This is a genomic window from Paraburkholderia sp. JPY465 (assembly GCF_050436725.1).
Classification (GTDB): domain Bacteria; phylum Pseudomonadota; class Gammaproteobacteria; order Burkholderiales; family Burkholderiaceae; genus Paraburkholderia; species Paraburkholderia youngii.
Genome location: NZ_JBNDMT010000006.1, coordinates 287,938 through 345,608 on the forward strand (window position 1 = coordinate 287,938; position 57,671 = coordinate 345,608).

Annotated in this window: 48 protein-coding genes and 2 pseudogenes (2 of these 50 only partly in view); 30 read left to right on the forward strand and 20 right to left on the reverse strand. The window is 63.6% G+C overall.

Annotated elements, in window-relative coordinates:
• Positions 1 to 2,111, forward strand: a pseudogene (locus QFZ94_RS34570) (mechanosensitive ion channel family protein); it begins 288 nt to the left of the window's first position.
• Positions 2,112 to 2,461: 350 nt separating this feature from the next.
• Here the strand turns inward: QFZ94_RS34570 and QFZ94_RS34575 are convergent.
• Positions 2,462 to 2,860, reverse strand: a complete 399-nt coding sequence (locus tag QFZ94_RS34575) for a DUF1330 domain-containing protein (protein ID WP_429462549.1) — start codon at positions 2,858 to 2,860, stop codon at positions 2,462 to 2,464.
• A 129-nt stretch (positions 2,861 to 2,989) separates the two neighbouring features.
• Here QFZ94_RS34575 and QFZ94_RS34580 point away from each other — a divergent pair, with 129 nt between their 5' ends.
• The 6 genes from QFZ94_RS34580 (at position 2,990) to QFZ94_RS34605 (ending at position 9,412) form a co-directional block, all read left to right on the forward strand.
• The gene (locus QFZ94_RS34580) at positions 2,990 to 3,592 is read left to right on the forward strand and encodes an amino acid synthesis family protein (protein ID WP_176125497.1); all 603 of its coding nucleotides are present in this window, start codon (positions 2,990 to 2,992) and stop codon (positions 3,590 to 3,592) included.
• Positions 3,561 to 4,379 (forward strand): alpha/beta fold hydrolase, encoded by an 819-nt coding sequence (locus tag QFZ94_RS34585; RefSeq protein ID WP_368583872.1) that lies wholly within the window; start codon positions 3,561 to 3,563, stop codon positions 4,377 to 4,379. Before QFZ94_RS34580 ends, QFZ94_RS34585 begins: the two co-directional genes overlap by 32 nt.
• Position 4,380: 1 nt before the next feature.
• Positions 4,381 to 5,352: a flavin reductase gene (locus QFZ94_RS34590; protein WP_429462551.1), complete on the forward strand. Its 972-nt coding sequence runs from the start codon at positions 4,381 to 4,383 to the stop codon at positions 5,350 to 5,352.
• Between the two features lie 11 nt (positions 5,353 to 5,363).
• On the forward strand, positions 5,364 to 6,401 hold the full coding sequence (locus tag QFZ94_RS34595; RefSeq protein ID WP_429462553.1) for an LLM class flavin-dependent oxidoreductase: 1,038 nt from the start codon (positions 5,364 to 5,366) through the stop codon (positions 6,399 to 6,401).
• Between the two features lie 12 nt (positions 6,402 to 6,413).
• The gene (locus QFZ94_RS34600) at positions 6,414 to 7,883 is read left to right on the forward strand and encodes an aldehyde dehydrogenase (protein WP_429462555.1); all 1,470 of its coding nucleotides are present in this window, start codon (positions 6,414 to 6,416) and stop codon (positions 7,881 to 7,883) included.
• A gap of 116 nt (positions 7,884 to 7,999) precedes the next feature.
• Positions 8,000 to 9,412 carry a purine-cytosine permease family protein gene (locus tag QFZ94_RS34605; protein WP_429462557.1) on the forward strand — a complete coding sequence of 471 codons (1,413 nt, stop codon included), beginning with the start codon at positions 8,000 to 8,002 and terminating at the stop codon, positions 9,410 to 9,412.
• A gap of 90 nt (positions 9,413 to 9,502) precedes the next feature.
• On the opposite strand, the gene QFZ94_RS34610 is transcribed toward QFZ94_RS34605, so the two are convergent.
• The 6 genes from QFZ94_RS34610 to QFZ94_RS34635 form a co-directional block, all read right to left on the reverse strand.
• Complete coding sequence (locus tag QFZ94_RS34610) at positions 9,503 to 10,906, reverse strand: DNA-binding protein (RefSeq protein ID WP_429462559.1); 1,404 nt, start codon at positions 10,904 to 10,906, stop codon at positions 9,503 to 9,505.
• A gap of 149 nt (positions 10,907 to 11,055) precedes the next feature.
• Positions 11,056 to 12,036 carry a lipoyl synthase gene (gene lipA, locus QFZ94_RS34615; RefSeq protein WP_429462561.1) on the reverse strand — a complete coding sequence of 327 codons (981 nt, stop codon included), beginning with the start codon at positions 12,034 to 12,036 and terminating at the stop codon, positions 11,056 to 11,058.
• Between the two features lie 5 nt (positions 12,037 to 12,041).
• Positions 12,042 to 13,151 (reverse strand): acetoin dehydrogenase dihydrolipoyllysine-residue acetyltransferase subunit, encoded by a 1,110-nt coding sequence (locus tag QFZ94_RS34620; RefSeq protein ID WP_429462563.1) that lies wholly within the window; start codon positions 13,149 to 13,151, stop codon positions 12,042 to 12,044.
• Between the two features lie 3 nt (positions 13,152 to 13,154).
• Entirely contained in the window at positions 13,155 to 14,159 is a 1,005-nt protein-coding gene (locus tag QFZ94_RS34625; protein ID WP_429462565.1) for an alpha-ketoacid dehydrogenase subunit beta, read from the reverse strand.
• Between the two features lie 34 nt (positions 14,160 to 14,193).
• Complete coding sequence (locus QFZ94_RS34630) at positions 14,194 to 15,177, reverse strand: thiamine pyrophosphate-dependent dehydrogenase E1 component subunit alpha (protein ID WP_013094295.1); 984 nt, start codon at positions 15,175 to 15,177, stop codon at positions 14,194 to 14,196.
• Positions 15,178 to 15,256: 79 nt separating this feature from the next.
• Complete coding sequence (locus QFZ94_RS34635) at positions 15,257 to 16,312, reverse strand: ATP-NAD kinase family protein (protein WP_429462567.1); 1,056 nt, start codon at positions 16,310 to 16,312, stop codon at positions 15,257 to 15,259.
• 452 nt (positions 16,313 to 16,764) lie between these two features.
• Here QFZ94_RS34635 and QFZ94_RS34640 point away from each other — a divergent pair, with 452 nt between their 5' ends.
• The gene (locus QFZ94_RS34640; protein WP_429462569.1) at positions 16,765 to 18,705 is read left to right on the forward strand and encodes a sigma-54-dependent Fis family transcriptional regulator; all 1,941 of its coding nucleotides are present in this window, start codon (positions 16,765 to 16,767) and stop codon (positions 18,703 to 18,705) included.
• A gap of 459 nt (positions 18,706 to 19,164) precedes the next feature.
• Positions 19,165 to 20,961, forward strand: coding sequence for a hypothetical protein (locus QFZ94_RS34645; protein WP_429462571.1), 1,797 nt, complete (start codon positions 19,165 to 19,167; stop codon positions 20,959 to 20,961).
• 32 nt (positions 20,962 to 20,993) lie between these two features.
• On the opposite strand, the gene QFZ94_RS34650 is transcribed toward QFZ94_RS34645, so the two are convergent.
• The 3 genes from QFZ94_RS34650 to QFZ94_RS34660 form a co-directional block, all read right to left on the reverse strand.
• Complete coding sequence (locus QFZ94_RS34650; RefSeq protein WP_429462573.1) at positions 20,994 to 21,284, reverse strand: hypothetical protein; 291 nt, start codon at positions 21,282 to 21,284, stop codon at positions 20,994 to 20,996.
• A gap of 205 nt (positions 21,285 to 21,489) precedes the next feature.
• Positions 21,490 to 22,902, reverse strand: coding sequence for an ammonium transporter (locus tag QFZ94_RS34655; protein WP_429462575.1), 1,413 nt, complete (start codon positions 22,900 to 22,902; stop codon positions 21,490 to 21,492).
• 26 nt (positions 22,903 to 22,928) lie between these two features.
• Positions 22,929 to 23,267, reverse strand: a complete 339-nt coding sequence (locus QFZ94_RS34660; RefSeq protein ID WP_368583888.1) for a P-II family nitrogen regulator — start codon at positions 23,265 to 23,267, stop codon at positions 22,929 to 22,931.
• A gap of 392 nt (positions 23,268 to 23,659) precedes the next feature.
• Between QFZ94_RS34660 and QFZ94_RS34665 the strand changes: the two are divergent.
• A pseudogene (locus QFZ94_RS34665) lies at positions 23,660 to 23,923 on the forward strand (VOC family protein); the annotation flags it as partial.
• Positions 23,924 to 24,069: 146 nt separating this feature from the next.
• Here QFZ94_RS34665 and QFZ94_RS34670 read toward each other — a convergent pair.
• Both QFZ94_RS34670 and QFZ94_RS34675 read right to left on the reverse strand, forming a co-directional pair.
• Entirely contained in the window at positions 24,070 to 25,197 is a 1,128-nt protein-coding gene (locus tag QFZ94_RS34670) for an aminotransferase class V-fold PLP-dependent enzyme (RefSeq protein WP_429462577.1), read from the reverse strand.
• Between the two features lie 130 nt (positions 25,198 to 25,327).
• Positions 25,328 to 25,837 carry a DUF1269 domain-containing protein gene (locus tag QFZ94_RS34675; protein ID WP_429462579.1) on the reverse strand — a complete coding sequence of 170 codons (510 nt, stop codon included), beginning with the start codon at positions 25,835 to 25,837 and terminating at the stop codon, positions 25,328 to 25,330.
• A 244-nt stretch (positions 25,838 to 26,081) separates the two neighbouring features.
• On the opposite strand from QFZ94_RS34675, the gene QFZ94_RS34680 reads away from it, so the two are divergent.
• From QFZ94_RS34680 to QFZ94_RS34695, 4 genes are all read left to right on the forward strand, one after another.
• Positions 26,082 to 26,744, forward strand: coding sequence for a dihydrofolate reductase family protein (locus QFZ94_RS34680; RefSeq protein WP_429462581.1), 663 nt, complete (start codon positions 26,082 to 26,084; stop codon positions 26,742 to 26,744).
• 49 nt (positions 26,745 to 26,793) lie between these two features.
• Positions 26,794 to 27,741 (forward strand): pseudouridine-5'-phosphate glycosidase, encoded by a 948-nt coding sequence (locus QFZ94_RS34685; protein WP_429462583.1) that lies wholly within the window; start codon positions 26,794 to 26,796, stop codon positions 27,739 to 27,741.
• 50 nt (positions 27,742 to 27,791) lie between these two features.
• Entirely contained in the window at positions 27,792 to 31,097 is a 3,306-nt protein-coding gene (locus QFZ94_RS34690; RefSeq protein WP_429462585.1) for an adenylate/guanylate cyclase domain-containing protein, read from the forward strand.
• 95 nt (positions 31,098 to 31,192) lie between these two features.
• Entirely contained in the window at positions 31,193 to 32,701 is a 1,509-nt protein-coding gene (locus QFZ94_RS34695) for a pyridoxal phosphate-dependent decarboxylase family protein (RefSeq protein ID WP_429462587.1), read from the forward strand.
• A 52-nt stretch (positions 32,702 to 32,753) separates the two neighbouring features.
• On the opposite strand, the gene QFZ94_RS34700 is transcribed toward QFZ94_RS34695, so the two are convergent.
• Positions 32,754 to 33,902: a helix-turn-helix transcriptional regulator gene (locus QFZ94_RS34700; protein WP_429462589.1), complete on the reverse strand. Its 1,149-nt coding sequence runs from the start codon at positions 33,900 to 33,902 to the stop codon at positions 32,754 to 32,756.
• 511 nt (positions 33,903 to 34,413) lie between these two features.
• Here QFZ94_RS34700 and QFZ94_RS34705 point away from each other — a divergent pair.
• Together QFZ94_RS34705 and QFZ94_RS34710 are read left to right on the forward strand one after the other, a co-directional pair.
• Positions 34,414 to 34,674 carry a hypothetical protein gene (locus tag QFZ94_RS34705; protein ID WP_410850052.1) on the forward strand — a complete coding sequence of 87 codons (261 nt, stop codon included), beginning with the start codon at positions 34,414 to 34,416 and terminating at the stop codon, positions 34,672 to 34,674.
• 542 nt (positions 34,675 to 35,216) lie between these two features.
• Positions 35,217 to 35,627 carry a BON domain-containing protein gene (locus QFZ94_RS34710; RefSeq protein WP_429462593.1) on the forward strand — a complete coding sequence of 137 codons (411 nt, stop codon included), beginning with the start codon at positions 35,217 to 35,219 and terminating at the stop codon, positions 35,625 to 35,627.
• 74 nt (positions 35,628 to 35,701) lie between these two features.
• Here QFZ94_RS34710 and QFZ94_RS34715 read toward each other — a convergent pair whose 3' ends face one another.
• Positions 35,702 to 36,139 (reverse strand): nucleotide triphosphate diphosphatase NUDT15, encoded by a 438-nt coding sequence (locus QFZ94_RS34715; RefSeq protein ID WP_368583898.1) that lies wholly within the window; start codon positions 36,137 to 36,139, stop codon positions 35,702 to 35,704.
• Between the two features lie 140 nt (positions 36,140 to 36,279).
• Complete coding sequence (locus QFZ94_RS34720) at positions 36,280 to 38,760, reverse strand: GcvT family protein (RefSeq protein WP_429462595.1); 2,481 nt, start codon at positions 38,758 to 38,760, stop codon at positions 36,280 to 36,282.
• A gap of 356 nt (positions 38,761 to 39,116) precedes the next feature.
• Between QFZ94_RS34720 and QFZ94_RS34725 the strand changes: the two genes are divergently transcribed.
• The 11 genes from QFZ94_RS34725 (at position 39,117) to QFZ94_RS34775 (ending at position 51,658) form a co-directional block, all read left to right on the forward strand.
• Complete coding sequence (locus QFZ94_RS34725; RefSeq protein WP_429462597.1) at positions 39,117 to 40,037, forward strand: DeoR/GlpR family DNA-binding transcription regulator; 921 nt, start codon at positions 39,117 to 39,119, stop codon at positions 40,035 to 40,037.
• Positions 40,027 to 40,848, forward strand: a complete 822-nt coding sequence (locus QFZ94_RS34730; protein WP_410850057.1) for a DeoR/GlpR family DNA-binding transcription regulator — start codon at positions 40,027 to 40,029, stop codon at positions 40,846 to 40,848. The genes QFZ94_RS34725 and QFZ94_RS34730 overlap by 11 nt, the downstream gene beginning before the upstream one ends.
• Before the next feature lies 1 nt (position 40,849).
• The gene (locus QFZ94_RS34735; RefSeq protein WP_429462599.1) at positions 40,850 to 41,701 is read left to right on the forward strand and encodes an EamA family transporter; all 852 of its coding nucleotides are present in this window, start codon (positions 40,850 to 40,852) and stop codon (positions 41,699 to 41,701) included.
• A gap of 298 nt (positions 41,702 to 41,999) precedes the next feature.
• Positions 42,000 to 43,157 carry a 2-aminoethylphosphonate--pyruvate transaminase gene (locus tag QFZ94_RS34740; protein ID WP_410850058.1) on the forward strand — a complete coding sequence of 386 codons (1,158 nt, stop codon included), beginning with the start codon at positions 42,000 to 42,002 and terminating at the stop codon, positions 43,155 to 43,157.
• An 11-nt stretch (positions 43,158 to 43,168) separates the two neighbouring features.
• Positions 43,169 to 44,440, forward strand: coding sequence for a phosphonoacetate hydrolase (gene phnA / locus QFZ94_RS34745; protein WP_429462601.1), 1,272 nt, complete (start codon positions 43,169 to 43,171; stop codon positions 44,438 to 44,440).
• 80 nt (positions 44,441 to 44,520) lie between these two features.
• Positions 44,521 to 45,969: a phosphonoacetaldehyde dehydrogenase gene (gene phnY, locus QFZ94_RS34750; protein WP_429462603.1), complete on the forward strand. Its 1,449-nt coding sequence runs from the start codon at positions 44,521 to 44,523 to the stop codon at positions 45,967 to 45,969.
• A 61-nt stretch (positions 45,970 to 46,030) separates the two neighbouring features.
• Positions 46,031 to 47,062, forward strand: a complete 1,032-nt coding sequence (locus QFZ94_RS34755) for a 2-aminoethylphosphonate ABC transporter substrate-binding protein (RefSeq protein WP_429462605.1) — start codon at positions 46,031 to 46,033, stop codon at positions 47,060 to 47,062.
• 22 nt (positions 47,063 to 47,084) lie between these two features.
• The gene (locus tag QFZ94_RS34760; RefSeq protein ID WP_429462607.1) at positions 47,085 to 48,260 is read left to right on the forward strand and encodes an ABC transporter ATP-binding protein; all 1,176 of its coding nucleotides are present in this window, start codon (positions 47,085 to 47,087) and stop codon (positions 48,258 to 48,260) included.
• Positions 48,253 to 49,137 carry a 2-aminoethylphosphonate ABC transporter permease subunit gene (locus QFZ94_RS34765; RefSeq protein WP_429462609.1) on the forward strand — a complete coding sequence of 295 codons (885 nt, stop codon included), beginning with the start codon at positions 48,253 to 48,255 and terminating at the stop codon, positions 49,135 to 49,137. The genes QFZ94_RS34760 and QFZ94_RS34765 overlap by 8 nt, the downstream gene beginning before the upstream one ends.
• Positions 49,121 to 49,921 (forward strand): ABC transporter permease subunit, encoded by an 801-nt coding sequence (locus tag QFZ94_RS34770; protein WP_176123549.1) that lies wholly within the window; start codon positions 49,121 to 49,123, stop codon positions 49,919 to 49,921. The genes QFZ94_RS34765 and QFZ94_RS34770 overlap by 17 nt, the downstream gene beginning before the upstream one ends.
• A 93-nt stretch (positions 49,922 to 50,014) precedes the next feature.
• A complete protein-coding gene (locus tag QFZ94_RS34775; protein WP_429462611.1) occupies positions 50,015 to 51,658 on the forward strand; it encodes a Na/Pi cotransporter family protein in 1,644 nt (547 codons plus the stop codon).
• Between the two features lie 30 nt (positions 51,659 to 51,688).
• Here the strand turns inward: QFZ94_RS34775 and QFZ94_RS34780 are convergent, their stop codons facing one another.
• Positions 51,689 to 52,606, reverse strand: coding sequence for a cupin domain-containing protein (locus QFZ94_RS34780; RefSeq protein ID WP_429462613.1), 918 nt, complete (start codon positions 52,604 to 52,606; stop codon positions 51,689 to 51,691).
• Positions 52,607 to 52,705: 99 nt separating this feature from the next.
• Here QFZ94_RS34780 and QFZ94_RS34785 point away from each other — a divergent pair, with 99 nt between their 5' ends.
• Complete coding sequence (locus tag QFZ94_RS34785; protein WP_429462615.1) at positions 52,706 to 53,455, forward strand: SDR family oxidoreductase; 750 nt, start codon at positions 52,706 to 52,708, stop codon at positions 53,453 to 53,455.
• A gap of 26 nt (positions 53,456 to 53,481) precedes the next feature.
• Here QFZ94_RS34785 and QFZ94_RS34790 read toward each other — a convergent pair whose 3' ends face one another.
• Together QFZ94_RS34790 and QFZ94_RS34795 are read right to left on the reverse strand one after the other, a co-directional pair.
• A complete protein-coding gene (locus QFZ94_RS34790; protein WP_429462617.1) occupies positions 53,482 to 53,805 on the reverse strand; it encodes an NAD(P)-binding domain-containing protein in 324 nt (107 codons plus the stop codon).
• A gap of 43 nt (positions 53,806 to 53,848) precedes the next feature.
• Positions 53,849 to 54,589, reverse strand: a complete 741-nt coding sequence (locus QFZ94_RS34795) for an SDR family NAD(P)-dependent oxidoreductase (RefSeq protein WP_429463624.1) — start codon at positions 54,587 to 54,589, stop codon at positions 53,849 to 53,851.
• A gap of 119 nt (positions 54,590 to 54,708) precedes the next feature.
• Here QFZ94_RS34795 and QFZ94_RS34800 point away from each other — a divergent pair, with 119 nt between their 5' ends.
• Positions 54,709 to 55,599 (forward strand): LysR family transcriptional regulator, encoded by an 891-nt coding sequence (locus tag QFZ94_RS34800; protein ID WP_368583914.1) that lies wholly within the window; start codon positions 54,709 to 54,711, stop codon positions 55,597 to 55,599.
• 33 nt (positions 55,600 to 55,632) lie between these two features.
• Here QFZ94_RS34800 and QFZ94_RS34805 read toward each other — a convergent pair whose 3' ends face one another.
• Complete coding sequence (locus tag QFZ94_RS34805) at positions 55,633 to 56,523, reverse strand: LysR substrate-binding domain-containing protein (protein ID WP_429462620.1); 891 nt, start codon at positions 56,521 to 56,523, stop codon at positions 55,633 to 55,635.
• A gap of 101 nt (positions 56,524 to 56,624) precedes the next feature.
• On the opposite strand from QFZ94_RS34805, the gene QFZ94_RS34810 reads away from it, so the two are divergent.
• The gene (locus QFZ94_RS34810) at positions 56,625 to 57,215 is read left to right on the forward strand and encodes a LysE family translocator (protein ID WP_429462622.1); all 591 of its coding nucleotides are present in this window, start codon (positions 56,625 to 56,627) and stop codon (positions 57,213 to 57,215) included.
• 65 nt (positions 57,216 to 57,280) lie between these two features.
• Here the strand turns inward: QFZ94_RS34810 and QFZ94_RS34815 are convergent, their stop codons facing one another.
• Positions 57,281 to 57,671, reverse strand: the 3' end of a protein-coding gene (locus QFZ94_RS34815) for an NADH:flavin oxidoreductase/NADH oxidase (protein ID WP_429462624.1). Its footprint extends 710 nt past the window's final position; only the last 391 of its 1,101 coding nucleotides appear in the window; its start codon lies beyond the right edge, outside the window; its stop codon occupies positions 57,281 to 57,283.

The window sequence follows — 57,671 nt, forward strand, 5'->3', positions numbered from 1 at the left end:
GCGTCGGCGCAGACTAATGGCGCTCTTCTCGGCGTGATCGCATCGGGCATTGCGTCGGTCGAAACGAATCTGAACGAAGGCCGGACACCGCTGCACTTCTGGGCGGCACGTTTTGCTTCGGCCGCTAGCGAACTGCGAGCCCTGGTCATGGGCGGGAGGGGCGAGACACTCGGCCAGGCTTTGCTCGGCATCGCCGCGACGCTTGCGGGGTGGGGCGCGTATGCCGCGCTGCTAGTCCACTTGCAGCGGCGCGTCCTTGCGCACTATGGCCGGGACGTCACACTAGCTGCGGATCCGAGTTTCGTGGACCTGTTGAGCTTCACGCTGCGCAAGACAGGGCCATGGATCATCGCGTTCGTAGCGGTACTGCTATTTGGGCAGAGCATGCCCGAAGCCATTGGCCGTACGCTCGGACTCGTGATCGCCTACGCGATCGTCGTGGGTATAACCTTCCGGGTGCTCTGCGTGGTCGTGATTTCGGCGTTTAGCACGGCACACCGGCGTGTCGCAGTGCGGCAGTTGTTGGCGGGCGGCCTCTTGCCGATCTTCGCGATAGGGGCATTCGGCGCGCTCGGCGACGCAATGGCCGACCCTGACGTGACGCGCATTGTCGGCCCGAATGTTGCCGGCATCGTGTCGAGCTTCGCAAACATGGCGGCGGCCGTTTTGAGCGGTTACTTCGCGCTTGCATACCGCCGCCCCGTCACGCATCTGATTCGCAATCGACCTTATTCGCGAAGACGCGACCACAAACTTGCCACCGAAGCGCTCGATATCCTCGCCTCGCTGTGGCACATCCCGATACTGCTGATTGCAGTCGCTTCGGTCGTCGCCACCATTGCTGGACGCAGCGACGAGGGCAACGTATGGCAGCCGTCGCTGCTCAGCGCGCTGTTGCTCGTGCTCACGCTGTTTGCGTCGGTGCTGCTGCCGCACCTGACGCGTCGAATGGACAGCCGCGCCGAGCGCCGCGCGCCACACCTGATGCGGCTCCTGCGCTTTGCCAGTTCGCTGCTCGTTCTCGTGATGTGGCTCGCGTACATTCGATTCGAACTGGTTCTGTGGAGTGGCCCGATTGCAAGGCTGGTCAAACGAAGTGCGATGACACCCGGTTTCAGACATGCGCTTTTTACAGTCATCGCGACCGTTTTCGGCGCATGGTTCGTCTGGATTCTCGTCGACACGGTCATTCTCGAGGTTCTAGGCCCGAGCAGTTCACGCAACAAGGCACTGGAGCCCGGCGTTCGTGCGCGTACGATGTTGCCGCTGGTGCGCAATGCAACCCTTGCGACGGTGGCAACCCTGGCCGCCATCATCGGCGCGGCCAGCCTGGGCATCAATCTGACGCCCCTGCTCGCGGGCGCAGGCGTAATCGGTCTTGCATTCGGCTTCGGGGCGAAATCGCTCGTCACTGACCTGATCACGGGACTCTTCATCATCGTCGAGGAGACCATCTCCGTCGGCGACTGGATCGACGTCGATGGCGGCCATGCGGGCATCGTCATGGATCTGACGATCCGCACGGTCCGGTTACGCGACGGGCAGGGCGCGGTACACACGATTCCGTTTTCGCAGATCAAAATCGTGAAGAACCTGTCGCGCGACTTCGCAGAGTGCCGTTCTCTGCTGACATTGATCAAGTCACGCGCATCATCGCGGAAGTGGGCACGGATTTGATCAAAGACTATCGCTTCCGCGACGAGATACTCGCGCCGATCGAGGTGTGGGGGCTCGAGCGCTTCGACACCAACTGGCTAGTGGTGAAAGGGCAGATCAAGACTCGACCGCTGCAGCAGTGGAGCATCTCCCGCGCGTTCAACGCAAGGCTCAAGCTTAAGATGAATGCGGCCGGCATCGAGATCCCATTGCCGCAAATGCAGCTTCATACGTCGTCGGAAGAGACCAACCTGTCGCTGCAAACCGACGATCTCCCCTACGGAGAGGGTCCGCAAGCGGCAAGCGCAGGCAGTGCGGCCCCGCCCCGGCCGGATAGCGCTGCCCTACCGGAACTCCACGTACTGCGGCAGCCGCCCCCTCCCGGGAAACCTGGCGGCCAGGCTGTTTCTGCATCGTCAACCGCTCCCCGTCGCGAGGGTGAGATCCGTAATTGAGGCGAGCCTGGCGGTGAAGATTTCCTGCCCGACGTGACGGTGGTGAAGGGCTGGCCACCCTCCCCGCCTTGACAGTACAGTCAGCACGTACATCGATATCCGAACTGATGCCGGCAGGCGAGGAGGTCATCGCAAAGCGAACCCTGGCAGCTTTCCCCGATAAGAACTTGCTGCGTGCCTGGCTGCGCGGCACGCCCCAAGGACGTCAGTACAGATTTTCATTTGCAAATCCGTTTTTGCAGCGCGCCGCGCGCCTAGACCATATTTGTTTGCAACGAGGGAATTGCGAGGAAGAACGAATATTCATACAAACAGTGACTTAGCCATTTTCGTCAGGACACGTTTTGTTTTCAAACATCCACCAAGCCCTCCACGATCGTGATCTGCGCCCGGCAATGTCCATCGCGCTTCTGTTTGGCGGCCTGATACTCCGGCGAGTGATAGCAGTCGAGCGCCGTTTGCATGTCCCTGAAGCGAATCACGACGTGCCGCTCGAACGACTCGCCTTCCAGCACCTCCGACGCGCCGCCGCGCGCGAGAAACACCGCGCCGTACTTGTTGAACGCCTGCGGTGCGATGTCCGTGTAGCCCTTGTATTTCGCCGCGTCGAGCACGGTTACGTGGGCGATCCAATATGCAGCCATATCTCCTCCTTCTAAATCCGGAATGGTTTGCGCAATGCCTGCCGCTTCCTTGATGGTCTGACAAACCGCGCGCTGCGTGTTTTTGGCGTCGCTGCTCGCCGTCAAATCCCTCGCAAAAACGCCCTTCTCCCCGCCCGACGCGGCTTCCGCCGACGCCGCGGGTTAACACTCATGGCATGCCGTAACATGGTATACCACAATGCCTCACACATCCAACCCACGCAGGAAGCTGCCATGAGCCTGATTCGCAAATCCATCCTCCATGTCGAGACCGTCTTCGTCGACGGCGACAAGGTCGCCGCGAAGCCGCTGAAAATGATCGGCGCGGCCGCCGTGATCAAGAACCCGTGGGCGGGCCGCGGTTATGTGGAAGACCTGTCGCCGGAGATTCGCGCGCTCGCGCCGCAACTGAGCGAGCACCTGACCAGGCTGATCATCGACGAAGCCGGTTCCGGCGAAGCGGTCGAAGCGTTCGGCAAGAGCGCGATCGTCGGCCTTGCGGGCGAGATCGAGCACGCGTCCGCGCTGATCCACACACTGCACTTCGGCAACACGTATCGCTCGGCCGTCGGTGCGAAGTCGTATCTGGCGTTCAACAACACGCGCGGCCCCGCCAATGCGCCGCTGCTGATCCCGATGATGGACAAGAACGACGAAGGCCGCCGTTCGCACTATCTGACGCTGCAGTTTGCGATTGCGGACGCGCCGGCCGCAGACGAACTCGTGATCGCGATTGGCGCTGCTACTGGCGGCCGTCCGCATCACCGCATTGGCGATCGCTACAAAGACCTCGCAGAGCTCGGAAATGACGTCAAGAACCCTGCAGCTGTCAAATAAGCGCGTCGCGCACTATCTGGAACAGGGCAGCGGCGAACCGCTGGTGCTGATCCACGGCGTGGGCATGCAGGCGCACGCGTGGTATCCGCAGATCGAAGCGCTGTCGCCCGAGTTCCGGGTGATCTCGGTCGATATGCCCGGCCACGGTCGAAGCGATCCGCTCGAACCGGGCGCCGGCTTGCAACAGTTCGTCGAGTGGGCAGCGAGTTTCATCGAGGCGCTGGATATGGGCCCCGTCAATCTGGCCGGTCACTCGATGGGTTCGTTGATCGCGGCGGGCGTCGCGGTCACGCGGCCCGATCTGGTCAAGCGCGTCGCCGTGTTGAACGGTGTGTATCGGCGCACCGCGCAAGCGCGCGATGCCGTGCTGCGTCGCGCGGCCGAACTGCGCTCGGGCGCCGTCGATGTGGCAACACCGTTGCAGCGCTGGTTCACGGCCGAGGAATCGCAACGGGTTGCCGCGCAACGGGTCGAGTCGTGGCTGAAGTCGGCGGACCTGTGTGGCTACGCGACCGCCTATACGGCCTTCGCGAACGGCGACGACGTATATGCCGACGGCTGGAACACAATCGCCCGCCCTGCTCTCGTGCTCACCGGTTCCGACGATCCGAACTCGACCCCGGCGATGGCCAGACAGATGGCGCAAGCCGCCCGTCACGGCCACGCGGTCGTGATCGACAACGAGCGACACATGGTGAATCTGACCGCGCCTCGCGAAGTCAATCGCGCCCTGCGTGCCTGGTTGCAGACGACGCCGCAGACGCAAGACCACGAATTGGAAGTGTGAAATGAGCCAACAGACGAGCCAGCATGTTAGTCAGGTAGCTAGCCAGGAAGCGCCGAAACTCAACACGCGCGAGCTGCGCGACGCGTTCGGCGCGTTCATGACCGGCGTGACGATCGTGACCACCGCGAGTGACGACGGCAAGCCGCTCGGCTTCACCGCCAATTCGTTTTCGTCCGTTTCGCTCGACCCCGCATTGCTGCTGGTGAGCATCGCGAAGACGTCGAGCAACTTTCAGACGTTTTCCACCAGCGGGCACTTCGCGATCAACATCCTCGCGGAAGGGCAAAAAGATCTGTCCAACATTTTCGCGCGACCGAGCGACGATCGCTTCGCCAACGTGGCCTGGCATCTGAGCCAAAACCGCAACCCGCTGATCGACGACGTCAGCGCGTGGTTCGACTGCACGACGCACGCGGTGATCGACGCGGGCGACCATGCGCTGATCGTCGGCAAGGTCGAGGCGTTCCATTCGGCCGGGTGCGCGGGTCTCGGCTACTACCGCGGCGGCTATTTCACGCCGGCCAGAGTGTCGGCCGAAGTCATCGCGGGCCCGAAGGTGATCGTCAGCGCGATCATCGCGCGCGACGACAAAGTGCTGCTCGTCAAAACAGCAGACGACAAATGGGGACTTCCATCGAAACAGATCGGCAACGAAGGCGCCGACAAGGCACTCGCCGAGATCTTCGAGAAGTACCAGCCCGACGCATCGGCAAGCTTCATCTATTCGGCCTACAACAACACCGAAACCCAATATCAGTACATCTCGTTCCTGTGCAGCGCACCGGATGAACTCGCCGCTTCGGGTCACGCTTCGGGCAAATTCATCAGCCTCGACGACATCGACACGCAAGCGTTGCAGGACAGCGCGTTAGCCAGCATGCTGCACCGCTACCGCGAGGAAAGCCGGTTGAAGAGCTACGGGTTGTACTTCGGCGACCATAGCAACGGCACAGTCCGCCCGCTTCATTCCTGAAAGGTCACATCATGCGATTTTCCCTCTTCGTTCACATGGAGCGCGTCTCCGAGCAGACCAGTCAGAAGCAGCTGTATGACGAAATGGTCGAGCTTTGCCAGATTGCCGATCGCGGCGGCATGCACGCTGTCTGGACCGGCGAGCACCACGGCATGGACTTCACGATCGCGCCGAATCCGTTCATCAATCTCGCGGACCTCGCCAACAAGACGAAGCACGTGAGGCTCGGCACCGGCACGGTGGTGGCGCCGTTCTGGCATCCGATCAAGCTGGCCGGCGAAGCCGCGATGACAGACATCATTTCGAACGGCCGGCTGGAGTTGGGCATCGCGCGCGGCGCGTATTCGTTCGAATACGAACGCCTGCATCCGGGGCTCGACGCGTGGGGCGCGGGTCAACGCATGCGCGAACTGATCCCGGCCGTGAAAAAGCTTTGGGAAGGCGATTACGCGCACGAAGGCGAATTCTGGGAATTCCCTGCCACGACGTCTTCGCCGCTGCCGCTGCAGCGCCCGCACCCGCCAATCTGGGTGGCCGCGCGCGATCCGAACAGCCACGAATTCGCGGTGTCCAACGGTTGCAACGTGCAGGTGACGCCGCTGCATCTGGGCGACGAAGAGGTCGAGAAGCTGGTTGGCCACTTCAACGCCGCGTGCGAGAAGTTCAGCAACCTGCCGCGCCCGCAGATCATGCTGCTGCGTCACACGTATGTGGCGAGCAGCGAAAACGACGCGCAGATCGCCGCCGACGAAGTGAACACGTTCTACAACTACTTCGGCGCGTGGTTCAAGAACGAGAGACCGGTAAGCCGCGGCATGATCAAGACGCTGAGCCCGGAAGAGATCGCTGCTCATCCGTTCTATACGCCCGCGGCGATGCGCAAGAACAACGTGATCGGCACGCCCGAGGAAGTGATCGCGCGCCTGAGGGCATACGAGGCACTCGGCTTCGACGAGTACTCGTTCTGGATCGACACGGGCATGAGCTTCGAGCGCAAGAAGGCATCGCTCGAACGCATGATCAACGACGTGATGCCTGCATTCCGGTAAGGGGCCGACGCCATGGATTCGCATTTTCAGCTGTATATCGACGGACAGTTCGAACCCGGCGCCGCCACGTTCGCGAGCGTGAACCCGGCCACCGGCAAAGCATGGGCGCAGATGCCCGAAGCACGCACCGAGCAGGTCAACCGCGCGGTCGAGGCGGCCAATCGCGCGCTCACCGATTCCGCGTGGGCCGGCCTCACCGCGTCGGCGCGCGGCAAGCTGCTGTACAAACTGGCCGGGCTCGTCGAGAAGGCTGCGCCGCGACTCGCTGAAATTGAAACGAACGATACCGGCAAGATCATTCGCGAGACCTCCAGCCAGATCGCCTACGTCGCCGAGTATTACCGCTACTACGCCGGCATCGCCGACAAGCTCGAAGGCAGCAGCATTCCCGTCGATAAGCCGGACATGCAGGTGTGGCTCGAACGGCAGCCCGTCGGCGTGGTCGCCGCGATCGTGCCGTGGAACAGCCAGTTGTTCCTGTCCGCCGTCAAGCTCGGACCGGCGCTCGCCGCCGGTTGCACGGTCGTGCTCAAGGCGTCCGAGGAAGCGCCGGGGCCGCTGCTCGAATTCGCGAAGCTGGTGCACGAAGCCGGCTTCCCGCCGGGCGTCGTCAATGTGATCACCGGCTTCGGGCCGGAATGCGGCGCGGTACTCAGCGGCCATCCGAAGGTCGACAAGGTTGCGTTCACGGGCGGCCCGGAAACTGCGCGGCACATCGTGTCGAATACCTCGAACAACCTCGCGAAGGTGTCGCTCGAACTGGGCGGCAAGTCGCCCTTCATCGTGTTCGCCGATACCGATATCCAGAGCGCCGTGAACGCGCAGGTCGCGGCCATCTTCGCGGCGAGCGGCCAAAGCTGCGTGGCGGGCTCGCGGCTGCTGATCGAAGCCTCCGTGAAAGAGCGGTTTCTCGCCCTGCTGGTGGAGCGTGTATCGCGCATCCGCGTGGGTTCGCCCAACGAGATGTCGACCGAGTACGGACCGCTTTGCACCGAGAGGCAACTGCGCAACATCGAGAAGGCCGTCGCGAACTCGGTACGCCAGGGCGCCAGGGTACTCGCCGGAGGCAACGCGCTCGCGCGCGACGGCTACTACTACGCGCCGACGATTCTCGACTGCACCGGCGTAAGCAACGCCGACAGCATCACGACGGAGCTGTTCGGGCCGGTTCTTTCGGTCGATACGTTCACCACCGAGCAGGAAGCGATCGACAAGGCGAACAGCACCGCCTACGGTCTCGCCGCGGGCATTTTCACCACCAGCCTGACTCGCGCGCATCGCGTGTCGAAGCGCGTACGCTCGGGGATCGTGTGGATCAACACCTATCGCGCGGTGTCGCCGCTGGTGCCGTTCGGCGGCTTCGGCCTGTCTGGCCACGGCCGCGAAGGCGGCTTGGCCGCGGCGCTCGAATACACGACGACGAAGTCGGTATGGCTGCGCACCTCGGACGAACCGATCAGCGATCCGTTCGTGATGCGCTGAGTCCAACGCGCGGTCCATTCCCCCGCAGCACCGTTTCAAAGCCATAGAGGGCAACGCCATGTCACGTCTATCGAACGTGGCATCGCGCACGCCTGTGCGATAAAGATGGAGACACTATGAAAAGCCCGTCGAACGACAACAGCGTTCTGGCCATTGAAAGCAACTCGATCGAGTACGTCGCTCCGTCGGATCGGCACGGCAAACCGGTCGATCTTTTCACCCTGTGGTTCTGCACGAACGTCGCGCCGCTCGCGGTGATTTCCGGTGCGACTTCCGTACTCGTCTTTCACCTCGATGTGGTGAGCTCGATTCTCGCGATCGCCGCCGGCCAGTTCTTCGGCGCGGTCTTCCATGCGCTGACCTCCGCGCAAGGCCCGCTAGTCGGCGTGCCGCAGATGATTCAAAGCCGCGCGCAGTTCGGCCGTTATGGCTCGCTGCTCGTGGTCGGCTTCACCACGCTGATTTATCTCGGCTTCTTCGTCTCGAACATCATCCTCGCGGGCAAGACGCTGCACACCGCTGTCCCTGTGGTACCGGTGGCGCTTGGCACCGTGCTGGGCGCGATTCTCGCCACGCTGGTCGGCGTTATCGGCTATCACTTCATCCACCGCTTCAACAAGGTGGGCGCATGGTTCATGGGCGGCGCGCTGGTGATCGGCATGATCATGATGGCGCCTGGTCTCGACGCGCGAATTCTTCAGCAAGGCCATTTCGATCTGTCGAACTGGTTCGCGATGTTCGGACTTTGTGCCGTCTGGCAGATCAGCTTCGCGCCCTACACGTCCGACTATTCGCGCTACCTTCCGGCCACCACCGGCTTTATGAAGACCTTCGCGTTCACGTATTTCGGCACGTCGCTCGGCACGATCTTCGCGTTCCTGTTCGGCGTACTTGCGATCAGCACCAGCCACGCCACCGATGCGATGCAAGCCATCCGCACGCAAACCGGCCTGTTCGGCTACGTGCTGATCTTGCTGTTCCTGGTCAATATCATCGGCCACAACGGCATGAATCTGTATGGCGGCGTGTTGTCGTTCATTACCGCCGCGCAAACGTTCCGTCCAAACTGGGTGCCGGGCCGCAACGTTCGCATCGTCGTGTCGACGGTGCTGCTGATTTCGTCTACCGTCACTGCGTTGTGGGCTTCGAGCAACTTTATCGCGATCTTCCTGACCGCGATCTTCGCGATGCGAATCGTGCTCGCGCCATGGGTAGCGATCAATCTCGTCGACTTCTACCTGATCAGCAACCGGCGCTACCGCGTGTCGGAAATCATCAGCAGTAACGGCGGCGTGTACGGTTCGTTCAATTTCAAGGCCATCGCGATTTACGTCTTCGGCATCGCGGTTCAGGTCCCGTTCATGGAGGAGAGCTTCCTCCACGGTCCGTGGGCATCGATCATGGGCGGCGCGGACGTCTCGTGGATCGTCGGACTGGTGGCGACGGCAGTGACCTACTACCTGTTTGCATCGAACGACGGCTCGCGCGCCCGCCATACTTCTCCGGCAGGTGTTCCCGCTGCCGAGTGAGCGGACCCAGCCTTCGACACCGCCGCCCTCCCTACGAGCCCATTGCGCGTCGCCATTCCCGCGACGCGCGCCATCACATCAACGATCCCGTCACGCAGGCGAGCTTTCGGTGTTCAGCTTCGACACCGCACCCGTCTGCTCGTCGTAGCGGTAGCCTTGTTTCTCGAGGTGAGCGGTGATCGTTTCGACGATCACTTGCTGCTGGATCTCCTTGCGCAGCAATTCATGCTCCGGCTTGACCTGACTGAGTTCAGCGGAAAGCCGGCGGCTCAAGGTCGCTTCGCCTGCGCCGCGGGCAAGAACGACCACCATTTTTTCATTCGCCTGAGTCAGCTGCTGCTTCAGTGCGTTCGAGTAGTCGGACCATTTCCTGACGGTCTCCCGTGCTTCGGCAATCGCGGCGGCATGCGCTTCCGCGTCGCGCGACATCTGCGCCTTCAGTGCTTCGAGTTCCTGCGAGTCGACACCCGCCGACGACGCCGATTCCACGTCCTCGGCCTTCTCGCTCGCCGCCGCGCTTTCGGCCAGTTCGGCCGCGCGCTGCTGCTCCGCGTCGGCACGTTCCTGCGCTTCGGACAAGCTGGCCGACAACCGCGCGATTTCGGAGGCGTCCGCATCGCGCTCATCGCTCAGGGTGGCGATTTGCGTCTGGGCATTCTGCAATTCGAGCGCGGCGGCATCCCGTTCGGCCTGCGCGCCCGCGATCTCTTCGCGTCGAGCCGCATGCGCTTCCTGCTCGGCCTGCAGCTCCGCGCGAATCGCTTCGAGCTCGCTCTGAAGACGAGCGACCGCTTCGGCATGCTCCGCTTCCTGCGCCGCGCGCTCTGCTTCGCCTGCCGGCGTTTCGACAACCGGCTCAGCCGACTCGCTCGCCACCTCGCCTTCGCCTGCGGCATCGCTCCCGTCGCCCGCAATCGCTCCACGCCCGGCGGCCTGTTCCGCGCGCTCCAGTTCCGCTTCGAGGTGCGAAACGCGCTCGGCCAGCTCCTGCGCGCGCTTCTCGGCTGCGTCGGTGCGTTGCACCGCGAGCGCGATGTCCTCTTCCAGCCCGGCCACGGCATCGACCTTCTCGTCGTAGGCTCGGGTCATCTTGTCCAGCTGGACTTGCAGCGCATCCAGTTCCTGGACGGTGGTTTGCAGTTCGGCGAGCGCTTCGTCGCGCTCGTTGCTGGCGTCTTCGACACGCTGGCGCATCGCGGCGAGGCGTCGCGCCACCGAGCGTTCCGCTTCGTCCTGCGCCGACGTCCACAGCCGGTCGAGCGCTTCGCGCATGGTGTCCGTCACGGTTTCCGGCAAAGCAGGACGTTCGACGACCTGCGGCACCCGCGCGGCGCGCGTTTCGCGCCACTTGCGCAATGCCGCGGACACCGCGACCACCGAACCGCTATGGACTTCGGACCAGATGGCTACGGGGGACACCTTTTGGCCCTCGTCGGCCATCCGGTTTGCGATTTCAGCTACGAGTTCGTCCGTGATCGTAATGTTGCTTGACATGTCTGCCTCGACAAAGTGCACGTGGTGACGAATACCGTTTCGTCGTCCGGGAGGCAGCCGCACGCTGGGACTCGCCTCGTATAGCCACCAATTGTCGGCTACCTGGCTGGCGGCCAATCGGTCGAAAAGCCGAGGTTACGGGGAGGTATTCACGGGATTGGCGCGCGGCCTTGCGGCGTCCGATCCGCGTGATACGACGAACGCACGAGCGGCCCCGCCACCACTTCGACGAACCCCATCTTCAAACCTTCATCGCGCAGCATGTCGAAAGTCGCGGGCGGCACATATCGCCGCACCGGCATGTGATACCGCGACGGCGCGAGATACTGACCGATCGTCAGCACGTCGACGTCGTGCGCGCGCAGATCGCGCATCGTCGCGAGCAATTCGCCGTCGGTCTCGCCAAGGCCGGCCATTAGCCCGGATTTGGTCAATACCGCCGGGTTCTGGCGTTTCGCGCGCGACAGCAGTTCGAGCGAGCCGCGATAGTCCGCGCCGGCCCGCGCCGCCCGATACAGCGACGGCACCGTCTCGATGTTGTGATTGAAGACGTCCGGCCACGCGCCGGACAGCGCATCGAGCGCGCGCTCGATGCGCCCGCGAAAATCCGGCGTCAGGATTTCGACGCGAATTCCCGGTACGCGCTCGCGCACGAGCTTGATACAGCGCGCGAAGTGCGCGGCGCCGCCGTCGCGCAGATCGTCGCGGTCCACCGATGTAATCACGACGTAGCGCAGCCCGAGCGCCGCGACGGCGTCGGCGAGCCGCGCGGGCTCGTCGTCGTCGAGCGCTTGCGGCCGGCCATGCGCGACGTCGCAGAACGCGCAGCGCCGCGTGCAGATCCCGCCCATGATCATGAATGTCGCGGTGCGCTGCGCAAAACACTCGCCGATGTTCGGACACATCGCCTCCTCGCAGACCGAATGCAACTTGTGCTCGCGCAGCACCGCCGCCACGCCCGCGACGGTTTCGCTCATCATCGGCCGAGCATGCAGCCAGGGCGGCTTCGGCAAGACGGCCGCATGGTCCGCCGGCACGATCTTCACCGGAATGCGGGCGAGCTTGTCGCGATTGCGCTTGCCATGCTGGCCAAGCGCCGTGAAGCTGTCGGTAGGACAAGCGGCGTCCATCGCGGTTATCCGAAGAACTCGTTGAGCAGGCGGTTCACGTCCGATGCAGCCTCCATCTGCACCATGTGCCCCTTGCCGTCGATCACGTGCACGCGCACCTGCGCAGGCAGCCCTTGCGCGTGCGCGGCCGGAATGATCTGGTCCTGCGCGCCCCAGATCACCAGCGTGCACGGCGCGAGCGTGTCGAGCCGGTCGCGATAGACGCGGCTTTGCACCCCGCCTTCGAACGCGGACGCCGCAATCTTGCGCAGCGCGTCGTTCACGCCTTCGAGCCGCTTGTACTTGACGATGTCTTCGACCAGTTGCCGCGTGACCAGCGATCCGTCGGCGAACAGCTTCACCAGATGCGGCTTCAGCGTGTTGCGGCTGCTGCCCGAGACGAAGCCTTCGATGTACTCGCGGTTGATCTCGTCGCCGAGCCCCGCGCCCGCGATCAAGGCCAGCGACGCGACGCGTTCGGGCGCCTTCGCGGCAACCGTCATCGACACGGCGCCGCCCATCGAATGGCCGACCAGATGCGCGCGCTCGATGCCCCGGTCAGCGAGAAACGCGATCACGCTGTCCGCCAGCTCGTCGAGGCTGCCCGTGTCGAGCGCCTTGCCCGACTCGCCATGCCCCGGCAGATCGAGCGCCCACACGGCGCGGTGCGCGGCGAGATCTGCATGGTTGAATAGCCAGTTGTTCAGATCGCCGCCGAAGCCGTGGATCAGCACCGCGGGCGTGCCGCCGTCGCCGATCTTCAGGTAACGCACGGTGCGCCCGCCGATCTGCGCTTTTTCCGGCTGCGGTCCCGCGTCCGCGGCATCCGCGGCGGCCGGCACGAAGTCGCGCTGGAACGCCTCGACGGCAGCATCGATGTCGGCGTCGGACGTCTCGGCGTCCGCGACGACGCCGAGCAACGCGCCGATCGGCAGCGTGTCGCCCTGCTGCGCGATCTGCCGGCGTAATGTGCCGTCGAAAGCGCACTCGACGCCCGACGAAATCTTGTCGGTCTCGACGTCGAGTATCTCGTCGCCCTTCGCGACCTTTTCGCCGACCTCCTTCAGCCAGCCGTTGACCTGCCCCTGCTCCATCGACAGCCCCCACTTGGGCATCGTGATCATGTGAATCGGCATTGCTCAGCTCCTTACTTTCCGCACGGCCGCGGCGATGTTTTCCGCCGACGGGATATACAGGTCTTCGAGCACGCCTGCGAAAGGCGCGGGCGTATGCGGCGCGGTCACGAGTTCGATCGGCGCCTTCAGCGAATGGAACGCGCGCTGCGCGACCAGCGCGGCGATATCGGTCGCCATCGAGCAGCGCGGATTCGACTCGTCGACCACGACGACGCGCCCGGTACGCTCGGCGCTTTCCAATATCGTTTCCTCGTCGAGCGGCGAGGTCGTGCGCAAATCGATCACCTCGGCCTGGATGCCCTCTTTCGCGAGCTTTTCGGCGGCATCGGTCGCGTGATGAACCATGCGGCCATAGGTGACGATCGTCGCGTCGTCGCCTTCGCGTACCACGTTCGCTTCGCCGAACGGAATCGCATACGACTCTTCCGGCACGTCGCCCTCGCGGCCATACAGCAGTTTGTGCTCGCAGAAGATGACCGGGTCGTTGTCGCGGATCGCCTGGATCAGCAGACCCTTCGCGTCGTACGGCGTCGACGGGCACACCACTTTCAGGCCGGGTACGTGGGTGAACAACGATGTCAGCATCTGCGAGTGCTGCGCGGCCGCGCGCAGGCCCGCGCCCTGCATCGTGCGAATCACGACCGGCGTCACTGCCTTGCCGCCGAACATGTAGCGAAACTTCGCGGCCTGATTGAAGATCTGGTCGAAGCACACGCCCATGAAATCGATGAACATCAGCTCGGCCACCGGACGCATCCCGCATGCGGCCGCACCGACCGCCGCGCCGATGAAGCCGCCTTCGGATAGCGGCGTGTCGAGCACGCGCCCCGGATACTTGTGAAAGAGCCCTTTCGTCACACCGAGCACACCGCCCCACGCATCCTGCTCGCCTGGGGACCCGGCGCCGCCTGCGTTGTCCTCGCCCATCACGATGACGGTTTCGTCGCGCGCCATCTCCTGGCTCAGCGCTTCGTTGATCGCCTGCGAAAACGTGATCTTCCGTGCCATGACTGTCTCCTGATTGAATGGTTCGCGCTGTGGATTACGGATAGGACACGTAGACGTCGGTCAGCAGGTCAGCGGCGGTCGGCAGAGGCGCGGCCTTCGCTTCCGTCACCGCGCCGTCGATCAACTGCTTCACCTCGGCATCGACGCCGCGCAATTCGTCGGCGCTGAGCATTTCGGCGCGAACCACGCGCTCCTCGAAGCGCTTCAGGCAGTCTTTTTCGTCGCGCAGCTTCTGCACCTCACCAGGTGCGCGATAGGTTTGCGCATCGCCTTCGAAGTGACCGAAATAGCGGGACAGCTTGACTTCGACGAGCGTCGGGCCACCGCCGCCGCGCGCCCGCTCGATCGCGGCGCCGAGCGCCTCGTGCACCGCGAAGAAATCGAAGCCGTCGACGATCACGCCGGGCATCCCAAAGCCGCTCGCGCGGTCGGCGATGTTGTCGGCCGCGACCGACCACGTCGACGAGGTCGCCTCCGCATAGCCGTTGTTCTCCGCGACGAAAATCGCCGGCAGGCGCCAGACGGACGCCAGATTCATCGATTCGAAGATCACGCCCTGGTTCGACGCACCGTCGCCAAAGAAGCACACGCCGACGCCGCCGGTCTTCTTTAGCTTCGCGGCGAGCGCGGCGCCGCACACGAGCGGACCGCCCGCGCCGACGATCCCGTTCGCGCCGAGCATCCCTTTCGACAGATCGGCGATATGCATCGAGCCGCCTTTGCCACGGCACACGCCGGTGCTGCGGCCGTAGATTTCCGCCATCATGCCGCGCACGTCCACGCCCTTCGCGATGCAGTGGCCATGACCGCGGTGGGTGGTCGCAACGTAATCCGCGTCGTTCAGATGCATCATCGTGCCGACCGCCGACGCCTCCTCGCCGGCATACAGATGCACGAAGCCGGGTATCTCGCCGGTCGCGAATTCGACGTGCAGACGCTCCTCGAACTCGCGGATCGTGCGCATCATCCGGTACGCTTCCAGCAGCTTTTCCTTGCTCAACTGCGTCGAAACAGACATGGTGTGTCTCCTTGGAATGATCTCGATGGTCACTGCTACTTCAGCCGGCTTTGCTTCCAGCGTTCGCTTCCTCCTTTGATTACCTCCAACGCGCCGCCGCTTCGCGCATCAACTGCCGCGACGCGCAAAAGCGCAGCGTGCGGCCGACATCGACCGTGAGCGGTCCCGCCCAGTCGAGCGCGATCTCGTAGCGGTCGTCGCGTTCGAGCTCGATCTCGCGCTCGCCGTCGAAGGCGAGCGTTCCTCGTTCGGTATGCAGCGGCGTCCAGCAGCCCGCTTCGAAGCGCTCGCAGGTGCGCATCGTCACCTGATCGACACGGCCCGGTGCGAGCGGCGCGAAGATCGGCACGCCGGATTCGCCCGCGCGCGCGAACGTCAGATGCAGCCCGTACGGCGCCCCGCGCTCGACCGGCGCCCACGCGCCGCCGATCGACGACAGGCCGATGCCGTCCGGCGCCGCGAACGTCAGAAACAGCGCTTCGAGATCCGCCGGCTCGCAGACTGCCCGCGCACCGACGAAACGCTGCCGGCTCACGCACACATCGACCAGCGCGATTTCCTCGCGTCCCTTGTTCGGGCCCGCGACACAGCGGACCACGAGACGCTTGTTGCGCGTCAGCGCGACCTCGGGCGGCACGAGCCCGGAAGCGGCGAGCGCGCCCGCGAGGCCCGCCACCGTCGCTTCGCGCATTTCTGGAAATGCGTTGTTGGTGCCCGTCGATAGCGTGAGCAGCGGCACGTCGCCGCAATGCGCGGCCACCGCGCGATGCGTGCCGTCGCCGCCGAGCACCGCGATCAGATCGACACCCGAGCCGACCATTCGCGCGACACCCGCGTGGGTGTCCGCCGCGCTGTCCGTGATCGGCAGTTCGAGGAATTCGACCTTCGGCCAGGGCTGCGGCTCGGCCACGGCCGCATGGGTTTCGAGCGCACGCAGCACCAAGGCGGCGACACCGGTGCGGTCGCGCAAGGTCAGCACGCGAGCGACACCGAGCATGCCGAGGCCCGCGAGCAGGCGCACGACCATGTTCGCTTTCTCGGCGGTCGGAAACACCGAAGCGTGGGTGGTGAGGCGTCGAATATCACGGCCCGATGCCGGGTTCGCGATCACGCCGACGGTGATGGGGGATAACACTGGCTTGTCTCCTGTGCGCGAGTTGCGAAGCGGACTTGCTGGGTGAAGCGCGCTCGCTTTTGCGCTTGCTATCGCGTTTGCTTTCGTCTGCCAGCGATACTGCAAAGGTCGGGCCAGTTGCTTGCGTGCCGTGCGCACGCGCCGGAAGCGCCGTGTCCAAAAGGCAGACGCGGAGAATCGGCGTTTGCGGCCGCTTTCATCAGACCTGCGCCGCGCAGTTCACTGTGTCTCACGAGCGCGCTTCGCGACGCGGAGCAAGGCTCGACGCACGTCGCGGCGCTTGCGCGGCACCGCGCCAGACAAGGGTTTGCGCGATGCGACCTGCGTCTCGCCAGTCTCTGAGACGTTCGTCTCACGCGGCTCGAGTGCTGCGCCGCAATGTGATTGCCCGTTCCGGATGTGCTACAAGACAGGGACTCGCCCTACTCGGTGTCGCTCGCCTGGAGCCGGCCATGCCCTATGTTTCTCAAACGCAGCACGTCGATCGCGTACGCGGGGCCATCGAAGGACGCTTGCCCGCGCCAGCGAATTCGCCGCGCCTCGTGTCGTCGTGGCAACGCTCGTACGAGCAGTACCGGCTCGACCCCAGCTCCGCGATCGGCCCGCGCGTGCTGTCGTCCGCCGAGCTGCGTGAAGTCCAGGGCAAGGAGGAAGCCTTTCTGCGCGCGTCGGGCCAGTGCCTGACGCGGTTGCACGAAATGATTAGCGTCGCCGACTATTGCGTGATGCTGTCCGACGCGCACGGCGTCACGATCGACTATCGGATCGACCGCGACCGGCGCAACGATTTCAAGCATGCGGGGCTGCATATCGGCTCATGCTGGTCCGAGCGCGAAGAAGGCACCTGTGGCATCGCGAATGTGCTCACCGATCTCGCGCCGATCACGGTGCACAAGACCGATCACTTCCGCGCCGCGTTCACGACGCTCACGTGCAGCGCTTCACCGATCTTCGCGCCGACCGGCGAATTGATCGGCGTGCTCGACGCCTCGGCGATCCGATCGCCCGACAACCGCGACAGCCAGGGGCTGGTGTTTCAGCTGGTGCGGCAAAGCGCGAGTTTGATCGAGGACGGCTACTTCCTGAACCAGACCGCGCAGCACTGGGTGCTGTTCGGCCATCAAAGCCGCCATTTCGTCGAAGCGCAACCCGAAGCGCTGATCGCATTCGACGAATGCGGCAACATCGCCGCCGCCAACCGCAAGGCGCATGAGAGCATCGCGGGCCTCGACGGTCCGCGCCACATCGACGAGATATTCGACACGTCCGAGGTCCGTCTGCACGACGTCGCGCGCACCGACATGATCGTGGCGCTGCGGCTGCGCTCGACCGGAGCGATGCTGTATGCACGCATTCGCGCGCCGATGAGACGCGCGGCTCGCCCGCTCGTCACGACACGGCCGGGCGATCTGCACGCCGATAGCAGCATCGGCGCAATGAGCCGCTTTCTGCACAGCTCGGACGAACGAGTCGCGCGCAACGCGGAAGTCGCCTTGCGGATCGCCGGCAAGCGGCTGCCGGTTCTGCTGCTCGGCGAAACCGGAGTCGGCAAGGAGGTGTTCGCGCACGCGGTGCACGACTCGGGTTCGCGGCGCACGCGGCCGTTCGTCGCGGTGAATTGCGGCGCGATTCCGGAGCCGCTGATCGAGAGCGAGCTATTCGGTTATGCGCCTGGCGCGTTCACCGGCGCGCGCAGTCGCGGCGCGCGCGGCAAGATCGCGCTCGCGCATGGCGGCACGCTGTTTCTCGATGAAATCGGCGACATGCCGCTCGGCCTGCAAACACGGCTGCTGCGCGTGCTCGCCGAGGGCGAAGTGGTGCCGCTTGGCGGCGACACGCCGGTGCGCGTCGATATCGACGTGATCTGCGCGACGCACCGCGATCTGATGCAGATGGTCGATGCCGGATCGTTCCGCGAAGATCTTTACTATCGCCTGAGCGGCGCGACGCTGCGGATACCGCCGCTGCGCGAGCGCACCGACATCCGCGATGTGATCGATACGGTGTTCAACGAGGAAGCACAGGCGGCCAGCCACGTGCTGATGCTCGATCCGCAATTCGCCGACCGTCTTGCCGCTTTCTCGTGGCCCGGCAATATCCGGCAGTTGCGCAACGTGTTGCGCTATGCGTGCGCGGTCTGCGATTCGGCTCGCGTCGAATTGCGGCACGTGTCGCCGGACTTCGCCGCGCAACTCGCGCCCGCTGCGACACCGGCTCTCGGGGCGGACTCCACGTCGCCAGCGAGCGCCGACGACGAGCGGGCACGCATCGTCGCGGCGCTCACGCGTTGCCAGTGGCGGCCTAACGCCGCCGCGCAGGCGTTGGGCATATCGCGCGCGACGCTGTACCGGCGCATTGCGCGGCTGGGCATCGTCGGGCCGCATCGCGCATAGGCGGCATCACAGCGGCACTTTGCACGCACGGCCTCGAATTCGAAGGTTGAGTTCGGAGCAGGAACTCCCAGCGAGACGCGATCTCTTACTGGGCTGCGCACGCGGCTCGGGACTGCTGTCGATCTACCGGTAGCGAAAGGCGGCGGCCAGCCAGGTCCGCCGCTGCCCACACCTCGCCCGATTCCCACGCCCTCACCCAGCGAGTGAAATCTTTCCGCAGTTCATCCATTGCGAGCGAAAAGATTTTATTTCCGCACCACCCTGCTCCCACGCACAACTTGTGCCGACAGACAGCCATGACTTGCCGGACTCAGTGATCGGTCGCAGCAACGAAAGACCATCCACTACCGCACATCAAATGTCCTGAACGGCTCACGCGACGCACTCGCGACCCGCAGGACTCCCCATCTCTCTCCAGATTTTCTCGTGGGCCGCCTCGCGGCAGCCCGCGCTATTGTCATGATTGGACGACGTCAATTTCTTGGCTGTCTTACTGCGTTCGGCGGAAGCGTCGTATTGAGCGCGTGCGGCGGCGGTGGTGGTAGTAGTGGTACGCAGGATACCGGCGGTTCTCCCACGGGCAATTCCGCCAGTCCGTCGGGCACGGGGGCAGCACCGTCCACCGGCACGGCAACCTCCGGCATCGCGGCCTCGACGGGCACGACCGGCACCACCAGCTCGAGTATTGCGCCCTTGACAGGTAGCGCGACCACCGTGGCGAACGGCTCGTCGCCGGCGCCATCGAATGGAACGGGACCCGCCGATACGTCCGGCTCGACCTCGGGCGACAGCTCCGGCTCTGGATCAGACCCGAACTCGGGGTCGCCCGGCAACGCTTCGAACGCTTCGCCGCAGAACACGACGATCCCGCCGGCGACGGTGATCATCGACGGTCAGAACGCGTCGTGGACCCTGGTCGGCGGGTCTGTCTACCGGAACGGCATCGCGGCGGGCAACACCTACAACGTCTCGTTGATCCTCTGGTACGGGAATGCGATCTATCACGTGGGAACCGGCGGTCAGTTTTACGGATGGAATGGAACGACATGGCGCGCGTGCAACGACCCGCGTTTGGGCGGCACCTCGGCCGACGGCGCGATGATCCCACCCGCGACGTATCTGATCGACAAGGCCGGCTCGATATGGACCGTCGTGAACGGCGTCGTGTACCGCAACCGCAGTGCCGTCGGCACGATGTCGAATGCAGCGCTGCTGCTGTGGCACGGCGGCAAGTTCTGGGCACAATCGACCGGCGGTCAGTTCTATGTATGCGGCGATGCCGATCAATGGTTGCCATGCAACGATCCGCGCATCGCGACCGCGGCACCGGCCGGCTCGTTTCACGGTATCAACGGGCATTACGACTACCTGTATTCGACCTCAGATATCGTATCGATCATGCAAGCCCTCGGCTGCTCGACGTACCGGCTCAGCTGTACGGACTACGCACCGCAACTCGCCAAGGTCCTGGCGTTGGCGCAAGCATTCCAGCCGGCGGGCTTGAAGCTTTTCGTGCTGGTCGACGTCGGCATCTACGACGGTAACGGCAACCTGTTCACGAGTGAATCGGCGGCCTATACGCGGGGCTTCAATTGCGCGGTGACGGTCGCGTCGGCATTGCAACCCCACGGCGTGACCATGTATGAATGCGGCAACGAACTGACGCGCGCGAACGGGATCATTCTCGACTCCACCAGCGCGGGAACGAGCCTGGCCGACTTCAACAACGCGAACTGGCCGCTGATGCGCGGTGCGATGCGCGGCATGATCGACGGAGTGAAGTCGGTGCAGGCGGACGCTAAGTGCGGCGTCAACTTCTGTGTTGCGGATACCGGCGCATCCGACGCTCTGTGGGATGGCAAACAGCCCGATGGCACGAGCGGCCATCCGACCGTGAAATGGGACCTGACTACGTGGCACAACTACGAGGTGTACGGCGACATCTTCGACATCGGCACCGACGGGTCCGGCCCGGGCTTCGATTTGCCCACCTATTGCAAGGCCCGCTATGGCGTCCCCTTCATGATCTCGGAATGGAACACTGGGCCCGAGAAGAGCGAGGCATACCGGGCCAACTACATCAGCTCGCGTCTGCTCAGTTACTATCAGGCGAGAAAGACGAAGAACATCCAATCGGCGATGTATTACGAGCTCGATAGCGGGGACTCCACTTACGGCCTGATGATCAACGGCACGGCGCTTCCGCTTCCGTATAACGCGTTCGCGAGCTTTGTCGCGAGCCATGTCGATAGCTGAGCGTATGTCGCGACGCGTACTTTCCGATCGCCTTAAACAAGGAGAATGGCCAATAACTGACCGGCGGTCGCAATAACGACAGCCAGTTCGACCGGATTGGCCAGAAGAAGGCCGAGAAAATCTGAATCGATAGAGCGCGCGCGCCAGGTCCCGACAAAACCGACCGAGAGAATCAGCCCGAATAGAAGGTCGAAACCAAATCCTGCGGCGATCCATTTGTTATGTCTGACGACATGCTCAGCGAATGCGAACATTGCCAGAAAGGCGATTTGGGATATAAGAACAACCAGTACCGCAATATACTGCTGATCATCCTTTTTCATTGGCTGGCGGATATCCGGTTGCTCGAACCCGCTACGACCTCCTCGCTCGTCTGGCCGAACTTCGGCAATACGGGCGCCTACGGGACAGACGCCCGCATGCCTCAAGTACGAAGTGGGCTCCGGCTTCGGTCGTGGCCTGAGCGCTGTCAGTGCCAGGCCACGACCGACTGTGACCGTCGTACCCACTCCATTCGCGGCGCAACCGTTATTCGACCGCCTCTCCGTGCAGCACCAGATCCAGTCCTTCGCGCTCTTCTTCCTCGGCAACGCGCAAGCCCATCACCGCGTCGATTACCTTGAGCAGGACAAACGAAACCACCCCGCTATAGATCAGCGTCGTCGCGACACCCTTGAGCTGCAGCAGCACGTCACCGTCCGCGCCACCGATGTCCTTGACCGCGAACACGCCCGTCAGGATCGCGCCGACGATCCCGCCCACGCAGTGCACGCCGAACGCGTCGAGCGAATCGTCGTAGCCGAGCTTGTGCTTGAGCCACGTGGCCGACCAGAAGCAGACCACACCGGCAACGATACCGATCACCAGCGCGCCGACCGTGCCGACGAAGCCCGACGCCGGCGTCACTGCCACCAGACCCGCGACCGCGCCCGACACGATACCGAGCACCGACGGCTTACCCTTGGCCGCCCATTCGGCGAACATCCACGCGAGCGCCGCCGCGGCGGTCGCCACCTGCGTCGCGAACATCGCGAAGCCGGCACGGCCGTCCGCCGCTACCGCCGAACCCGCGTTGAAGCCGAACCAGCCGACCCACAGCATCGCGCCACCGATCAGCGTCAGCGTCAGGTTGTGCGGCGCCATGGCTTCCTTGCCGTAGCCGACGCGCTTGCCGAGCACCAGACAGCAGACCAGACCCGCGATACCGGCGTTGATGTGCACCACCGTGCCGCCCGCGAAGTCGAGGATCCCCGCGCTAGCCAGCCAGCCGCTCGGTTCCCACACCATGTGCGCGATCGGCGAGTAGACGAGGATCGACCACAGCGTCATGAACACCAGCATCGCCGAGAACTTCATGCGGTCCGCGAACGCACCGGTGATCAGCGCCGGCGTGATGATCGCGAAGGTCATCTGATAGACGAAGTAGACCGTCTCGGGGATCGTCGGCGCGAGATGGCTGACGGTCAGCGTCGTGGCCTTGTCGCCCTTGATGTAGTTCATGCCCGTCATGAACACGCGCGAGAACCCGCCGATGAACGAGCCGCCCGGCGTGAACGCGATGCTATAGCCGATCACGGTCCAGACGATCGTCACGACACAGGTGATCGCGAAGCTTTGCATCAGCGTCGCGAGCACGTTCTTCTTGCGGACCATGCCGCCGTAGAACAGCGCGAGGCCCGGAATCGTCATGAACAGCACCAGCGCGGTGGAGGTCAGCATCCACGCGGTGTCGCCGGAGTTGATCTTCGACGAATCGACCGAGAACGGTGCGGTCGGCGCGGCCGGCGCCGATGCAGCGGCATCTGCCGCGGGAGCCGCGGACGCTTGCGCGACCGGCACGGAGGCGGCCGCGGGTGCCGACGCGTCTTGCGCGAATGCGGGGCTCAGCCCGCCCGCGAGCAATGAGCCCGCCATCAACAAAGTCATCAACAGTTTGCGCATCTCTCTTTCCTCTTGTCCGAATGTCTTTATAGGGCGTCGGCGCCGGTCTCGCCGGTGCGGATCCGGATCACCTGCTCGATCGGCGTCACGAAGATCTTCCCGTCACCAATCTTGCCCGTACGCGCCGCACGCTCGATCGCTTCGATAGCCTGATCGACGATGTCATCCGGGACGGCGACCTCGATCTTCACTTTCGGCAGGAAATCGACGACGTACTCCGCGCCCCGATACATCTCGGTGTGGCCCTTCTGACGCCCAAAGCCCTTGACCTCCGTCACCGTGATTCCAGAGACGCCAAGCGATGACAAGGCTTCACGAGCCTCATCAAGCTTGAATGGCTTGATGACCGCAGTTATTAGTTTCAATTTGCCTCTCCGTTGATCGCCCATCCCGATGCTGGCCTACGATGACCGTGGCTCAGCGCGCGGGGACGTTCAAAGCAACTGTCATGCCATTTGCACGAACGGTATTGGAGCGGGAGAGTTATCGGAGGCGCCGCGCGTTGGGTTTTACGGCGATCAGATGGATGTTGAGAGGAACGGAGCAGGATTGGGTGGCGGGACCGTCAGAAGGCTTCTTCGCCGAATGCGGCATGTACCCAGGCACCATGTGCGAGCGCGCTTTCCTTAGTCCGCCCAAGATGGGGCATGCGTGCACGGTTCTGTCGCTCGCTATTACAGATTCATTAATCGAAGCTTCCAGGTTTCCACTCGCAGGCCCGGCACTCGCGAACGCCTAAAGGGCCGAGGATGGCTGTGGTATGGCTCGACCGCTTTTCCTTATCCGCACGCCCTATGATGGCAACTCAGCAGAACACGGAAACGGCCAGATGGTCGCATTGCTTGCGCCTGATCGTCGTTCAGTCGACAGCGCATACGCTACCGCGTTGGCAAACACAGATTCTTGCGAAGGCCCTCCCGGTTTGCGCGCGCACTATCACCCGAACTATTACGGCGCGTATTTCCGCGACCCAGAGGGAAACAGGATTTGCGTGTGTTGTCACGATCCAGTGACTCAGTAGAAATCACAAAATCTCCTACTCGGTGAAAGCAAGTGGTATAGCGGCGGAGCCGATCATCTACAACTACGTTCGCAGCTATAGCTCAGGCATTGGAGTGCGCATAGCTATTCCGGCAGAGCCATGCGCACATGCTTTGGAAACACGCGCTAGAGAATACTGTCCAGCGCCTTGGCGAACCTGGCGACCGAACCTTCGACGTCATGCAGTTTGTCCAGGCCGAATAATCCTACGCGGAAGGTTTTGAAGTCGTCAGGCTCGTCACATTGAAGAGGAACACCGGCCGCGATCTGCAAACCGGCATCGGCGAATTTCCTGCCGGATCGTATGCCGTCATCGTCCGTATAGCAGACCACGACGCCCGGAGCCTGAAAACCTTCGGCCGCCACGCTTTTGAAGCCTTTGTCGCTCAGTAGTGAGCGAATGCGCTTGCCGAGTTCGAGCTGCTCTGCCCTCACTTTGTCGAGGCCATATGCTTCGGTTTCCTTCATGACGTCGCGCAGCGTCGCGAGACTGTCCGTCGGCATCGTGGCGTGGTACGCGAACCCGCCGTTCTCGTACGCTTCCATGATCTGCAGCCACTTGCGAAGATCACAAGCGAAGCTGGTGCTGGTCGTCGCGTCGATTCGTTCGCGGGCGAGCGGGCTGAGCATGACCATGGCGCAGCAAGGTGACGCGCTCCATCCTTTTTGCGGTGCGCTGATCAGGACATCGATGCCACTCGCCTGCATGTCCACCCAGATCGTGCCGGAGGCGATGCAATCGAGAATGAACATGCCGCCGACCGCATGCACGGCGTCGGACACCGCGCGCATATAGGCATCGGGCAGCATCACCCCGGATGCGGTTTCGACATGCGGCGCAAACACCAGGTCCGGCTTGTGTTCCTTGATCGCAGCGACCACTTCTTCGATCGGAGCCGGGGCATAGGCGGCCTGCCTTCCCTCGCCGACCGGGCGCGCCTTCAACACGATCGATTCAGACGGAATGCCGCCCATGTCGAAAATCTGCGACCAGCGGTAACTGAACCAGCCATTGCGGATGACCAGACACTTCCTGTTCGTCGCGAACTGCCGGGCGACGGCTTCCATGCCGAACGTCCCGCTGCCGGGGACGATCACGGTCGACTTCGCGTTGTAGACTTTTTTCAGGGAGGCGGAAATATCGCGTACGACGCCTTGAAAGAGCTCCGACATATGATTGATTGATCGGTCGGTGTACACGACCGAATATTCGAGGAGTCCCTCGCGGTCGACATCGGGAAGTAAACCTGGCACGTTCGCCTCCAGTAATTGACGAGTAAAAGAATCGAAAACAGATTCTAACGAAAGCTGCCCGCGACGGCATCGGCCGGGACGCCTCTGTTACCCATCCGGCTGACGCCGATGGCCTCGTCTCAGCCGCTTCTCACGGGAAGATCGGCGTCGTGGGCTCCGCGCCCTCCAGATCGGCCTTCGGTACATGCTGCGCGACCATCTGCTCGATCTCCTGTTCGCGCGATCCAGGCACGTCGGCCATGATCAGGAGCTGGCCGTCACGTATCGCGCCCCGAAAGCGCTCGAGTTGTGCGTTCGGTTCGCCGACGCCGATCATCGCGGCCGTCCAGGCCCCGAAGCCGGCACCCGCCAACGTCAATGCGACGACGGCTCCGCCCGCAATGGCGAGCTCCGCGGGAGGAAACGCCAGCGCCACGAGGCCAACGAGCGCTCCGGTCGCACCGCCGAGCGCCACGCCGCGTTCGAGCGAGTGCACGACATCGCTGCTTTGCAGCAAAGTTGCCTCGGGTAACTCTTCGAGTGCGACGCTGTGATTCGCGAGAACATGGATATGCCGCCATGTGATTCGCGAGCGCAGCAAGTCGTCTACGATCGCCTTCGCCGTCGTCGTGTCGGGTGCGAGGAAATAAAGACGTCTCATCTCGATCCTCCCATCAATCAAGGCGTCCGCCAACGGGACGATGCTGTTTATCGTACGCCTGACGCAGGCGATACTGTGGGCGGATGATCACTGCTGTATGCCAACCTACAAATCCAGAAAATTCTCTTGAACACGTATGGTTAAGCATAAATCTGCTGCCAGACTATTTCGCGTAGTTCCGCAAATCATGCAGATCTACGGTCCACAGTCCACATTACGTTAGGCGTCCAATCGGAGGGAAACGATGACACGCGTTCGCGTTCAGGGCTTCACCATCTCGCTCGACGGATACGGTGCAGGTCCGAATCAGGACATCAATAATCCGCTCGGCATTGGCGGGACGGAATTGCATCAGTGGCTAGTCCCAACCCGCACTTTCCAGCGAGCCTTGTTCGGCAAGGACAACGGTACGACGGGGGTTAACGATGATTTCGCCGCCCGCGGCTTTCAGAATGTCGGGGCCTGGATTCTTGGCAGGAACATGTTCGGCCCCATTCGTGGGGAATGGCCGGACACAAGCTGGAAAGGCTGGTGGGGAGACAGTCCGCCGTATCACGTCCCGGTCTTCGTCCTGACCCATCATCCGCGTGCCCCCATCGAGATGGCGGGCGGCACGACGTTCCACTTCGTCACAGGGGGCATTCGCGAGGCGCTCGACCGTGCACGCGAGGCCGCTGCCGGAATGGACGTGCGGATCGGCGGTGGGCCGCAGACGATCCGGCAGAATCTCCGCGAGGGCCTCATTGACGAACTGCACATTGCTATCGCGCCGGTCCTGCTCGGCCGGGGAGAATCGCTGTTCGAAGGGGTCGACTTGCGGGCTCTGGGATACGAATGCGTTGAATTCGTAGCGTCGGAGAAAGCGGCCCATGTCATTTTAAGGCGCCAGGGACACACGGACACCTAACCCGGTCTTGTCCCGCATACTTCGATGAATCGCCCCCGAAAGGATCGACATGGATGCCAACCTTGCACGCTCCTGGTTGACCTGGAGCGCGCCTGCCGCCGCTGCGCAGGCCGCCGGCCGCCCGCTCGTGGCGCTGGAATCGACCATCATCGCCCATGGCATGCCCTACCCGGAGAACGTTCGCACCGCGCGCGAAGTGGAGGCCTTGATCCGTGACGCGGGCGCCGAACCGGCGACGATCGCGCTGATCGGCGGTCGAATCCGCATCGGTCTTTCAGACGACGAACTGGAAATGATCGGCCATTCCGACCACGTGCATAAGGTCAGCCGCCGCGACCTTCCGGCCGTCCTCGCTGGCGGCGGCCTGGGCGCCACGACCGTGGCTGGCACGATGATCTGCGCGGCGTTGGCCGGCATCGAGGTCTTCGTCACCGGAGGCATCGGCGGCGTACACCGAGGTGCACAGGAGACCTTCGACATCTCGGCCGACCTGCAGGAACTCGCGAAGACCTCGGTCGCGGTGATCTGCGCCGGTGCGAAGTCCATCCTGGACATCGGGCTCACGCTGGAATATCTGGAAACCCACGGCGTGCCGGTGCTCAGTTGCGAACAGGACAATTTTGCGGCGTTCTACACGCGTGACAGCGGCTTTCGCGTGGACTTCAGGCTGGACGACGCGGCGGAGCAGGCACGTTTCATCCGCACCAAGTGGGACCTCGGCCTCGACGGCGGTGTGGTGTTGAGCACGCCAGTGCCGGAAGCGGCAGCGATGTCGTCCGAAGAGATCGACGCGCTGACCCAGCAGGCGCTCGACGAGGCCGCTGCGCAAGGAATCACCGGTAAGGCGGTGACCCCCTTCCTGCTGGCGCGCATCAAAGCGTTGACAGGCGGGCGCAGCCTCGCGACAAACATCGCGCTCGTAAAGCACAATGCCGAGGTCGGCGCAAAGCTGGCGCTCGCGTTGGCACGCTCGAACCGCGGGTCGGGCGCGGTGTAACCGCGTGCTATCTTTGACGAATTCGAAACCTTCCTGTCAGGACGGTGCTCGTGGACGTCGCCGTATGGCTGCACAGCCTCGGAATGGAGCGGTATGAACCGGTGTTTCGCGAGAACGCCATCGACGCCGACGTGCTCCGCAATCTCACCGCCGACGATCTGAAAGAACTGGGTATAGCGTCGGTAGGTCATCGCCGCAAACTGCTCGCCGCGTTGAGTGAATTGCGGGCGCAAACCGAACCCCGGCACAGCGCCGCGAGCCCAGCCGAGGCGAAGGGCGAACGACGGCAAGTCGCCGTCCTTTTCGCCGATCTCGCCGGCTTCACGCAGATGAGCCGTGAAGTCGACGCGGAGGAAGTACTCGCCGTGCTCGAACGCTACTTCGAGCAGGCTGACCGCACCATCGAGCAGCACGGCGGGCACGTCGACAAGCATGTCGGCGATTGCGTGATGGCCGTATTCGGCGCGCCGGTCTCGCATGGAAACGATGTCGAACGCGCCGTGCGGGCGGCACTCGCGATCAGGGACGGAATGCCCGGCCTATCGCGTTCTCTCGGCCGCTCCATCTCCGTGCATATCGGCATAGCCGGCGGCGAAGTCGTCGCAAGCGGCACCGGCAGCGTGACTCACCGCGAATACACCGTCACCGGCGACACGGTCAACCTCGCCTCGCGTCTCACGGATGCGGCCGAGGCCGGGCAGATCCTGATATCGGAAACCGTGCGGCGCCCGCTGGCTGACCGCCTCGACTGCGCCGAACGCGGCGCGTTGTCGGTCAAAGGCTTCGCGGAAGCGGTCACGGCGTGGTCTATTGCCGCCCTGCTGCGCTCACGCCCGGGCCGGCCGTTGGTCGGCCGGCATCGTGAGATGCAACAGTTTCGAACCGTGCTCGATTCGTGCCGTGAGACCGCGGCCGGACGCACCGTACTGCTGCGCGGTGAGGCCGGAATCGGCAAAACACGGCTGGTCGAGGAATTCGAACGCGCGGCACGGGAGTCAGGATTCCTTTCTCATACGGGCCTCGTGCTCGACTTCGGTGCGTCAACCGGACGTGGCGCAATTCAGTCTCTCGTGCGCGGCCTGTTGGCACCCGACGGTTCAACTAATCGAGATACGAGTGCCACCGGCGTCGAACACGCGCTCGATGCCGGTTTGATCGACGCTGGAGACGCGCTGTTTCTCGAAGATCTGGTCGATGTGCCGATGGGGTTCGAGGATCGGGCGGTCTACGAAGCCATGGACAACGAAATGCGCGTTCGCGGCCGGCGCAACGCCCTCACCCGGCTCGTCCAGCGCGCGAGCCGCCAGCGGCCTCGGGTACTGGTCGTCGAGGATATTCACTGGTCGGACGAATCGACGCTCCGCGACCTCGCCGGACTGTCGGCAACGATGGCGCAATGTCCGGCCGTACTCGTGCTGACCGCGCGGACGCACGGCGATTCGAGCGAGGAGCCATGGCGCGCGGCGATCGGCGAGCCGTATTCGCTGATCGATCTGGGTCCGCTGAGCACCGGCGACGCGCAAGCGATGGCCAGATCGTTCCCCGGGGCGCAGGCGGATCTGGCGGGACGCTGCATCGCACGGGCGGCCGGCAATCCGCTGTTTCTCGAGCAGTTGCTGAACGATGCGCAAGACGGTCAAGGGACAGGCGTGCCGGGGTCGGTGCGAAGCCTCGTACAGGCGCGACTGGATCGACTCGATCCGGCCAATAAGACAGTGCTGCAGGCTGCCTCGGTGCTCGGCCAGTTGTTTGAGAAGGATGCAGTCGATTTTCTCGTCGATGGCGACGGCGCTAGCGCCGATGCCGGTGTTGCGCTGGAACCGCTCGTGATCGGTCTGCTGTTACGACGTCAAGGCAGCGGATTCATCTTCCATCACGCACTCATTCGCGACGCCATTTATGACGGGCTGCTGAAAAGCCGCCGCCGCGATTTGCATCGACGCGCCGCACAGTGGTACGGCGAGCGCGACCTCGTGCTGCGGGCCGAACATCTCGATCGCGCGGGAGACCCCGGGGCAGCGCTCGCCTATTGCGACGCAGCGCGGGCGCAGGCGTCCGGCTACCACCATGAAACCGCGCTGCGGCTTGTCGAACGCGGGCTCGATCTCGCGGATCAACGTAGCGAGCGCGCCGCACTCGAGTGTCTGCGTGGCAACGTCCTGCATGACCTGGGTGACATGAAGTCGGCGCTCCATGCATTCGAAACCGCCCTCGAATTCGCGACGTCCGACGCGGAGCGTTGCCGCGCATGGATCGGGCGGGCGACTGTGAAGCGGATCATCGACGATCTCGACGGTGCATGGGCCGACCTCGATCATGCCGCCGAAGCCGCCCAAGGCCTTGCGCACGAACAGGCGCGCATTCACTTCCTGCGCGGCAATCTGTGTTTTCCGCGCGGCGATATCGACGGTTGCGTGCGTGAACACGGACGCAGCCTTGCCCTCGCGCGCGACGCGTGTGATCCGGAACAGGAGGCGGCCGCACTTGGCGGCCTTGGCGATGCAGAGTACATGCGCGGGCGGATGATCAGCGCCCACGAGGCCTTCAGCCGTTGCATCGAACTCTGTCAATGCCATGGCTTCGGACGCATCGAGGTTGCCAATCTGCCGATGCGGGCCATCACCACGTGGTTTACCGGCGAAGCCGCGAGCGCCCTCGACGCCGCCCTCGCCAGCGTCGCCGCGGCGCAGAAGGTGGGTCATCCCCGCGCGCTTGCCGTCGCACATCATGCGGCATGGCACTGCCTGCACGATCGCGCGGAGTGGGATCGCGCGTGGGAGCACGTGGCTCCTGCGCTACAGTGCGCGCGCGAGCTGAAATCGAGGCGCTTCGAAGGTGAAGCGCTTGCATTTAGCGCGGAAATGCATCGTGTCGCCGGCCGTCAGCGCGAAGCGCGCGCCGATATCGAAGCGGCGCTGTCGATCAGTCGCGAGACCGGCATGAACTACCTGGGCGCGGCTTATCTCGGCGTGCTCGCGCGCACGACGGACGACCCCGTGGTCTTCGCACAGGCGCTCGCGGAAGGCGAAGCTTTGCTCGCTGCCGGTGCGGTGAGCCACAACCACTTCCTCTTTCGACGCGATGCGATCGATGCATGCATCGACCGCGAACGCTGGGATGCGGCCGCGCATCATGCCGCGGCCCTTGAAGACTACGCGCGCCGCGAACCATCGCCCTTTTCTGCATTTTTCGTGGCGCGCGCACGGGCGCTCGTCTCTTATGGCACTGGCAATCGCGATCCCGCGTTGCTGAAGGAACTGCGGCGGCTACGGCAGGAGGGCGGCAGCCTGGGTTTCCTTTATGCGCTCCAGACGATCGACGCTGCGCTCGCGGACGAGGCGGATCGAGGACGATGAGTTCACCACTGGTGTGAAAGGCGTCCTTTGTTCGTCCTGTGTCTCGTGCTGGCGCTATTCTTGTTCGCTCAACATTGAATCCAACAGGTGCCGTGATGGATAAGAACGACGCAGCCGGTTTGCTCCCTATCCACGGCGTGCCGCGTGCCGAGGAAACCCTCGATCCCGACGATTGGACGGCGCTGCGCGCACTCTCGCACCGCATCGTCGACGATGCGATCGACTACCTGCGCGACGTCCGCAGCCGGCCAGTGTGGCAAAGCATGCCCGAAGACGCCAAGGCCTTGTTCGAGCAGCCGCTGCCACGCTCGGGAGCATCGGCGGAAAGCATCTATCACGAGCTTTGCGACAATTTGATGCCCTATCCACTGGGCAACGTGCATCCTCGCTTCTGGTCCTGGTACATGGGCGCAAGCAACTTCACCGGGGCACTGGGAGACTTCCTGGCGGCCATTCAGGGTTCTAACCTGGGCGGCGGCAATCATGCGGCGGCGTTGATGGATCAGCAGGTCGTCGACTGGTGCAAGGAGATGGTCGGCTTTCCCGCTTCGGCCAGCGGCACATTGGTCAGCGGCGGCTCAATGGCCAATATCATTGCGTTGACAGTGGCGCGCAACGCGAAGGCTGGAATCGACGTGCGGGAGCATGGTGTCGCCGCCATCGAGCGGCCGTTGCGGTTTTATGGCTCCGATCAGATGCATAGCTGCCATCGTAAGGCGATGGAGTCGCTCGGCCTGGGAAATACGGCGTTGCGGCGGATTCCGACCGATGGGGCGTTGAGAATCGACGTTGCCGCTCTGCGGAATGCGATCGCAGAGGACCGGGCCGCGGGGTTTCAGCCTGCGTGCGTGATCGCAACGGCAGGGACCGTCAATACCGGCGCGATCGACGATCTGATCGCGCTGGCCGATTTGGCCGCTGAAGAGGACGTCTGGCTACACGTCGACGGATGCATCGGCGCGCTGATAGCGATCGCGCCCGACAATGCACATCGCGTTGCGGGCATCGCACGCGCTGATTCGATCGCCCTCGATCCTCACAAGTGGTTGCACGCCCCGTTTGAGGTCGGCTGCGCGCTCGTTCGCGACGCCGCTGCGCATCGTGGCGCATTCGCGCTGACTCCGGAATATCTGCAACCGACACCGCGTGGCATCGCTTCGGCTCCGTGGTTATACGAGTATGGATTGCAGACGTCCAGAGGTTTCCGTGCGCTGAAAGTGTGGATGGCTCTGAAAGAGCATGGTGTCGAGAAGTTCGGCCGTCTGATCGATCAAAACATCGCGCAGGGTCGCTACCTCAGTGAGCTCATCGTCTCTGAGCAACGCCTCGAGTTGGTCGTGCCGACCAACATCAACATCGTATGCTTCAGATATCGGCCAGAGAAGGAAATGGAAGAGGAAGCGTTAAAGGCTCTCAACATCGAGATCATGTTGCAGCTTCAGGAGGCTGGTATCGCTGCGTTGTCCGATACGACGGTGCAAGGAGTACATTGCCTCAGGGTCGCGATATGCAATCACCGGACACGTCGGGACGACCTGGATCTGCTGGTCAAGGAAATCGTTCGACTCGGAGACCGGATTTTGCGTGGAAGTCGTAGCGATTGACTCCCGGTTCCTCGGCATCGTTCGGCCGTGAACCGCAGATGGCGGGCATTCTCTATTCGCGAAAGATATCCGTGCCACCACGCAGCAGGAGCGAGACCAACTGTGACTGGCGATGCGTTTGTGTTTTCCCCTCAATGTCCTTCAGATATTCTCGTGCGGTCTTAGATTTGATTCCCATGATCAACGCGGCTTCGTCAACATCATGCCCGCGCGCCAATAGTGCTGCGAACTCGGCCTCGCGCCGGGTGAGCCCGAATGTTTTCGCTACGTCCGACTGATTGACTGCAACGGGTCGCTCCGGATCGAAAATTAATAAAGCCGTGCAAACAAGTGGACTGATCCCACCCAAGGATTCAGGCGGCATCACCGGTATGGCGCGAACAATCAACGGTAATCGCGGAGATCGTCGAGAAACATAGCAGCGAGGCGCTGCACGCATCGTCAGGCGACTGATGGTCAGATGCGACCGGTCACCATTGATATCGATCACGCAAGCAATCGTGTCCCGCAAGCTTTTCGCGTCCGACAGAACAAGGGCAGATACTTCCTGATGGTTAATTATCAAACCATCGTGAGGTTCGCAAAGCGCCTCTGCATAGCGATTGACAAAGACGGGTTGGGCTTTCGAGTCCAGAAGCACGACGCCTATATTGAGGCGCATCAAAAGGTCGAATGCACCATTGGCGCGCAGATCAGCCGACACCATATGACTGCGCGCGTTCAACGCCGCGGCTAGGCGTGGCGCAATCATTGCGGCAGCCGAAAGATCGGCCTCGCCAAAGTCTATGGCACCGAGCTGTCTACCAGCCGAGAAATAAACCTGCTGCATATCGGTGCGGGAAACCGGCAGAACGAGCCCATAGAACATATTCGCGGGCTTGACTACCTCGTTATAGATGTGAGTGCGTTTGAACTCGGAGTCTGAGATTTCTGATGACTGTCGTCGCGGTGTTCCGACTGGAATATTTTTGATCCACTGCGGAAGGCGGTTTTGAAATTCGCGCTGAAGCCCTCGGGCAAAAACCGGCTCGAGCCCCGCCGACACTGAAAGCGCCGTCGCGCCTCTCTGGGTCGCGATTAAAAATCCCCAGTCCGCACCGATGGCCGTGACAATACTTGCCGCAGCCTCTTCCCACGCTTGCGGCGCTAGAACCGCTTCGTAGATACGCTGAATCGCCAAATGAATATTGTCTGTGCCCACAATCGCCTGATCCTTGCCACGAGAGGGATCACCTAACCTCGACGATTTCCAGTTTAAGCACGTCTCGACGCTTTAAAACGCCTTTGGGCGGCATTACGCCGCCAGAATCGATGGAAAATGTGGTCGAATATTCATCGTGTAACTACAACAAAATATCGTTCATCTCGTTGACGCAAATCATGATTCACTTTGGCGTCAATCATTCGTTACTCCCAAATGGGGGTATGCATGCGATACAAGCTGGTCAAAAATAGTTGGCGACATGGTTCGGAAAGCACGCATTTCCCTGTTACGTCGAGTTGAAAGACGCCGACGCTCAAGATCAACCGGCGTGACAAACGTTTCTCCTGGTAGCCGCAAGGCCCGCTTTTGCCGCCTGACCGTGGCGCCGAGATCACCCTATTTGATCGCTCGGCCGGAGTATAGCGATGCCCGTTGTTAGGGTTGCCGATTCGAAGTGACTTTTTATCTTTCCTGAATCGAACAGCCCAATATTGATTGGAGTCGAACCATGTTGCCATTTCTCTCGCTGCATGCACTTGCAGCGCAAAGCGGTGATGGGCTGCGTCCCGAACTTCTTGCTCTGTTCCTGCGCCACGCACAATCGGAAATCGGCCTCTGTGCCGACATTGAGCCGGACGAAACAGCGATTCCGTGCAAGCCGCCAGAGGCCCTGCAACGTGCCTCGGCAAATGAAGATATTCGTGAAGAGTGCCACGCGAAAAGCCCGGAAACCCCTCACTCTAGCGAGTGCGATGCGCGGGTAAATTAACCGTTGAGAACTGGCGGCGTCGCGATTCCATGGAATGCTTCAAGTCGCTTGAAACCGGGCGGCGCTTTAGGGTGCCTCCCGCTGTGTGCGGATGGCGACTGCGACGTTCGACAGCGTCACGATTCGCCCAAATGCCTGGCTGATTGCGACTCCCCGGTGGCAAAAAAAACCCAGATACACTGCTGCTGCCAGGCTCCTAAGAACACGTGCTCCTCCTGCTCAACCGCACGGCCGCCGGCGCCTTTACCACCTGAGGCCCAGCTTCGCGCAAACCGAATATTCACGCCCCGCCTATCAACCTGGCGCGTTGCTATCTGTTCCCTGTTCTGATTTCCGCGTAAGGCGTACTCTCTTGAACGTATGCGTCGGAATTGACGGCAGTGGACTACGTGGGTTTGCGTCACCGCCCTATTCCTTTTGTTGCCGGGCAGGACGCGTTCACGGAAATGCCACCAAATCGCTCAACCGCGCTACGAACGGCGGAGCCGCGCCCCATCTTTCTGTCTTGAACCGCAAGGTCGACAGAACTCAACGGAGGCAGCATGAATAAAAGCAATGCGAGCAGAATAATCGGCGCAACCTTAGTCGCGGCCATCGCGAGTGCCTCGGCCTATGCGAACGCGCAACCAGGTCTGAGCACGACGACCGACGTGGTCGCACAAAAGGTGGCGGCCTCGAGCTCACCGCCTCGACCCAAGCCGGATACTTCGATAGTTCGCGACGTTCGCCGTGCCCTCAGGCGCGTACCGGATATGGATGATTCAAAGATTCACATCAGGGCGAGCCACGGCGTCGTTACGCTCACCGGGACGGTGCCGGAAAGCTGGCAGATCTCGCGCGCCGCCAATGCGGCGAGATCAGTGCTCGGTGTCAAGTCGGTGAGGAACAGATTGACAGTGCGAGAAAGCGACGCAGCAACCATTGAGCAGCGTCCCACGGTATCGGCCGGATAGGTAGGCGATGCTCGACAGATCGACCGGATTGCGCTTTCCGTGCGGACCGGTCGCCTACGTCTACTGTCTCCCCCTTACGGCGATCCCGTTCCCTGCGCCCGAGAAAAATAGAGCTCGGTTGGTTCGAAGAGATTCGCCGGCAGAGCGTCTTCCGCGAACCATGACCATGCTTCGCATTTGTCCGGCTCCATACATATTGGCGTTCCTGTTGAATCGCCCTCGACGAACAAAGTGATATGCCGAAGCTTGCCGGACTCGATCCATCCCGTCCTCCAGGTTGTTGCCACCGGTTCCGTTAGCACCAGACCCGTCTCCTCGAGCAACTCGCGCGAAGCAGCGGCAAGCGGATCTTCACCCATGTCGACTTTGCCGCCGGGGAAGCCCCATGTGCCGTAGCCATATTCGCTACGGCGCAGACCCAGAAGATAACGGCCTTCGCGCTGAATCACCACGCCGACACCGAGCAAGGTTTCAGCCGCGTATGACGCGTCACCGTGACGAAAAGAATTCATTCGGCAAGTCTCCCATGCTACGCATCCGTTCCGACGCGGCGATCGATCGGTTGTCATCAAATCCATGAATCGTTTCGTGGACGCCGACACACAGGCTCTATCGCGGGACCGTTCAAGGTTTGGATCGAAGGACGTTGCATCTAGCTCTTCACGCGTTCGGATCGCGGATCGTACGGCGCCTTCAGATGCACGGTTGCCCTCACCTGTTCGCCCGCCACGTCGATCGTATAGCGGCCTTGCGTGAGCCACGCGGCATCCGCGGGACCATCGGCACGGTTCACGAAACCCATTGCGACCGGACATCGCATGGTATGCCCGAACGCGGCTGAGGTGACCGCCCCTACCGGCTCGCCGTCGCGCAGGATAGCTTCGCCACCCCACAGCATCAGATGCTCGACGCCGTCGGCTGTCAGGGTCACGAGACGCCGGCGCAGCGGCGCGTCGCGCAGACGCAGAAGCGCGTCGCGGCCGCGAAAATCAATGTCCTTGTCGAGCTTGCAGGCAAATGCGAGGCCCGCCTCGAACGGATTGCAATCCGGCGTCAGCTCGCGGCCCCAAGCCCGATAGCCTTTTTCGATCCGCAGCGATTCGATCGCGTAGTAACCGGCGTTGACGAGGCCGAACGGCTCGCCAGCCGCGTGCGAGGTCTCATAGACCCCGACCGCGAATTCGACCGGCACATACAACTCCCAGCCCAACTCACCGACGTAGGTGAGGCGCGTCGCCCGCACCGTCGCGTAGCCGATGTCGACTTCGCGGCTCTGGCCAACTGGGAACGCCTCGTTGCTCCAGTCCGCCTTCGACACGCTTTGCAACAGCGCGCGAGCGTGCGGCCCCATCACCGCGAGCACCGCGTACTGACTCGTGACATCGACCACCACGCAGTGGCGCTCGGGCGCAATCGCCTTCTCCAGATAATCGAGGTCGCGCGTTGCCTGCGCCGAGCCCGTCACGATCAGGTATTGGTCGTCGGCGACGCGGGTCAGCGTCACGTCCGATTCGTAGTTGCCGCGCTCGTTCAGCACGCCGGAATAGACGGTGGTGCCGGGCGGCACGGCGACGTCGTTCGCTACGATGCCTTGCAGCACCGCTTCGGCGTCGCGCCCCTTGACGAGCAGTTTCGCGAACGAACTCATGTCGAACAGGGCGACCCGTTCGCGGCACGCACGGTGCTCGGCGCCGCTCCACGGTAGCCAGTTCTGCTGGCCGAACGCGTAGTCGATGCGCACTTCTTCGGGGCTCGGTGCGAAAAAATTGGCGCGCTCCCAGCCCATCTTGCTGCCGAAGCACGCGCCGTCGTCGCGCAGCAGCGCATACAGGGGCGAACGCCCGAACGGCCGCGCCGAATCGAGCTCGCGGTTGGGCCACGGCATCGCGTAATGCAGGCCGAGCGTTTCCTTCACGCGATCGTGCAGCCACGTGTCGTTGCCATTGAAGCGCGCAAAGCGGCGGATGTCGACCGGCCACAAGTCCATGGTCGGCTCACCAGCGACGATCCATTCGGCGAGCGCCATGCCCGCGCCGCCCGCCGACGCGATGCCCATCGAATTGAAGCCGGCCGCCACGAAAAAGCGGCGCAGCTCCGGCGCCTCGCCAAGGATGAAGTTGTTGTCCGGCGTAAACGATTCGGGGCCGTTATAGAACTGCCTGACTTGCGCGGTTTCGAGCGCCGGCACGCGCACGAGCGCGTTTTGCATCAGGATCTCGAACTGATCCCAATCATCCGGCAGCAGTTGGAACTCGAAGTTCTCGGGGATGCCCGCCATGCCCCACGGCTTCGCGTTCGGCTCGAAGCCGCCCATCACGAGGCCGCCCACTTCCTCCTTGAAGTAGATGTAGCCGTCCGGATCGCGCATCACGGGCAGATCGCGGTGCACGCCGGCGATCGGCTCGGTGACGATGTAGTAGTGCTCGGCCGAATGCAGCGGCACCGTGACGCCGCACATCCGCCCGACCGCCTTGGCCCACTGGCCTGCGCAATTGACCACGATATCGGCGTGCAGCGTACCTTCGGCGCCGTCCTTGCGGCGCCAGGTGACGCCGCAGGCCTCGCGGCCCTGGCGCGCCGGCCGAGTCTGCACTGCGGTGATGCGAACGTTTTCGACGATACGTGCGCCGCGCATGCGTGCGCCGCGCGCGAGCGACTGCGTCAGATCGGTGGGATTCGCCTTGCCGTCGCCCGGAAGCCAGACCGCGCCGAGCAGATCGTCGGTGCGCATCACCGGCCACAGTTCGCCGGCCTCGCCCGGCCCAATGACTTCGCAGGCCACGCCATAGGCGCGGGCGACTGCCGCCGTGCGTTTCAGCTGGGTCATGCGCTCTGCGGTGCGCGCGACCGACAGCGAACCGCACTGCTTCCAGCCCGTGGCAAGGCCGGTCTCGGCCTCGAGTTCCGCGTAAAGCTTCGTCGAGTAGCGGATCAGCTTCGTCATGCTTTCCTGCGCCCGCAGCTGCCCGACGAGACCGGCCGCATGCCAGGTGGTGCCGCACGATAGCTGCCCCTGTTCGAGCAGCACGATGTCGGTCCAGCCGAGCTTGGTCAGGTGCCACGCAACCGAGCAACCGACGATGCCGCCGCCGATGATGACGACACGAGCGTGGCTTGGAATTTCCGTCGACACCGGGCGACCTCGCTTTTTTGGAAGTGTGTGGCAATGTGTGGAAAACGCTGTGGCCATAGACTGCAACAAAAAAACGCAAAAAACAACAAAAACCGGAAATCGCCGGGAGCAGCGGAGAGCGCGAACACGGTGAAAATTCGCCGAAAAGCCTTGAGTATTGGGCATTGTACGCAGGCCCGTAATCCGCGAGACACCTTCCCACCTCGCCTTTTTCGAGCTGGGGCCACGGGTATCCAACCGCAATAAAAATCCCGATCGACGAGGAAAGTTGTGTTATTTTGTGGCATCGTGACGGTCGAAACCCGTCACGCCGTTACGCGTCGCGCCCCTTTCTGTTTTTGTCACGCTGGCCGCTTATGTATCCGTTGCTACGTCGTGCCGAGATTTTGCGGATCGCCCAGTCACGGGGCACCACCTCGATCACCCAGCTCGCCGAGGCGCTCGCCGTATCGGACGAAACGATCCGCCGCACCGTCAAGCCGCTAATCGAGGAGGGCCTGCTCATCAAGGTGCACGGTGGTGTGATGCTGCCCAGCCATCTAGAGGAGTCGCCGTTCCGGCGGCGTATGCACGAGCACCGGGCGGAAAAGGAAATCGTCGCGCAGCAGATTTGCGAATTCGTGCAAGACGGCGACTCGCTGATCCTCGACAGCGGTACGACCTGCACTCACATCGCCCAGGCACTGCGCAGCCGCTCCCGCCTGACGGTGATCACCAACTCCGCCGCCATCGCCAGCCTGCTCGCGCAGCACAACGGCAATCGCGTGTTCATGGCGGGCGGCGAACTCTGCGCAGACGACGCCGCCGCGCTCGGCGAGCCCGTGCTCGCCTACATCCGGCAATTTCACGTCAAGTACGCAATCGTCTCGGTGACGGCCGTCGATCGCGCGGGACGCTTCATGGACGCACAGCCGTGGGATGTCGAGTTCGCGCGTGCCGCGTTCGGGCAGGCGCGGCAGCGGGTGGTCGTCGCCGTGCACGCCAAGTTCGAGCACAGCGCGCTGGTGCGCGCGATGAACGCCGACGAGATCGACGTGCTGGTCACCGATGCGCCGCTCGACGCGCACTATGCGCAGCTCTTCGCCGCGGCACGCGTCGAAGTGCGCTATCCGGGCAGCGCGGCCGCGCCGGTGATCGCCGCCCTCGCACGGGAGACGGAAGGCCCGGGCGAGGCAGCGCATCGATCGCATCCGCGCGGTCTGCCCGACGCAACTTGCCATTCATCCAGCGACGTCCTCGCCGACGATGCGCACGGAGAGCCACACCATGCTCGATAACCGCTCAGCCGGGCCCGTGCCCGCTTCATTGAACCCGAACCGCCGCCTCGCGATCGAGCGCATCGACTACATCGTGCAAAGCCTCGAGGCGAGCGGCTCGGTCAGCGTCGCCAACCTGTCGGCGACGCTCGGCGTGTCGCGCGAAACGATCCGCCGCGACCTGAAGATCCTCGCGGAGCAGGGCCGCGCGAATCTCGTGCACGGCGGCGCGGCGAAGCGCCCGGTCGCCGAACCGTCGTTGGCGAGCCGCGAAGCGGTCAACGCGCTGGGCAAGGCGGCGATTGGCGCCGCGGCCGCACGACTCGTCGCGGACGGCATGGTCGTGCTGATCGATTCGGGCTCGACCACGCTCGGTCTGGCCGAGGCGCTGCAGCATCATCGCGACCTGACCGTCATCACCAACAGCCTGCCGATCGCACTGATGCTGTGCCGCGCGCCTGGCGTGAAGGTCGTCGTGCTCGGCGGCGACATCGACCCGAACGACGAAGCCGCTATCGGCGTCGAGACGATGACCGCGCTCAGCCATTTCCGCGTCGATCTCGTGTTTGTCGGCGTGGGCGGCATCTCGCCCGAAGGCGAATTCACCGATTACTCGCGGCTCGCCGCCGAGCAACGCCATTTGATGATGAAGTCGGGCAAGAAGGTTTACGTGCTCGCGGACCACAGCAAGTTCGAACAGCAGACGCCCGTGCTGATCGCGCCCGTGCCGCACATCGCCGGACTGATCGTCGACGCCGAGCCGCCCGCGGGCATCGTGCGCGCCTGCGCCGAACAGCGCTGGGAAGTCATCATCGCCAATCGCCACAGCTAGCATGACGATGACGCTTCCCGTGTTCTTCGCCGTGCTGTCGGCCGCGCTTTTGCATGCGGGCTGGAACGCGGTGATCAAGGTGCGGCTCGATCCTTTTCTGGCGATGACCCTGCTGTGCATCGCCTGCGGTCTGATCGCGCTGCCGTCGCTCGCGTTCACCGGATTCGCCCGGCCTGCTGCGTGGCCCTGGGTGGCGGGATCGGTGGCGCTTCATTTCGGTTACTACGTGTGCCTGAGCGAGGCATACCGTCGTGCCGACATGAGCCAGATCTACCCGATCGCGCGCGGCTCCGCGCCGCTGATCACCGCGCTCGTCTCCGTCACGATCTTGCACGAGACGATGAGCGCGGGCGGCGTCGCGGGCATCGTGCTGCTCGGCAGCGGCGTGTTGCTGCTGTCGCTGCGCGGCCGCCATCACTCCGCGTCGGAAAACCGTGTCGCGCTCGGCTTCGCGCTGCTCACTGCGGTGACGATCGCGGGCTACACGGTCGTCGACGGCGTGGGCGCGCGCGTCGCCGGCAATCCGAACTCCTACGCGGCGACGCTGTTCGTGTTCGATGCGTTGCCGATGCTGACGCTCTGCCTGTATCGCTACGAGCCGGCCGGCATGGCGCCGATGCGGCGTTTTCTGCTGCCGGGCTTCGCGGGCGGCGCGATGTCGCTCGCGGCATACTGGATCGTGATCTGGGCGATGACCGTCGCTCCCATCGCCCTCGTTGCGGCAGTGCGCGAGACGAGCGTGGTGTTCGCCGGCTTCATCGCCGTCTATGTGCTCAAGGAGCCGTTCAGCCGCGTGCGCACCGCGGCCGCTACGTTGACGTTGGCCGGCCTTGCGCTGATGCGGCTGTTCTGATTCTCAGCGTGGGTTTCGGCGATGACGGCAGGCCACGGGGCTTCTGACCGGTGACGCATCCGGCCGCGCCCTGCACTCCACCAACCCCGGTTATCCCCTCCTGTCTCCCCATGCGGGTTTGTCCCGAGCGGCGGCCGCTTTCCCATATCCATCGCGGACTTCGCGAACTTTCAGGCGGCGTTTCGCGCGTCCGACTGGAATGTGGCATTTTTTGGCATCTTGACTGTTTTTGTTGCGGCTCCTAGAGTGGGTCTCACGCACCTGCGCAGTACCCAAATCGACCCACAAGGAGACATCGATGACCGGTTCCACGTATGCATCGCCGGCTAGTTCCGAAACTGGCGATCCGCTGTTGCTGACCCCCGGACCACTGACCACGTCACGCACCGTCAAGGCCGCGATGGTTCACGACTGGGGCTCCCGCGACGCCAACTTCATCGAGATCAATCGCTCGGTTCTCGCGCGCCTTGCCGCGATCGCCAATGGCGCGCGCGACTGGGTGACGGTACCGATGCAGGGCTCGGGCACCTTCGCCGTGGAGGCGATGCTCACCACCTTCGTGCCGCCAGGCGGCGAGGTGCTGGTGCTGATCAACGGCGCGTATGGCAAGCGCGCGAAGCGCATCCTTGAAATCGCCGGCCGCAAGACCGTCGTGCACGAAACGGCCGAGGACACGCCGCCCGATCTCGCCGAGATCGACAAGCTGCTGGCCGCCTCGCCGTCGATCACGCATGTGTTCGCGGTCCACTGCGAGACCACTGCGGGCATCCTGAATCCGATCGCGCAGATCGGCGCGCTCGCGGCCCGCTACCGCAAGGGCTATCTGGTCGATTCGATGAGCGCGTTCGGCGCGTTGCCGCTCGACGTGCAGACGATGCATATCGATGCGGTCGCCGCATCGTCGAACAAGTGCATCGAAGGCGTGCCCGGTCTCGGCTTCGTGATCTGCCGCCGTGAGGCGCTGGCCCGCACGCAAGGCAACGCGACCACCCTCGTGCTCGATCTGCACGAGCAGTGGACCAACCTCGAAAAGACCAGCCAATACCGCTTCACGCCGCCCACGCACGTGATCGTCGCGTTCCATCAGGCGCTGGAGGAATTCGATGCCGAAGGCGGCGTCGCGGGACGCGGCGCGCGCTATCGCAACAACTGCCGGATTCTCGTCGAAGGCATGCGCGCGCTCGGCTTCAAGCCGTTGCTGGCTGAAGCGCTGCAGGCTCCGATCATCGTCACCTTCCATATGCCCGAGGACCCGCGCTTCGAATTCCAGCGCTTCTACGACAGCCTGAAGGCGCGCGGCTACGTGATCTATCCGGGCAAGCTGACGGTTGCGGACTCGTTCCGGATCGGCTGCATCGGCCGGCTCGGTGAGCGCGAAATGCGCGCCGCGCTCGGTGCGATCAGCGAGGTGCTCGATGAAATGGGCATGAACGCGCCGGTCGCGAAAACGGCTTGAAGGGGGACATCATGAGTACGCTGCAAGACACCGTGCTGAGCATCAACGGCCGCGACTACCGCTTCCCATCGGAGCCGGTCGTCGTAATCTGCCTCGACGGTTCGGAGCCCGCCTATATCGAGGAAGCCGCGAAGGCCGGGCACGCGCCGCATCTCGCGAAGCTGCTGCGCACGGGCACGAGCCGCATCGCCCAATGCGTGATTCCGAGCTTCACGAACCCGAACAATCTGTCGATCGTGACGGGCTGTCCGCCGAAGGTGCACGGCATCGCGGGCAACTACTTCTACGACCGCGCGAGCGGCGAAGAAGTGATGATGAACGACGCCCGCTTCCTGCGCGCACCGACGATCTTCGCCGCGTTCCACGACGCCGGCGCGAAGGTCGCCGTCGTCACCGCGAAGGACAAGCTCCGGACGCTGCTCGGCAACGGGCTCGACTTCACGAGCGGCCGCGCGATCGCCTTTTCGGCTGAAAAGGCCAACGAGGCTACCCGCGCACAGAACGGCCTTGGCGACGTGCTCGCCTACGTCGGCAAGCCGCTGCCGGATGTGTATTCGGCGGACCTGTCCGAGTTCGTGTTCGCGGCAGGCGTAAAACTGCTCGACACGTTCCGGCCCGACCTGATGTACCTGTCGACGACGGACTACGTGCAGCACAAGGCGGCGCCCGGGTCGCCCAAAGCCAACGAGTTCTACGCGATGTTCGACCGCTACGTCGGCGCGCTCGATGCGGCTGGCTGCGTGCTGGCGATCACCGCTGACCACGGCATGAACGGCAAACATCGCGCGGATGGCGCGCCCGACGTGCTGTACCTGCAAGACCTGTTCGACGAATGGACCGGCAAAGGCCGCTCGCGCGTGATCCTGCCCATCACCGATCCGTACGTCGCGCATCACGGGGCGCTGGGCTCTTTCGCCACCATCTACCTGCCCGAGGGGATCGCAGCGGCTGAAGCAGCGGCGCTGCTCGAACGGCTGCGCAAGACCGAAGGCATCCAGCTCGCGCTGACGAGTGCGGAGGCCTGCGAGCGCTTCGAGCTGCCGCCCGACCGTATCGGCGACGTCGTCGTGGTCGGCACACGCGCCAAGGTGTTCGGCACGAGCGCCGCGCGTCACGACCTGTCGGGCCTGACCGAGCCGTTGCGTTCGCATGGCGGGCTATCGGAAGAGAACGTGCCGCTGATCGTCAACCGCAAGACCGATTGGCCGGCAGACCGCGCATTGCGCAACTTCGACATCTTCGATGTCGCGATGAACCACGTATTGCAGGGCGCCGCGGCGTAACGCGTCGATCACAACAACCCGCGCGCCCCGCTTCTCGCGACGGCCTGCGGGCTCCGCCGGATCATTGAACGAGGTATTCGATGAACGTCATGACCAAACCCGCCTTCAGGCAGGAATCGATGCGCATCGCCGGCCAGCACACAAGCACCGACGAGCTGATCGAAGTCTTCAACCCGTACACGAACGAGGTCGTCGGCACCGTGCCCGCGGGTCGTCCCGAACACGTGCAACAGGCGTTCGCAAAAGCGCACGCATTCAAGCCGCGGCTCACGCGCTTCGAGCGTCAGCGCATCCTGCAGCGCACGGCCGAGATCCTGAGCGAGCGCAAAGAAGACTTCGCACGCCTGATCACCGCGGAGTCGGGGCTGTGCTGGAAGGATGGGCTGTACGAGGCGAGCCGCGCCTACGATGTATGGTCGTTTGCCGCGCAGCTCACGATCAAGGACGACGGCGAGGTCTATTCCTGCGATATCAGCCCGAACGGCAAGAACCGCAAGATTTTCACGACGCGGCTGCCGCTGCTCGGCGTGATCTCGGCGATCACGCCGTTCAATCATCCGCTGAACATGGTGAGCCACAAGCTGGCGCCCGCGATCGCGACCAACAACCGCGTGGTGCTGAAGCCCACCGAGCTCACGCCGCTGACGGCGCTCGCGCTTGCCGACGTGCTCTATGAAGCGGGCCTGCCGCCGGAAATGCTGAGTGTCGTCACCGGCAATCCGCGCACGATGGGCGATGCGATGATCACCGACCCGCACTGTGATCTCGTCACGTTCACAGGCTCCGTGCGAGTCGGCAAGTACATCGCGCAGCACGCGGGCTATCGCCGCACGGTGCTGGAACTCGGCGGCAACGATCCGCTGATCGTGATGGAGGACGCCGATCTCGACAAGGCCGCGCAGCTCGCGGTAACCGGTGCGACGAAAAATTCGGGGCAGCGCTGCACGGCGGTCAAGCGGATTCTCGTCGTGCAAAGCGTGGCCGATGCGTTCGTCGAGCGAGTGCTCGTGCATGCGAAAAAGCTCAAGTGCGGCGACCCGATGGACCCGTCGGTCGACGTGGGCACCGTCATCAACGAGGCGTCCGCGCAACTGTTCGAGCGGCGCGTGGCCGATGCGCAGGCCCACGGTGCCCGGGTGCTTTACGGAGCGCCGCGCGAGGGCGCGCTGTTCCATCCGACCGTCGTCGATCACGTGCCGTACGACTGCGAGCTCGTGCGCGAAGAGACCTTTGGCCCGGTGATTCCGATCATCCGCGTGCCCGATGCGCTCGATGAAGTGATCCGGGTTTCGAACTCGACCGCGTATGGCCTGTCGTCGGGCGTCTGCACGAACCGGCTCGACTACATCACGCGCTTCGTCAGGGAGCTGGAAGTCGGCACCGTGAACGTGTGGGAAGTGCCCGGCTATCGCACGGAGATGTCGCCGTTCGGGGGCATCAAGGATTCAGGCAATGGTTACAAGGAGGGCATGGTCGAGGCAATGAAGAGCTACTCGAATGTGCGGACCTGGTCGATGCCCTGGGAGTGACCGGCCGCGCGACCAAGTGAAATGCTGACCTCATCCGAACTCAACGCAAGGAAGGATGGATATGAAAACTCGTCTGATCGCCCTGGCCGCCTGCGCGCTCGCCATGGCAACGCCCCCCCTCTACGCACAGTCCGACGTCGTGACCATCTATGCCGCGGATGGTTTGCACGACGGTTCGCCGAGCTGGTTCGGCAATCAGTTCGACGCCTTCACGAAGGCGACCGGCATCAAGGTGCAGTACATCGAGGCCGGCTCGAGCGGCGTGGTGGACCGGCTGAGCAAGGAGAAGTCGAACACTCAGGCGGACGTGCTGGTGACACTGCCGCCGTTCATGCAGAAAGCCGCGGCTGACGGCCTGTTGCAGTCCTACTCGCCGGCGGGCGCCGACAAGATCGAGACGCGCGACAAGGACCCGAAAGGGCTGTACTACGCGATGGTCGGCAACTACCCGAGCTTCATCTACAACTCGGCGGTGCTCAAGAGCCCGCCCAAGACCTACGCGGACCTGCTCGCGCCGCAGTTCAAGCAGAAGATCCAGTACTCGACGCCGGGTCAGGCCGGCGACGGCACTGCGCTGATGCTGCAGACCTTCCACGCGTTCGGCGGCAAGCCGGCCGGCTTCGACTATTTGCGCAAGCTGCAGACCAACAACCTCGGGCCGTCCGCATCGACCGGCAAGCTCACGGCGCTCGTCAACAAAGGCGAACTCTTCGTGGCCAACGGCGATATGCAGATGAACCTCGCGCAGATGCACGACAACCCGAACGTCGCGATGTTTTTCCCGGCCGGTCCAGACGGCCGCCGCACGACCTTTGCGTTGCCCTACTACGTCGGCCTCGTGGCGAACGCGCCGCATGCTGGCAACGGCAAAAAGCTGATCGATTTCCTGTTGAGCGCGCCGGCGCAGCAGGAGGTCAGCAAGGTCGCGTACGGCTTCCCGGTGCGCACCGATGTGCATCCGTCGGACAGCAACTTCCAGGCGTTGAACACGTTGCTGAAGGGCGTCGACATCTGGCAACCTGATTGGAACCAGGTGCTCCAGGAGCTGCGTCCCGACGTGGCCGCCTACAACCAGGCAATTTCCATCGACTAACCCTGCTACCGACGAGCGACTAATGGCAAACACCATGACCATGGAACGGGGGCCGCAGCGGCGCGCCTCCGCTGCGCCGACCGTCATCGCGCACGGGGCGAGCGGCATCGGTTTCGAAGGCGTGTCGGTGGCTTACGGCAGCCAGACCATTCTGGAGTCTCTGACGCTGACCGTGAAGCCCGGCGAGATCGTCGCGCTGATCGGCCCGTCCGGCTCCGGCAAGACGACCGCGTTGCGCGCCGTCGCCGGCTTCGTGCAGCCGAGCGCCGGGCGCATCACCATCGGCGATCGCGACGTGACGCGGCTGCCGCCGTACGCTCGCAACATCGGCATGGTGGTGCAGAACTACGCGCTGTTTCCGCATATGCGCGTCGAGGACAACGTCGCCTTCGGGCTGCGTGCCCGTGGCGCGGACGCCGAGGTGATACGCGAACGGGTGCCCGAGTGCCTCGGGCTCGTCGGCATGGCGAAGTACGCGAAGCGCTATCCGCGCGAGCTGTCGGGCGGCCAGCAGCAGCGCGTGGCGATCGCCCGCGCGCTCGCGATCCGTCCACAGGTGCTGCTGCTCGACGAGCCGCTCTCGGCGCTCGACGCGCAGATCCGCCGCTCGATGCTCGACGAACTCGCGAAGCTGCACCGCACGCTGCCTTCGCTCACGGTGCTGTACGTGACGCACGACCAGACCGAAGCGCTGACCCTCGCGAACCACATCGGCATCATGCGCGACGGCCACCTGGTTGCTTACGGCGACGCGCAAGGGCTCTATCGTCATCCGCCGAACCGCTTCGCCGCCGAGTTCCTCGGCCGTGCCAACGTGCTGCCGGCGCAGCAGCTCGAACCGCTGGCCGACGGGCGCGCGCGCGTGCGCTTTCACGGCCAGCTGCTCGAAGGCTGCAACCATCACGGACTCGCGGCCGGCGCCGCCTGCTTCGTATGCGTGCGGCCACACCATCTGCAGTCCGTTGCGGGCGGTGTTACGCGAGGCGCCGATGGGCAACGCATGAACCAGATGACGGGGTCCGTCGTCAGCGTGCAGTGGCTCGGCGAAATGCACAGCATCGTGCTCGATGTCGAAGGCGAGTTGCTGCGGCTCACTTGCGCGCCGCTCGCGGAGCCGCCAGAGCCGGGCACTGCACTCAGCGTACGTTTCGATCCCGCGGATGTCACTCTCGTACCGGAGGCTGAACGTCATGGCTGATATCGTCATCGCGCCGCCGGCCCGCGCGCGAGCGCCGGCCGCGGGGCCAGGCGGCCTGTGGATCGCGCCGCCGCTCGCGGTGCTCGCCGCGCTGTTCTTCTACCCGTTCGGGCTGATCGTCGTGCAGGCGTTGGGCGGCGACCAGCATGTGCTGTCGTTCGCGAACTTCGAGCACGTGCTGCGCTCACGCCAGTTCCTGAGCGGGCTTTATCACACGATCGCGATCGCAGTATCGGCCTCGGCGGGATGCCTCGTGCTCGGCTTCGTGTTCTCGCTGGTGATCGCGTTCGTGCCGTTCCCGGGCGCGCGTTTCGTGGGCCGGCTCATCGATACGTTCATCGCGCTGCCCACCTTCCTCGTCGCGCTCGCGTTCACGTTCGTGTACGGTTCGGCCGGACTGCTGAACCAGTCGCTGATGCAGATGTTCCATCTGCCGCTGCCGCCGCTGAATTTCCTGTACACGCAATGGGGTGTCGTGCTGTCGGAGATCACGGTCTATACGCCGTTCATCATGCGTCCGCTGCTCGCGTGCTTCTCGCAGATCGACAGTGCGCAGATCGAAATGGCGGGCAGCCTCGGCGCGCGGCCGCTGCGCATCATCCGGCAGGTCATCCTGCCCGCCGCGTTGCCGGCGCTGCTGGCGGGCGGCAGCCTGTGTCTGCTGTTGACCGTCAACGAGTTCGGCATCGTGCTCTTCATCGGCGCGAAAGACGTGATCACGTTGCCGCTGCTGATCTACGACAAAGCGATCCAGGAATTCGACTACACCACCGCATGCGTGATCGCCGTCGTCAATATCGCGCTGTCGCTGGGGCTTTATGCCTGCTACCGGGCCGTCGTGTCACTTTGCGGAGGTCGCCGTGCTGCTCTGGGCTAAATGGGGTAAATGGCTGACGTGGGGCGGCACGGCGTTGCTGTTCTGCGCGGTCTATGGGCTGCCGGTCGCGATGATTGCGCTCGCCAGCATCAGCGGACAGTGGAACGGCATCCTGCCGAGCCACCTGACACTCGAGCACTACGCGCGTGTGCTGCATACCGATTCGGCGAGCCAGCTGCGCGTGAGCGTGCTGACCGGCGTGGTCGCGAGCGTCGCGGCGCTCGTCAGCGGCACGTGGGCCGCACTCGCGCTGCGTCGCATCAAAGGCCTGCCGCGCCGCGTGCTGGACGTGATCTTCTTCGTGCCGAGCGCGGTGCCGTCGGTGTCGATCGGGCTCGGCTTGCTGGTCGCGTTCAGCCGGCCGCCCGTGCTGCTCAACGGCACGGCGACGATCGTCTTCATCGCGCACTTCCTGCTGATCTCGGCGTTCACCTACGGCAACGTGGCGGCAGGGCTCGCGCGGGTCGCGCCCGAATACGGCGAGGTGGCCCAAAGTCTCGGCGCCCGGCCGCTCTACCAGCTCTCGCGCGTGACGCTGCCGCTCGTCGCGCCGTACCTGCTCGCATCGTTCAGCCTGAGCTTCGCGCTGTCGATGGGCGAGCTCGGTGCGACGCTGATGATCTATCCGCCGGGCTGGGTCACGCTGCCGGTGGGCATCTTCGCGCTGTCCGACCGTGGAGCGATCTTCGACGCTGCGACGCTCACGATGATTCTCGGTATCGGCACACTCGCGGTATTGATGGGGCTCTCGCGCATCTCGAACCGTGCGATGGTGCGTGGATGACGGTGTCCCTGCGGATACTCGACGAGGCAATCGCGGCGGGCGCAGAGCGGGCCTGAAAGATGCGCACAACAAAAACATAAGGGGAGGTGCCAGATGATCATGATCGTGCTTCATCTCGCGGGTGGCGTCGCGCTGCTGACGTGGGGCCTGCATATGGTCGAGTCCGGCCTGATGCGCGCGTTCGGCGCCTCGCTCAAGCGCTTCATGGGGAAGAGTCTCGGCAATCGGCTGAACGCGTTCTGCGCCGGGCTCGCAATCACCGGCGCGCTGCAAAGCAGCACGGCGACCGGCATGATCGCGTCGTCGTTCGCGGCCCGCGGTTTGATGCGGCCTGTTACCGGACTCGCGATCATGCTGGGCGCCAACGTCGGCTCGACGCTGATCGTGCAGGCGTTCTCGCTCGATCTGAGCTGGATCTCGCCGGTGTGTCTGCTGGTCGGCATGACGCTCTTCGAGAAGGGCAAAGGCTCCCGCAATCGTGATCTCGGCCGCGCGTCGATCGGGCTCGGACTGATGTTGCTTGCGCTCACGCTGCTCGTCTCGACCGTGCAGCCCGCCGAGACCGCCCCTGCCCTGCGCACGGTGCTCGGCGCACTGGCAGGCGAGCCGGTGCTGAATGCGGCGCTCGCGTGTTTGCTCACGTGGGCCGCGCATTCGAGCATTCCGGTCGTACTGTTCGTGATGTCGCTCGCCAACCTGCATACGGTGCCGATGGACACGGCGCTCGCGATGGTGCTCGGCGCGAACATCGGCAGCGCGCTCAACCCTTACTTCGAGGCCGCGAAGGGCGCCGATCGCAGCCGCCGGCGCCTGCCGGCCGGCAACCTCGTGCTGCGCGGCGGCGTGTGCCTGCTGATGCTCGCCGCGTGCTCGCCGCTCGCAACGTTGCTGCAGCAGGTCTACGGCAGCCCCGCCCGTGCAATCGCCGACTTCCACACGGGCGTGAACGTGGCGATCGCGGTGGTCTTCATGGGCCTGCTCGCCCCTGTCGCGCGCCTTCTCGAACGGCTGCTGCCAGCGCCGGGCGCCGCCGAGAACGGCGACGCGCCGCGCTACCTCGACGAGGCCGCGCTGCGGGTGCCCTCCCAGGCGCTCGCATGCGCGACCCGCGAATTGATCCGGATGGGCGATATCGTCGAAGCGATGCTGTGTGCGAGCGTGCCGGTGCTGATCGCAAACGACCGGCGCGCGGTGCACGAGATCGCGGCCCGCGACGATGCGGTGGATATGCTGCACGATGCGATCAAAAGCTACGTGACCGAGGTGACGCGCGAGTCGCTCGACGACGAAGACCGGCGCTGGGCCAACGCGATCATGACTTCCGTGATCAACCTCGAACATATCGGCGATATCGTCGACAAGAATCTGATGGAGCTGGCGCAGAAAAAGATCAAGGCACAGGTGAGCTTTTCGGCCGAAGGCGCCGAGGACTTGCGCGCGCTGCACCAGTTGGTGATCGACAGTTTTCACCGGGCTCAGGCGCTGCTCGTGTCGGGAAGGACGCAGACCGCGGCGCAGCTGCTCGAAGACAAGCAGGCGCTGCGGCGTCTTGAACGCGCCGCGCGGGATGCTCATCTGGACCGGTTGCGCGAGGGCAAGCCCGACAGCATCGCGTCGAGCTCATTGCATCTCGACGTGCTGCGCGATCTCGTGCGGATTCAGTCGCACATCTGCGCGCTCGCCTATCCGCTGCTCGAGTGCGAGGCAGCTAACGATGGCGATGCGCAGGTCGCGTGAGGCGAGATACGGTGCTTGCGCTGCGGAACTTCATCGAGCGGCGACGACATTCGCTGCGTCTCGCGCATACTGCGTCGGCGGCAGTCCGACATGACGCGTGAACGCGACGCTGAATGCGCTCGCCGAGCTGTAGCCGACACGTTCCGCGACCGCCGCGATGCTGACTTCGCTCTGGCGCAGCAGGTTCTTGGCGATAGCCATGCGCCACGACAACAGATACTCCATCGGTGCGACGCCGACTGCGCGGCTGAATCGATCGAAGAAAGAGGACCGTGAAAGCGCGGCGGCCTTTGCGAGTTCCGCGATCGTCCAGGGCTGGTGCGGGCTTTCGTGCATATGACGGATCGCGAGCGCGAGGCGGGGATCGGCGAGGCCGCGGACGAGTCCGGGCGATGCGCCGGTTCCAGTGGCTCGCAAAGCTTCGATGAACAGCACCTCGAGCAGTCGCGCCAGCACGACCTCACGCGCGGGCCGCTGCGCGCGCGATTCTTCCCTCACGAGCTTCACGAGTGTCGCGAGCCTGCGTTCACCGCGCACGTGCACGAGCTTGGGCAACAGCGAGACGAGCAAGGCCGCGTCCGGCGAACCGAACGCGCAGAGGCCCGCAAGCCATTGGGCTTCTGGCGCGCCCGATGCATCGCCGAAACGAAAACTGCCGTCGGGCAGCGCCGCGGGCGCGCTACTGGACACGTCGTCATCGTCGGGCGGATCGCTGCTCGTCATCGTGAAACTGAAAACTTCGGGCACGAGCACGAAGTCATCGGCCTGAAGAATCAGCGGCTCGCAACCATTGACGGATAGCCGCAGCGATCCTTCTAGCACCACGCAGTAGAACGGCTGGCCGACTTCCGTACGGCTCGCGCGCCAGCGCCCGGCGCCGCTGAGCACCTTCGAGAACGTGGGGGTCGGCTTGAGCAGTGTGACGATTTCGGCGAGCGGGTCGATCATGATCGGACGATTTCGAATGAAACCTGGACGCTCGATTGTAGCGAGTCCTCGCGGTCAGGACTTATTGTGTCGGGACTGTCACCAACCACAGGATTCGACATGAAGACCGTCTTGATTACCGGCTGTTCGTCCGGCTTTGGCCTCGAAATTGCGCGTTATTTTCTGGATCGCGACTGGCGCGTGATCGCCACGATGCGCACGCCGCGTGAAGACGTGTTGCCGCGCTCCGATCGTCTTTCGATTCTCGCCCTCGATGTGACGGACCCGCAAAGCATTCGCGCGGTCATCGATGCGGCAGGTCGGATCGACGTGCTCGTCAACAATGCGGGTATCGGCTTTCTGAATGCGCTCGAAGGCACGCCGATGGACACCGTGCGCGATATCTTCGAGACCAATACGCTCGGCACCATCGCGATGGCGCAGGCCGTGTTGCCGCAGTTGCGCGAGCGCCGCGAAGGGGTGATCGTCAATGTGACGTCGACCGTCACGTGCAGACCGCTGCATCTGCTGTCGGTCTACACCGCGAGCAAGTCCGCGGTCAACGCGTTCAGCGAATCGCTCGCGCTCGAACTGGAGCAGTTCAATGTGCGCGTGCGGGTCGTGCTGCCGGGACGCGCGCCGTCCACCCGCTTCGGCGACAACGCGCGGGCACGCATGAAAGACGGATTTCCCGAGCCGTACAACGCGCTCGCGCAGCAGGTTTTCGCGAGGTGGGAGAAAGAAACGGCCGTCACGCATGCATCGGATGTCGCCGAAGCGGTTTGGCTCGCCGCGACCGATTCATCGAGCCCGTTCAACATCCCCGCCGGCGAGGACGCTGTCGAGTGGTACCAGGCGAGCACCAAGTAGCACGCCGGCAAACATCGTTGCGGTCTTCACCTCGCGGCATTAAGCAGACCCATCAGCTCATCCGGCGAGATGCTGTCGTTGTCGATCGCATCGACAACGACCTTGTCCCGCCTGGACTGCTGATCGCCAGTGACGGTGTGGGCACGAACCCGCACGGCGAGGATCATGACCTCCGTGCTGGGCTCAGCTTGCAAACTCATGGCCGTAACCTGCGCACCGAGTTGCTTTGCCATTGACTCGATCGACTCAGCGCATTGCGCGTTGACGACTCCAATAGCCATGCCACTGCCGGCGAGCTCGCGGCCAAGCGCCGCTGCGAGTTTGCCTGGATCGATAGTTGAATACGTCATGGTGCATTCCTTCCGATGTCGGACTCGAGTCTGCGCGCAACCCTCAAACCTGGCCGATGCCGCCGTCATTCATCAAATCGGCACCCGTCATATAGGAACTCTGTTCTGAGGCGAGAAAGAGCGCCGCGCTCGCCATCTCCTCGGCGCGGGCGAGTCGGCCGATCGGGACCATGCTCTTGTACATGCTCACCAGATCCTCGCGTGTCGCCGACTGGGAATCGAGTATCGGTGTGTCGGTGACACCAGGGCTCAGCATGTTGACGCGAATGCCGCGATCCTTGAATTCGGCGGCCCAGGTGCGAGCATAGGAACGCAACGCGGCCTTCGTCGCAGCGTAGGCGGTGTGCCCTGGGATGCCCATCACGTGCATGGCCGACGAAACCAGGATGATCGATCCGCCACCCGTCATCATCGGCAGCAACTTTTTCACCAGAAATACGGGGCCGCGCGCCATCAGGTTGAATGCCTTGTCGAAATGCTCAGGCGTGATGGTGTCGATCGAAGCCTGCTCGGTAAAGCCCGCGTTCGACACGATGATATCGACGACACCTTTTTCGTCCCTGACTGCCGCAGCGACATGATCGAGGTCATCGAGATTCGCGGCGTCGGCCTGAATAGCGGTAACGTTGCGTCCGATCAGTTTGACGGCCTCGTCGAGCTGGGCTTGCCGACGGCCGAAGATAAAGACGTGAGCGCCTTCGGCGACGAACCGCTGGGCGATCGCCAGGCCGATACCCGTCGTTCCGCCGCTAATGACAGCGATCTTGCCTGCGAGAGTATTCATTGAAACTTCCGTCTGTTGGTAAAGGAAGTCCCATCGTAATTGCGGCCCCGACGAATGATAATCGGCGGATTTATCATAAGATCCATTCACGGAGAGAATAGGCCCACGAGAGAAATGCAATGGATCGGTTTCACGAATTGAACGCTTTCTTCGCCGTTGTCGAAGCGGGCGGCTTTTCCGCCGCGGCGCGCAGAACCGGCGAGTCACAGTCCGCCATCAGCAAGTCGATCGGCGCGCTGGAAAAGCGCCTCGGCGTACTGCTATTCAACCGCAACACACGCAGCGTGACCTTGACCGATCAGGGGCAGAAATACTACGAGCGGACCAAGCCGTTGCTCGACGAGATCGAGGTGGCCGACAGCGAACTATCCAGCAGTACGCTAGATGTCTCGGGCCTTGTGCGGATCGCCTGCGCTTCTACGTTCGGCCGCCTGCACGTTCTTCCGCTGATTCCCGAACTGCTGTCGCGCCATCCCGGTCTTCGGGTCGATCTGGTGTTGTCGGATTTCGTGCGCGATATGGTGGAGGATCGAATCGATCTCGCGATTCGAGTGGGCTCCGTCAACGATCCGGATTCGGTCGTGAAGCGGATTGCCAGCACTCCGCTGGTCTGCGTCGGATCGCGTCGCTATTTCGAGCAATACGGTGTACCGAAGGAACCTACGGAACTCGCCAATCACAATTGCCTGCTCTACGGTGGTCTACTGGAGTCGGCGAACTGGCCGTTTCATGGGCCACGTGGCCGGTTCAGCGTGCCGGTGCGAGGCAACCTGTCGTCGAATAGCGTCGAGACGATCCGCTCGGCCGTGCTCGCGGGCGTGGGAATCGGCCTCTTCGCAAAGCTCTCGCTGGCCGACGAACTCAAGCATCCGGATATCGTGACCGTGCTAGACGATTTCATTCGGGACGCGCGTGATGTGAGCATCATCTGGCCGCGACGACGTTTCGTGCCTGCGCGCGTGCGCCGGGTCACTGATTTTTTCGCGGCTGCGCTGCCGCAGCGCTTGTAGGAATGCTCCGGAGCGCACCTCAGACGCAATACGTCACGCAATGTTCGCTAGCGGCGCGCGTCGCGCGCCTGCGTCGCTCGACATCGACTCGCGTACATGGCGCGCGAATTCCTGCGCCGCTGGCTGAACCGTCGCGGGCAAGCGCAGACAGATCGCGAACGGAGGCAGTGCAGGCAAGCCGCTTACGCGAGGTGTGAGCGTCTCCAGATCGGCCGGCACCGTGGAGGCGAGCCAGCTCGTGACCGCGAGGCCCGCGCGCACCGTTGCGGCGGTCGCCTCGATGTTTCCGCTCTCGAACACCGTGCGCCACGCGATGCCCTCGTCCGCGAGCGCGCCGAGCACCACCGAACGGAAAGCGCAACGCTCGTCTACCATCGACAGCGGCAACGGCCGCTTCTGCCACGCCTCACTGCCGCGCCCGTTGACCCAGACCAAAGGTTCGATGCAGACCACTTCACCTTCGGCTTCGCTCGCGACATATTCGACCAAGGACACGTCCACGCGACCGCTATTCACTGCGTCGCTCAGTTCTGGCGACGCCGCGCACATCAACGTTATTTCGACATGCGGATGGGCGTCGGCGAATGCCTTCATTGCGGGCGCGAGCCGCGTCACGAGATCGTGGGGCACGCCCACACGCAAGGCGCCGCGCAACGGCTGCGCGGTCATGTCGGCCCAGATTTCATCGTTCAACTGAAGCAGCTTGCGCGCCTTCACGAGAAACTGCTCGCCCTCGCGGGACAGTTCCAGCCGGCGCGTCTTGCGAACGAACAGAAGGCAATCCAGCACATCTTCGAGGCGCTTCACCTGCTGGCTGACGGCGCCTTGCGTCATGTGCAGCAGATTCGCAGCGACCGTCATGCTGCCGCTATCGGCGACGGCAACGAAGGTGCGGATCAGATCGAGGTCGAGGTTTCGGCTCATCTATGCATTATGTCGCGTAATGTACCGCATCAATATTATTAGCTTTCACGATGCTTTGACGATCCGTACAGTGCAAGTTCTTTGATTTCCAATCTGCACCGATGACCTCGATACTGCCGCTTCTGCTCTTCGTCGCCGTCGCCACCGCGACGCCCGGTGGCGCGACCACGCTCGCCACCGCCTCGGGCGCACGCTTCGGTTTCGTACGCTCGATACCGCTGATGCTCGGCATCGCTCTGGGCCTCGCGCTGCTCGCTGCGCTCGCCGCGCTCGGGCTGGGCGGTCTGCTTCTGGCGCTGCCGTCGCTGCAAACGGCGGTGAAGGCACTCGGCTCGGCCTATCTGCTATGGCTCGCGTGGCGCATCGCGCGCAGCGGGCCGCCAAACGCGGGCGACGGCCCCGCGCGTCCGGTTACGCTCGTCAACGGTTTCCTGCTGCTCTGGCTCAACCCGAAAGGCTGGGCGATGACGGTTGGCGCGGCGGCGTCGTTCGCGCTGCTCGCAAACAACCCGAACCGCCTCGCGATGCTGCTCGGTGCAGCATTCGGAGTGGCTGCGTGCGCTTCTCTCGCGCTGTGGTGCGCGCTCGGCGTGCTACTCGCGCGGCTCTTTCGGACCCCACACCACTGGCGCCTTCTCAATCTCGCGATGGGCGTGCTGCTCGCCGCATCCGTCATCCCGACCTGGCGATAAGCCTGAAGCGGCGTTCGTCGATATGTCGAATCATTGGTCGCCGCCCCATTGCCGGCGAAACCGACTCAAACGAACACCTTTCGCAGCCGACTGGGCTGAGAGCGGAGATACTGCTTCGGCGCCCTGACTTGAGTCCCAAAGTGAGCGGCAGCATGCCAGGGCCAGCGAGGGTCAAAGAGCACGGCCCGAGCAAGCGCGATCAGATCGGCGTCTCCGGTGCTGAGAATTGATTCGGCCTGTTCGAATTCGGTGATCATGCCGACGGCGATGACTGGGAGCGTGGTCGCCTGCTTCACGGCCCGCGCGAAAGGAACCTGATAGCCAGGCCCGAGCGGAATTTGCGCGGCTGGGTTCGAACCGCCACTTGAGACATTGATTGCGGCACAGCCTCTCGCCTCCAGCGCGTGGACAAAGGCGATCGCGTCCTGCACGGACCACCCGCCCTCCACCCAGTCG

What these genes read in the sequence shown, in the direction of transcription:
- QFZ94_RS34580 (WP_176125497.1), top strand. Translation starts at nt 2,990, where the DNA reads ATGAGCCTGATTCGCAAATCCATCCTCCATGTCGAGACCGTCTTCGTC.
- QFZ94_RS34585 (WP_368583872.1), top strand. Translation starts at nt 3,561, where the DNA reads ATGACGTCAAGAACCCTGCAGCTGTCAAATAAGCGCGTCGCGCACTAT.
- QFZ94_RS34590 (WP_429462551.1), top strand. Translation starts at nt 4,381, where the DNA reads ATGAGCCAACAGACGAGCCAGCATGTTAGTCAGGTAGCTAGCCAGGAA.
- QFZ94_RS34595 (WP_429462553.1), top strand. Translation starts at nt 5,364, where the DNA reads ATGCGATTTTCCCTCTTCGTTCACATGGAGCGCGTCTCCGAGCAGACC.
- QFZ94_RS34600 (WP_429462555.1), top strand. Translation starts at nt 6,414, where the DNA reads ATGGATTCGCATTTTCAGCTGTATATCGACGGACAGTTCGAACCCGGC.
- QFZ94_RS34605 (WP_429462557.1), top strand. Translation starts at nt 8,000, where the DNA reads ATGAAAAGCCCGTCGAACGACAACAGCGTTCTGGCCATTGAAAGCAAC.
- QFZ94_RS34610 (WP_429462559.1), bottom strand. Translation starts at nt 10,906, where the DNA reads ATGTCAAGCAACATTACGATCACGGACGAACTCGTAGCTGAAATCGCA.
- lipA (WP_429462561.1), bottom strand. Translation starts at nt 12,036, where the DNA reads ATGGACGCCGCTTGTCCTACCGACAGCTTCACGGCGCTTGGCCAGCAT.
- QFZ94_RS34620 (WP_429462563.1), bottom strand. Translation starts at nt 13,151, where the DNA reads ATGCCGATTCACATGATCACGATGCCCAAGTGGGGGCTGTCGATGGAG.
- QFZ94_RS34625 (WP_429462565.1), bottom strand. Translation starts at nt 14,159, where the DNA reads ATGGCACGGAAGATCACGTTTTCGCAGGCGATCAACGAAGCGCTGAGC.
- QFZ94_RS34630 (WP_013094295.1), bottom strand. Translation starts at nt 15,177, where the DNA reads ATGTCTGTTTCGACGCAGTTGAGCAAGGAAAAGCTGCTGGAAGCGTAC.
- QFZ94_RS34640 (WP_429462569.1), top strand. Translation starts at nt 16,765, where the DNA reads ATGCCCTATGTTTCTCAAACGCAGCACGTCGATCGCGTACGCGGGGCC.
- QFZ94_RS34645 (WP_429462571.1), top strand. Translation starts at nt 19,165, where the DNA reads ATGATTGGACGACGTCAATTTCTTGGCTGTCTTACTGCGTTCGGCGGA.
- QFZ94_RS34650 (WP_429462573.1), bottom strand. Translation starts at nt 21,284, where the DNA reads ATGAAAAAGGATGATCAGCAGTATATTGCGGTACTGGTTGTTCTTATA.
- QFZ94_RS34655 (WP_429462575.1), bottom strand. Translation starts at nt 22,902, where the DNA reads ATGCGCAAACTGTTGATGACTTTGTTGATGGCGGGCTCATTGCTCGCG.
- QFZ94_RS34675 (WP_429462579.1), bottom strand. Translation starts at nt 25,837, where the DNA reads ATGAGACGTCTTTATTTCCTCGCACCCGACACGACGACGGCGAAGGCG.
- QFZ94_RS34680 (WP_429462581.1), top strand. Translation starts at nt 26,082, where the DNA reads ATGACACGCGTTCGCGTTCAGGGCTTCACCATCTCGCTCGACGGATAC.
- QFZ94_RS34685 (WP_429462583.1), top strand. Translation starts at nt 26,794, where the DNA reads ATGGATGCCAACCTTGCACGCTCCTGGTTGACCTGGAGCGCGCCTGCC.
- QFZ94_RS34695 (WP_429462587.1), top strand. Translation starts at nt 31,193, where the DNA reads ATGGATAAGAACGACGCAGCCGGTTTGCTCCCTATCCACGGCGTGCCG.
- QFZ94_RS34705 (WP_410850052.1), top strand. Translation starts at nt 34,414, where the DNA reads ATGTTGCCATTTCTCTCGCTGCATGCACTTGCAGCGCAAAGCGGTGAT.
- QFZ94_RS34710 (WP_429462593.1), top strand. Translation starts at nt 35,217, where the DNA reads ATGAATAAAAGCAATGCGAGCAGAATAATCGGCGCAACCTTAGTCGCG.
- QFZ94_RS34715 (WP_368583898.1), bottom strand. Translation starts at nt 36,139, where the DNA reads ATGAATTCTTTTCGTCACGGTGACGCGTCATACGCGGCTGAAACCTTG.
- QFZ94_RS34725 (WP_429462597.1), top strand. Translation starts at nt 39,117, where the DNA reads ATGTATCCGTTGCTACGTCGTGCCGAGATTTTGCGGATCGCCCAGTCA.
- QFZ94_RS34730 (WP_410850057.1), top strand. Translation starts at nt 40,027, where the DNA reads ATGCTCGATAACCGCTCAGCCGGGCCCGTGCCCGCTTCATTGAACCCG.
- QFZ94_RS34735 (WP_429462599.1), top strand. Translation starts at nt 40,850, where the DNA reads ATGACGATGACGCTTCCCGTGTTCTTCGCCGTGCTGTCGGCCGCGCTT.
- QFZ94_RS34740 (WP_410850058.1), top strand. Translation starts at nt 42,000, where the DNA reads ATGACCGGTTCCACGTATGCATCGCCGGCTAGTTCCGAAACTGGCGAT.
- phnA (WP_429462601.1), top strand. Translation starts at nt 43,169, where the DNA reads ATGAGTACGCTGCAAGACACCGTGCTGAGCATCAACGGCCGCGACTAC.
- phnY (WP_429462603.1), top strand. Translation starts at nt 44,521, where the DNA reads ATGAACGTCATGACCAAACCCGCCTTCAGGCAGGAATCGATGCGCATC.
- QFZ94_RS34755 (WP_429462605.1), top strand. Translation starts at nt 46,031, where the DNA reads ATGAAAACTCGTCTGATCGCCCTGGCCGCCTGCGCGCTCGCCATGGCA.
- QFZ94_RS34760 (WP_429462607.1), top strand. Translation starts at nt 47,085, where the DNA reads ATGGCAAACACCATGACCATGGAACGGGGGCCGCAGCGGCGCGCCTCC.
- QFZ94_RS34765 (WP_429462609.1), top strand. Translation starts at nt 48,253, where the DNA reads ATGGCTGATATCGTCATCGCGCCGCCGGCCCGCGCGCGAGCGCCGGCC.
- QFZ94_RS34775 (WP_429462611.1), top strand. Translation starts at nt 50,015, where the DNA reads ATGATCATGATCGTGCTTCATCTCGCGGGTGGCGTCGCGCTGCTGACG.
- QFZ94_RS34780 (WP_429462613.1), bottom strand. Translation starts at nt 52,606, where the DNA reads ATGATCGACCCGCTCGCCGAAATCGTCACACTGCTCAAGCCGACCCCC.
- QFZ94_RS34785 (WP_429462615.1), top strand. Translation starts at nt 52,706, where the DNA reads ATGAAGACCGTCTTGATTACCGGCTGTTCGTCCGGCTTTGGCCTCGAA.
- QFZ94_RS34790 (WP_429462617.1), bottom strand. Translation starts at nt 53,805, where the DNA reads ATGACGTATTCAACTATCGATCCAGGCAAACTCGCAGCGGCGCTTGGC.
- QFZ94_RS34795 (WP_429463624.1), bottom strand. Translation starts at nt 54,589, where the DNA reads ATGAATACTCTCGCAGGCAAGATCGCTGTCATTAGCGGCGGAACGACG.
- QFZ94_RS34800 (WP_368583914.1), top strand. Translation starts at nt 54,709, where the DNA reads ATGGATCGGTTTCACGAATTGAACGCTTTCTTCGCCGTTGTCGAAGCG.
- QFZ94_RS34805 (WP_429462620.1), bottom strand. Translation starts at nt 56,523, where the DNA reads ATGAGCCGAAACCTCGACCTCGATCTGATCCGCACCTTCGTTGCCGTC.
- QFZ94_RS34810 (WP_429462622.1), top strand. Translation starts at nt 56,625, where the DNA reads ATGACCTCGATACTGCCGCTTCTGCTCTTCGTCGCCGTCGCCACCGCG.